This window comes from Mesorhizobium sp. B2-7-1 (assembly GCF_006440735.1).
GTDB lineage: Bacteria > Pseudomonadota > Alphaproteobacteria > Rhizobiales > Rhizobiaceae > Mesorhizobium.
On the sequence record NZ_VFUA01000012.1, the window covers coordinates 1 to 56,302 of the forward strand.

Here is a 56,302-nt window from a genome sequence, read left to right on the forward strand (position 1 = left end):
AATTCCGGACCGTAGCGGCGCCCAAAAGTCACGGCATGGATTCTAGAGTCTGCGCGCGTCGCTTCGCTCCTTGCTCCGCCCGTGGACGACGAAGGGACGGACGATTCGGCCAATTGTCAAAGTACCCACCAACCAACACCCTAGTGCACGGCCGCGTACATGATCTTCTCCTCCGTCGCCTCCGCCGGCGAGAACTCCTCGACGATGCGGCCCTGGCGGCAGACGAGAATCCTGTCGGACAGGTTCATGATTTCCGGCAGGTAGGACGAGATGACGACCACGGCGAGGCCCTCGTCGGCCAGCCGGTTGATGATCTGGTGGATTTCGGCGATAGCGCCAACATCGACGCCGCGCGTCGGCTCGTCGAAGATGACGATGCGCGGCTGCTGCACCAGCCCCTTGCCGATCACCACCTTCTGCTGGTTGCCGCCGGAGAGCTCGACCACGCGCGCGTTGTCGTTGATCGCCTTGATGTTCAGCGTCTTCGTCCATTCGGCCGAAAGCTGGCGCATCTCCTGCTGGTTGATCACCCAGGCCTTTTCCCGGCCCGCGGCGAGCAGTCCGCCGAACAGGTTCTCGGCGATGCCCATCGTCTCGAAGATGCCCTCGATCTTGCGGTCCTCGGTGACATAGACGATGCCGTCGGCCACCGCCTCGCTCGGCACCAGGTAACGCACCGGCTTGTCGTCCAATTCAATCGCGCCGCCGCGCAAGAAGTCGCGCTTGTAGATGCCTGAGACGATCTTGAAAGTTTCGGTGCGGCCCGACCCGATCAGGCCGAACACGCCGGTGATCTGGCCTTCGAAGATCGAGAAAGAATTGTTGCGCACGATGTTGCTCATCGAGATGTCCTGCACCGAGAGCACTTTCTTGCCGGCCTTGCGCAATTTCGTCTCGTCGCGCTGGCGATAGATCTGCCCTGACAGCGAGCGGCCGACCATGGCGGCGACGATCCTGTCGCGGTCGAAGGCCGATGTCTCGTCGGTGATCACCAGTTCGCCGTCGCGCAGGATGGTGATGCGGTCGGCGATCATCAGCGCCTCTTCCAACGCATGGCTGATGAAGACGATCGACACGCCGCGCCCCTTCAGCCGCCGGATCAGCGCGAAGAAATGGCGCTTCTCCTCCGGCGTCAGCGTCGCGGTCGGCTCGTCGAAGATGATGATCTCGGCGTTGTGGTGAACGGCGCGCGCTATCTCGACCATCTGCCGCTTGGCGGCGCCAAGCGTCGCCACCATCGCGTTCGGATCGACCGGAAAGTTCAGCGACTGCAGGAATTGCTGCGCTGAAATGTAGGTGCCGCGCAGCCGGTTGAGGAATTTCTCCGTGCCGAGATAAAGGTTCTGCGCCACCGTCATCGACGGCACCAGACTTGTTTCCTGGAACACCATGGCGATGCCGGCTTCAAGTGCTGCATGCGGCGAGGCATACGCCGTCTCGACACCCTTGTGGAACATCTTGCCCGAAGTGGCATCGACGACGCCGGCGATGATCTTGGTCAGCGTCGACTTGCCGGCTCCGTTCTCGCCGAGCAGCGCATGGATCTCGCCCTTCCTCAGGTCGAAGCTGACATTCTTCACCGCCGGCACGCCGCGATAGGTTTTCGTCACGTCTTCCAGGCGCACGATCGGTTCCATCAGAAACCTCCCGAAGCAAGGTCAAGTGCCAGCACGCAATCGCCGCCTTTCGAGGCGATGAACAGGCGGCCGTCCTGTTCCGCCACGCTGCAGATTCCGTGGCGCGTGCCGTTGGCGCGGCTGTGCAGGCTGAATTGCGGCTGCAGGGCCCGATCGAGCCTCACGACGAGCCCATAGGAACGGCTGGGCGACCACGGCTTATGGATGCCCATGGTGCGGATGCCGCCGCATTGCAGCGGCTCGAGGAAGCTGCGGTTGGAGGCCAGCGCCGGCGCAATCCAGTAGGCCGGCGGCACCTGGTCAATCATGTCCTGGCGATAATGCGTTTCCTGCAGCACGAATTCGATCAGCCGGTTGCGCGGCGCGAACAAGCCGAGCCACGCTCCGCCGTCGACGGCCGGCGACAGCCGCGAAGGATAGCCCGGCAGATGCGCCAGCACGGTCGAGCGGATTCCGTTCGAGCCGTCGAAGCGCACGAGCTGGTGGCGCCAGCTTTCGCTTACCAGCACGTCGCTGCCGATCGGGTGAAGCCCATAGGGAAAGGCGATGTCGCCGGCGATCTTCTGAAAACCGATGCCTCCTGGCCCGCACTGCCACAGCGAACCCGACGCCCCCTTCTTCATGAGGTCAGCCGCCCATTGCGACGGCGCATGTTCGGCGGAGCCGTTGGCCAGCCACAGCGTGCCGTCATCCGCATAGGCAAGTGCGGTGATGCACCGTACTTCGACCGGCAGCGAAACCTCTTTGCCGGCGATCAGCAGCCTGCCACTTTCCAGCCCGACCGTCAGTTCGCCCGATGGCGACAGGGCTAAAGCGGTGATGGGGGATTGAAAGCTCTCGATCACCGCAGCCTCGGAGCCAGCCGAGATCGCCAGGATGGCATTGCCGCTGGACGCAAGCAGCCGCCCGTCGGACACCAGTAGATTGTCTGGTTCGGCCAACTCGGCAAAAGCCGGCAAATCGTCGAGCCTGGTATTGGGACGGAAGGCGCCATCGAGCGGCGGTATGGTGACGGCCTTGCCGCGAAAGACATCCAGGATCGGATCGAGGATCATGGGTTGCCTCCCCAATAGGAAGCGGGGCTGGTCCAGTTCGGATCGGCGCCGCTGATCTTGTAGCGTCCGATGCGGTTGTTGAGGATGCCGCCGACGAACAGATAGCCCTTGTGCTCGCGCATCGAGGTCACCATCGGATGCGCGTTGCCGGAAAGATCGCCGAGCGTCTCGACGATGCCGCCCTTCTCGTTGAACTTCACCACGCCGCCGGTGTTGATGTTGGGGAACAGCCATTCGTCCTGCGGCAGGCGCCGCGTCATGCGCTTGCGCATGTCGGGATGGCGCAGCGACAGGTCGAAGCTCGGCGTGCGCATGCCGAGCCAGGCCATCCAGTAGTTGCCGTCGGAAGCCCGGTTGATGTTGTCGGGGTAGCCCGGCATGTCGCGGATGACGCACTCGGCCGTTCCCGCCTTCGGCCCTTCCAGCCAGTAGCGGTGCACGCGGCAGGCCCAGCTTTCGGCGAAAAACAGCGACTTGCCGTCATGCGCCATGCAAACGCCATTGGTGTAGCGGTAGCCGTCGAGCAGCGTCTTGGTCGACCCGTCCTTCGGATCGTAGACCAAAAGACGACCCGTGGCGCGGTTCTCGATCGAGTCCAGCGCCCAATCGTGGGCGTCATAGCGCTTGGTCGAGTCCGTGAAATAGATGCGGCCGTCGGGTGCGATATCGCAATCGTTCGGGTCGCGCAGCCGCGCATCGTCGACGATCGAGGTCCAGGAGCGCGCCGTCTCCGCCGACAGGCGCTTTACGTTGCGATCCGGCGAGACCGAATAAAGTCCCATGGCGCCGACGCAGCTGATCAGATTGCCTTGCCTGTCGAAGGCGAGCCCCAGCGGAAAGCCGCCAATATGGGCAAACACTTCCGACTTCACATAGTCCGGCGCGAAGAAGCGCACGATCTCGCCATGCCGCGTGCCGCAATAGAGATGGTCGTCGCGGTCGAGGATGACATCCTCTGGGCCTTCCAGCTCGCCGAGCCCAATATGGTCCGCGGCCGAGAGCCGGTTGTCGAGCTCGTAGGATGTGCCGGAGCCGGGCGCGGCCGACTGCGTCTCGCCCATCTTGAGGTAGACCGGCGCGACATAGACCTCGTTCAGCACCTTGTGGCGGTTTTTCAGCCAGCGGATGTCGACGGTGACGGCGACCGCCAGCATGATGCCCAGCACCATCTGGTTGGTGCCGGTGCCGTAGCCCAGCCGGATCAGGCCGTTGGTCATGGTGAGCACGATGATGGCGCCCATCAGGCCCTTGACCACCGAGCCGCGCCCGCCGCCCAGGCTCACGCCGCCGACCACCGCCGCCGTCAGCGCCATGATCTCGAGGTTGAGGCCGGTGCCTGGCCCCGCCCCGCTCAACCGGCAGGCGATCAGGAAGCCGCCGATCGAAGCGCAGAAACCGGAAAAGACATAGGTCATGAACACAGTGCGGCGCACGCGGATGCCGGCATTGTGCGCCGAGCGCCGGGAGCCGCCCACCGCCAGCACATGCCAGCCGGGACGCGATCGCGTCAGCGCGATATGCGTGACGATGGCAAGGATGATGGCCAGCCAGACCGAGACTGACAGGCCCCAGAAGGTGCCGTCGCCGATGAAGTCGAGCACGTCAGAGCTCGCCTGGGAAAGCTGCACGTCGGCGGCATAGGTGGTGACGAGGATGTCGAACAGCGCCCGCCCGAAGATGAAGGTGACCAGCGTTGTGAGGAAGGCGCGCAGCCTCAGATAGCCGACCAGGTAGCCATTGATGGCGCCGAAGATGAGCCCCGTGCAAAGTGCGGCGGCCAAGGCCAGCCAGATCGACTGTTCGAGGATGAAGAAGACGTAGACGGCGGAAAAACAGGACAGCGCGAAGATCGAGCCGACCGAAAGATCGATGCCGCCGCCCAGCATCACCACGGTCATGCCGATGACCACCAGCGAGAACTCGCCGAGCTGGCGCGTCGATTCCTGCAGCGAGGTGAGCTTGAAGAAACCCGGAATGATCGAGCCGAACACGCCGAGCGTCGCCACCAGCGCCAGGAAAGGTATGGCGTTGTCGGTCCAGCGTTTGGTCAGGATCTCGCCGACCAGATGATCGGGCACGAGATTGTAGCGCCAGGCTTGGAGGCGTTCACGAAAATTCATCGGCTGCTGCTGTCATGAAACGGGAAAAGAGGTGGCCGGAACGGTCCGGCCACCCCGTGGATGCCGTCTGGCTGCGCGGCTTATTTCGCCGCAGCTTCGGCTTGCAGCGCCTTCAGGTCCCAGCAGCTGTCGGGCTTGAGGTCGGCTTTCGTCGTCGCCTTCTCCAGCGTGTAGATATAGGTGTGCGAGGTGCCCGCCGGCTGCCCGCTCTGCAGCAGGAACTTGATGATGGCGTTCATGTCGCCCGACTGGCGGGCAAGATCGGTCATCACCACGGCGCCATAGGTGCCGTCCACGAGCTTGTCGCAATCGGCTGCCTTCTCGCCGCCGCCGGTGGTGACCAGGAACACCTTGCCGTCGAGCTTGGCGTCGCGGATCGCGGCCGAGGCGCCGGTGGCGTCGCCATCCCAGAAGTCGATGATCGAGCAGATGTCCGGGTGCTGCTGCAGCATCGTCGTCGTCACGTTGCGCGAGGTGGTCGCGTCCCAATTGGAGTCAGGCTTGGCGACGACCTGGAAGTCGGGGTGCTTCTCCAGCACCTTCATGATGCCGGCATACTGGTAGAGGCTCGACGAGTTCGCCTGGTCGCCCTGCACGAGGCCGATCTTCTTCGACGAATTCTCGCCGCAGCCCTTGATCGCCGCTTCGGCCTCGAGCTGGCCCAGCTTGTCCCAGTCGCTGCCGACGAAGGCATCCGCCGGGAAGTTCGCGGGATTGTCGACGAGCAGCACATAAGTGCCGGCGGCCTGCGCCTTCTTCATCAGCTTCGAATAGGAATTGAGGTCGGGCGCATGGATGATCAGCACGTCGGGCCTTGTGTCGGAAGCGATGGCGTCGGTGATCGCCTGCGCGCCGGCATCGACGACCCAGTTCGGATCGCGGGTCTCGAACGTGCCGCCCCAGGCCTCGACTTCCTTCTTCAGATAATGCGCCCAGCCCTGCGCCAGGTCGAAGCCCATCGCCAGCGGCACCAGCATGACGCGCTTGCCGTTGAGCGATTTGGCATAGGCGGCGGGACCCGGATCGTCGGCGGCGAAGCTCGGCGCCACGAAGGCGGTAACGGCGAGCGCCGTGGCGGCGGCCATCAATGTTCTGAGTAGTTTCATGTCATATCCCTCTGGTTCGGTTTTCATTGCCGGCCGATCGTCGCGATCGCTCCGGGTACCCCTGAGCAAGATGAGCTAGCCCATCTGCTCTAAATATCGCCCTGTTGCGCGGTCTGCTCGTCGCGCGGATTGATAATGCCGTCGACGATGATGGCCCCCAACAGGATCGCCGCCTTGATCAGGTTCTGGTAGAGCAGCGGAATGTCGATGATGGTCATGGCGTTGAGCAGGATGCCGATCAGCGCCGCCCCTACCAGCACGTTGCGCACCCCGCCCCTGCCGCCCGAAAGGCCGATGCCGCCGATCACCGCCACCAGCACGATGTCGTAAAGCAGCGTCGAGTTGACGATGCGGGTGTTGATCGAATGCAGGCTGGCCGCCGTCAGCAGGCCGGCGATCAGGGCCACAAAAGCCGACAGCACGTAACGCAGCACCAGCATGGGCCGCACCGGAACGCCGATGTTGCGGGCGGCGACCGGGTTGTCGCCGGCGAAATAGATGAACCGGCCCCATTTGGTGTAGCGCAGGAACAGGAAGACCAGGAAGGCCAGCCCGGCGAAGACGAACACCTCGATAGGAATATCGAGGAAGCGGATGCCGCCGAGCAGCTCGACCCAGTGTCCTCCGGGCACCGGCACGGCATCCTGCGTGATCAGCTGCGAGCGCACATAGCCGAACACGAAGGAGCCGGTGGCCAAAGTCACGAAGATCGCCGGCACGTCGGCATAGGCGACGAGAAAGCCGTTGAGCAGGCCGATGGCTAAAACGCCCGCCAATACATAGACAAAGGCGAGCCCGTCCGAGGTTCCGGTATTGAGCAGCTGCAGGTACCAGGCGACCGACATCGCCATGATCGCCACCGCCGACAGGTCGATGCCGCGGCCGATGATGACGACCGCCATGCCGAGCGCCAGAATGCCAAGCACCGAGACCGAGCGGACGATCGCCACCAGATTGTCGGCGGTCAGGAACCCGGGCAGGCCCAGCGCAGCGGCGGCGAACAGCAGGATGGCGATGGCAAAGACGATGCCTTCCTGATTAAGGCGCCTCCAGTTCGGCCAGCCGGTCGCATTCATCACTTATGTCTTTCGCCCCAACGGCAAAGCCCTGCCGGCCGCCATCCCGCACGAAAGCTAATCGGCTCAACAGCGGCTCGTCAAATGAATCCGCGTTCAAGACCCCGCCTCTCCGACTATTTTCCGGGTGGACGCATCGATTGCCGCAACTGGCGCAATAGGCGGAAACTCTTGGGCTTTTTGGCAATCCGTTGCACCGGTCGCGCGGCCGGCGGAAGAGCCCGTTCGAAGGCGACGGAACCGGCGCAATTTGAGTCCGCGAAACGTGCCCGGCGCGACCTCAATTGTTCGCCGAATGGCCTGAAACCTCGGCCCCGGCATTGGCCGGCAGCACCAGAAAGCGCATTGCCGCGGCGAGACCGACCAGACCGATCGCGACAAAGGTGATTTTGAAGTCGACGAGGTCGTGCACGGTTTCGCCCCTGACGATTTGCGACAGGTTGAGGATCGCCGCCGCGATTGCCACGCCGAACAGCATCGCTATCTGCTGCAGCATGCTGGAGAGCGTCGCGGCCGAGCTGCGCTGCGCCGCGCCGATATCGGCGAAGGCGAGCGTGTACAGCGCGGTGAATTGCATCGAGCGCGACAAGCCCGCGACCAGCATCAACGCGACGGTCAGCGCCAGTGGCGTCTGCGGCGAGATCGCGCCGCAGGCCATGATCGCCAGCGATGCGATCACCCCGTTCATCACCATCACGGTACGGAAGCCGAAGCGCCTCAGCGTCGGTGTGGTCACGGTCTTCATGCCGAGATTGCCAAGGAAATAGGCCAGCACCAACAGGCCGGCATCGACCGGACGCAGCCCGAAGCCGACTTGGAACAGCAGCGGCAACAGGAAGGGCGTGGCATTGATCGCGACACGGAAGACGGTGCCCGCGGCAAGCGTCGAACTCGCGAAGGTCAGTATCTTGAAGGCCGAAAGGTCGAGCAGCGGATGCCGGGCCTGCAACAGGTGGCGAACGGCGAACCAGCCGATCACGATGCCGATGCCGATGGAGCCAGCCGTCGGCAGCAAGCCGTCCTCCGGATGCGCCAGGCGCTCAAGCCCGTAAAGCATCACCGCAAGGCCGAGCGAGGTGAGGAAAAAGCCCGGCCAATCGAATGGCTTCGCTTCCGATTCACGATCGCCCGGCACGAACCGGGCGACCAGCGCAAGTCCGGCCAGCCCCAGCGGAGCGTTGATGAAGAAGTTCCAGTGCCAGGAGAGATAGGTGGTGATGAAGCCGCCGAGCACCGGCCCGACCACGGGCGCGAACAGCGCCGGCCAGGTAATCAGCGCCGTGGCGTTGAGCAGTTCCGACTTTTCGGCGTTGCGCAGCACCAGGATGCGGCCGACCGGCGTCATCAGCGCGCTGCCAAGGCCCTGCACGATGCGGGCGGCGACGAACTGCGTCAGGCCCTGCGAGAAGCCGCAGGCGATCGAGGCCAGCGTGAACAGCGCGATCGCGACGAGGAAGATGTTGCGAGCCCCGAACCGGTCGGCAAGCCAGGCAGACAGCGGCACGAACACCGCCATGGTCAGCATATAGGCCGTGATGCCGATGCTCATCGCCACCGCCGGCACACTGAAGGACTGCCCCATCTGCGGCAGCGAGGTCGAGATGATCGTCGAGTCCAGCAATTGCATGAAAAAGGCGACGGCAACGATCAATGCCACGCGTCGTGCTTGCCGTGCGGAACTTGCGGGCTGGGACACGGCTGCGTTGTCGGGGATGCTGGTCATGACGCGCTGGTTGAAAAGCATAAGCATGGCCCAGTCCAGAGCTTATCCAACAAACTTCCGTGTCACCGTTTCGCCTGTTATGGATGAGCCGGGGGGTGGCCGAGGAAAATGCATGAAGCCCATCTATATCGACTACCTCAATGCTCTCGACATCGAAGCCCTTGCCATGACCGACGCCGAGATCATCGGCGCCGTCGAAGCCGGGCTCGTCGCGCAAGGTAACGGCCGGACGGTGATCGAGCCGCGCGTCCATCTCGAGCCGGACCCGTCTTTCCACGGCCATTTCAACGTGCTGCGCGGCTATGTGGCGCCACTCGATGCCGCCGGCGTGAAGATCGTCGGCGACTATGTCGACAACTACAAGCACGGTCTACCGTCGGAATTCGGCATCCTCAACCTCTTCGATCCGCGCACTGGCACGCCGCGCGCCATCCTCGACGCAACCGTCATCACCGACATGCGCACCGGCGCCGTCACCGCCATCGGCGCCAAGCATCTGGCGAAGAAGTCGTCCAAGGTGCTCGGCCATATCGGCGCGCGCGGCACCGCCTATTGGAACGTGCGGCTGCTCGACCATCTCTTCGACTTCGACGAGATCCGCGTTCATTCGCGCAGGCCCGAAAGCCGCGATAGCTTTGCCGCGAAGCTCGCCGCAGACCTCGGCAAGCCGGTCATGGCCGTGGCCGACTGGAAAAGTTGCGTGGAAGGCGCCGACATCGTTGTCGAAGCCTCGCGGCTGCCGGAACCGCAGCCGCTGCTCAAGACCGAATGGATCAAACGGGGCGCGCTGGTCGTGCCATATGGCACGATGAGCGCCGTCGAGCTGTCGCTCACCGACATCATGCAGAAGATCGTCGTCGACGACTGGGGCCAGTGCAAGGGTGGCAAGTTCGGCTCGCTGCGCGCCCATGTCGAGACGGGACGGCTGAGCGAGGCGACGCTGCATGCCGAGCTCGGCCAGATCGCGGCCGGCCTCAAAGCCGGCCGGCAAAGCGATGGCGAGACGATCCTGTTCTGGCATCGCGGCCTCTCGCTCTCCGACATCGCGCTCGGCAAGGCGATGCTCGCCAAGGCCGGCGAAAGCGGCATCGGCCAGAGGCTGCGCTTCGCATGAGCCCGCTCGTTCTCACCGGCGCCGGTGTCAGCATCGAGGATATGGTTGCCGCCGCGCGCAACGCCTGCAAGGTCGAGGTCACGTCGGCCGTCCTCGAAAAGCTCAACAAGGCTCGCCAGGTCCTCGACGCCGCCGCGGCCGGCGGCCAGCAGATCTACGGGTTGAACAGAGGCCTCGGCGCCAATCTCGTCACGGCCGTCGAGGGCGACGCGAGCGCCTTCCAGCGCCAATTGATCGAGGGCCGCAGCGCCGCCGTCGGCGATGCCCTGCCCGTGCCGGCGGTGCGGGCGGCGATGTTCGCCCGCCTTGCAATGCTCGCGGCCGGCGGCTCAGGCCTGTCGCCGCGCGTGTTCACGGCGCTGGTCGAAGCGCTCAATGCCGGCGTGCATCCGGTGATGCCGTCGCTGGGTTCGATCGGCGCCGGCGACCTTCTGCTGATGACGGCGATCGCCCGCGTGCTGATCGGCGATGGCGAAGCCGAATATCAGGGCCGCCGCATGCCTGCGGCCAAGGCGCTTATGATGGCGCGGCTTGCGCCCGTCACTCTCTCGCCGAAGGACGGTCTCTCGCTGATCAACGCCTCGGCGGTTTCCACCGGCACCGGGGCGCTGGCGCTGACCGATGCGCTGTCCGCGCTCGACCAGCAGCAGCAGGCCGGCGCGCTGACGATGGAAGGCATCGGCGCCAACCGCACCATCCTCGATCCGCGCCAGCATCAGGCACGCCCGGGCGCCTGCCAGCAGCTTGCGGCGAAGGCGCTGCGCGACCTGCTGGCGCGCGATGAAGCGCCGGCGCCGACCACCATCCAGGACCCGCTGTCGATCCGCTGCATGCCCTCGATCCACGGCGCGCTGATCCAGGCGATCGACCATGCCAGGCTGGCGGTCGAGATCGAGCTCAACGCCGCCGCCGACAATCCGCTGGTGCTTGCCGAGGATGAGCTGGTCATGTCGACCGGCAACTTCCATACCGCGTCGCTGGCGCTCGCCTTCGAGACGCTTGGCCTGGCGATCACGCAATGCGCGGCGGCGTCAGCCGCGCGGTTCGTCCAGCTCACCGGCTCGACCCGCCACGGCCTGCCGAAATATTTGTCGCCGATCGGCGGCGCTTCTGCCGGCTTCGTCCCGCTGCAAAAGACGGTGACGGCGATCCTGGCCGCGATCCGTCACAAGGCCAATCCGGTGATGCTCGATTTCCTGCCCGTGTCCGAGGGCGTCGAGGACCACGCCACGCAGACGCCGCTCACCGTCGCCAAATGCGCCGAGATGATCGTGCTGTGGCGGCGGCTGATCGCCTTCGAGCTGATGGCGGCGGCGCAGGCCGTCGATTTGCGCGAGGGCATAGCGCTCGCGCCGGCCACGGGCGCCATCCACGCGGCCGTGCGCTCGCATGTGGCGACGCTCAAGGAAGACAGGCCGCTCGGCATTGATGCCGAAGCGCTCCATGCGGCGCTGGCCAGCGGAATCTGGCAAGGTCCGCCGGCTGCAGGCTGAAGCTAACGTTGGATCAGGCCTTTGAGTCGACCTTCTTCATGAAGAGGGTGAGCTCGTCCGGATCCATGTGCACGATATGCCTGTCTTCCGGATAGGCGCCGCTGTTGACGTCGGCGACATATTCGGAAAACGCCGCGATGCGCTCCTGTTGCAGCCGGTCATATTCGGCGGCGAAGTTGCGATAGACTTTCGAATGGCGCGGCATGTGACCGCGATTGGTGCCGAGAATATCCTCGGCGAACAGGTATTGGGCATCGCAGCCCGTTCCCGCGCCCATCGACAGCATGATCAGCGGCGTGCGCTCGGAGATCGCCTTCGCCACTTCCACCGGCACCACCTCGATCTCGGCGCCGATGGCGCCGACGGCTTCCAACTGCTTGACCGCCTCGAACACCTGCATGGCGGTGTCCGCGGTCTTGCCGACCGCCTTGAAACCGCCAGTCCAGGTCGCGCGAGAAGGAATGAGGCCTACGTGGCCGATGACGGGAATCGCATCGTCGGCCATGCGCTTGATCGTGGCGTAGCCAGCGCTGCAATAGACGGCGTCGGCGCCGGCCTTGTAGAGCCGGAACGACCAGCGCACGAAATCGTCGGTCGTGCCGATCTCGAAGAAATTGTCGCCCGGCATGGTGAAGAGGCTGGGCGCCGCGTCGCGATATTGCGGATTGAGCACCAGCTCCGGCGGCACCGAGACGATATCCACCCCTGCCCGCTCGGCGGCCTCGGCTTCCTCCAGCGTCAGCACGCGCAGCATAGTCAGCTGCCGCTTGCCCTTCATGGCACGCAGATCGGCGACGGTCGGTCTCTTTCGGCTCATTGATCTGTCCCTGTTAAATTTGCCCGCGGCCTTAGCCGATATCGATCATCACCTTACCGGCCTCGACCTTGACCGGATAGGTCTTGAGGTTGACGCAGACCGGCGCGCCCTTGGCCTCGCCGGTCTTGTAGTTGAAGCGGCCATTGTGCTTGGGGCATTCGATGATGTCGTCCATCACCAGCCCGTCGGCGAGATGGGCCTTCTCATGCGTGCAGAAGCCGTCGGTGGCGAAGAAGGCGTCCTCCGGCGAGCGGTAGATAGCGAAGGTGCGGCCGCCATGGTCGAAGCGGATCACATCCTCCTCGTCCACGTCATCGACCGCGCATGCTTCGACCCAATCCGCCATCGTCCTTCTCCAACCATCATCTTTCTCTGGCCATCATCTTTGCCTGGCCATCATCTTTCTCAGGGTCGCCGCGCGACGCCTATTCGGCGGCCGCGGCCGTTATGTCGAGATCATGGAATTCGCCGCGATAGGGCTTGGCCGTCGGCGGCAATTCGCGCTTGAGATAGAAGTCCTCGTATTTCAGCTGCCTGAGCAGCACCGGCCAGACCTCGCGATAGGCGTGCCACATCGACGGGTTCGGCACCGGCAGGTCGTGCTTGATCAGCTCATGCAGCTTCGGCAGCGCGTGATAGGGCACCATTGGGAACATGTGGTGCTCCACATGGTAGTTCATGTTCCAGTAGATGAACCGGCTGATCGGGTTCATGTAGACGGTGCGCGTGTTCAGCCGATGGTCGGTGACGTTGTCGGCGAGCCCGATATGCTGCAGCAGCCCGGTCGTCACCATGTGCCAGGTGCCGTAGAGGCGCGGCAGGCCGATCAGCACCAGCGGTATCCATGATCTAAGTGCGATCGCTATAGCGATCATCGCAACGTATACCACCATATGCCAGCGCGCCGCGGTCACTGCCTTGTGCTGCTCCATCTCCGGGATATAGCTCTTCTCGTCGTCCGACAATGTTCCGAAGGCCTGGCGCACCAGCGTCGGCAGCGAATAGCGGAAGTCGAGGATGCCGGTGAAGGCCAAGGCCGCCTTGATAAGGTCCGGCGGCCGCATCACCGCGATCTCGGCGTCGCGGCCGACGATGATGGTGTCGGTGTGATGGCGCGCATGGCTCCAGCGCCACTGGACCGGATTGCGCATCAGCATGAAGGAGGCGATGTGGTAGACGACGTCGTTCATCCAGCGCGTGCGGAAGGCGGTGCCATGGCCGCATTCGTGCCAGCGCGAGTCGCTCGACGAGCCGTAGAGCACGCCGTAGACGAACAGGAACGGCACGATCCACCAACTGCCCCAGAACCAGACGATGCCGGCGGCCGAACCCAGGATCGCGGCGATCCAGATGATGGTGTCGCGGATCGCCGGCCCGTCCGAGCGCTGCATCAATTCCTTCATGGTCTTGCGCGCCACGTCGGTGTGGTACCACTCCGCCGAGGCAAGCCCAGTCTCGATCGCCGTACGTGTGCTTTCGCCGACAAGGCTGTAGTCGCGCTTTTTCGCCATGGTCAAATCGGCCTCCAATCAAATCCGGTCCGCCGGCCGGAGGGTTTGCGGTGGTCGGTCGTCGCGCTCATGTCCTGCCCGCCAGTTTTGGGAACTTGCCGGAAGCCCGAGGATAATCTTGCTCGGGCTGGCGGGCGATGGCCTTGATCCTTCCTTCGGCGCCGGCGATCGCATCCTTACCGTCGAGGACGCGGAACACCGCGTCATAGGCACGGGTCTCGCCGTGCTCAAGCCAGATCATCTCGCCGCGCTCGCGCGCGGCAAGATTGCCGAGCACGTGGTGCGTCGAGGGCTCGATGCCAAGCGCATACTGCCCGGCCTGGAAATTCTGCCACTCGTAGCAACAAGGCAACTGGTCCTTGCGGGTGACGACCTCGAAGCCGAGGCCAAGGCGGTCGTTGACGATGGCCACCGGTACCTCGCCCTTGGGATCGGCGCCAAGCTCATGCTGCCAGACCTGCTCGCTGAAGCCGAGCTGTGGATCAGGCATGGTGCGGTAGCCGACCTTCTGCGCCTCGTAGCGCTCGCCTTCATGCGCGGCCCAGACCACGTCGCGGATCGGCGCCAGGTAGCGCGAGCCTTCGTCGAGCAGCGGATGCCCGACATTGACGTGGTAGAAATACATATGCGGCGTGCGGTGGAAACCGTGGTTGACGACGCGGTCCGATAGCCGGATCTCGCTGCCGCCGACATCGGCCTCGATGCGGCGGATGAGATGCAGGTCCTCGCCAAACACGCTTGCCTGCTGGACGATCCCCTCCGCCCACAAAACGCATCGGTCGCCGTCCCAGCTTTCGCCATAGCCGGTCAGCCGCGCGGGGATGGTGCCGATGCGCCCGTGCAGCGAATGCGTCACCGTCTTGCGTCCGGGATAATTGTAGTTTTCGGCCGGCACCTCGCTGCGGCCGAGAATGTGATCGAGACCGCAGGTGACCAGCAGGCCGGAGAAGGACCGGCCCCAGGCAAAGCCATCCTCGCCTTCATAGTCGTGCAGGCCGGGGTTGCGAAAACCGCTCGGCGAGTGCCAGCCGATCGCCTGGCCCTTGTACTCGCAATCGGCAATGTCGAGCGCCCGGTCGACCAGCGCGGTGAAGCGCAGGCCCGAGCCGGTGCGGAATTCGAGCATGCGGATGCCGCGCTCGACCCCGTCGCCAAGCGTCATCAGGCGCACCCCGGCAAATTGCGACAGCATGCCGGAGCGTTCGGCGACCTGCCGGCGCGAAAGCGTCTGTCCGTAGAGCTTCACCATGCCGTCACTGCGCCCTTTTCATCAGGGCCGACAGATCGGCGCCGGTTATCAGGCTCTCCACGGTCAGGAGGTCGGTGTCGGCGACCGTCTGCTCAGCGACGATCTCGCCGCGGCGCATGACGATGATACGGTCGGCGACCTCGAAGACATGGTGGATGTTGTGGGTGATCAAGAGCACCGAATGCCCGGCCTCGCGCATCTCCTTGACGAAGCGCAGCACGCCATGCGTTTCCTCGACTCCCAGATTGTTGGTCGGCTCGTCGAGGATGATCACCTTGGCGGCGAACTGCATGGCGCGCGAGATCGCGATCGACTGCCGCTCGCCGCCGGAAAGCGTCGAGACCAGCGCATCGGCGTCGAGCTTCTTCGAGATGCCGACGCGCTTCAACAGCGCCGAGGCCGCATCGCGCAATTTGGCGAGGTCGAGCGGCGCGAACACGCCGAGCCATTTGAGATTGACCGGCTCGCGGCCGAGGAACAGGTTGCGCGCGATGCTGAGGTCGGGCGCCAGCGATGTGTCCTGATGGATGGTCTCGATGCCGAGGTCCATGGCCTCGCGCGTCGAGCGGATCGAGACTTTCTCGCCGCGTACATAGATGTCGCCGCGATCGATCGGGAAGACGCCCGAGATCGCCTTGATCAACGTCGATTTGCCGGCGCCGTTGTCGCCGAGCAGCGCCACCACCTCGCCCTCCTTGAGCGTCAGCGAGGCGTTCTTCAGCGCGCGCACGTTGCCGAAGGATTTTTGCAGATTCTGCAGCCGGAGCACTTCCTGCATCATCGTCAGCTCCTTGCGGCGTTTTTCTGCAGCAAAGCGTGCAGGATGAGCATGGCGAGGATGATGACGCCGACGAAGATGTTGTAGGCGAGCCCGGGCACGCCGACGAGCACGATGCCGTTGCGGATCGCCCGCAGCATCAGCGCCCCGACGATGGTGCCGAGGATGGTGCCGCGCCCGCCGGTCAGTGCCGTGCCGCCGACCACCACCATGGCGATCACCTCGAGCTCATAGCCGGTGCCCGCCACAGGCGAGGCCGCCGAGATGCGGAAGGCACTGATCATGCCGGCGAGCCCGGCCAGCACCGAAGTCAGGATGAACAGCCAGATCTTGACCGCGTCGGCCGGCACGCCGCGCGCCACCGCCGCATTGCGGTTGGAGCCGATGGCGCTGATCCAGTTGCCGAGCTTGGCATAACGCAGGATGTAGACCGCAAGCAGCGACAGGCCGATGAACCACCAGAGCGAGGTGTAGAAGCGGAACGCGCCGATGTTGAAGCTGCCGGCAAGCAGCGTGACGAAGAAGCCGGGCTGGTCCCATGATTTCAGCGGAAAGCCCTGCGTGATGTAGAGCGCGGCACCGCGCACGATCAAAAGCATCGACAGCGTCACCAGGAAGGACGAGATGCCGATCTTGGTGACGATCACGCCGTTGATCGCGCCGATCGCGATGCAGAGCAAAAGCCCGGCAAGCAGCGCCACGCCGATATCGACCCCGGCATTCTGCACCAGCAGCATCACCACCACCGGCGCCAAACCGAACACCGCGCCAACGGAAAGATCGAATTCACCGGCGGTAAGCAAGAGCGTCATGCCGAGCGCGATGATGCCGAGCTCCGGCAGGAACGCCATCATGTTGGAGATGTTGAGCGGCGACAGGAAATTGCTGTCGGCGATACCGAACACCACCAGAAGCACGACGAGGATGACGAAGGAGGAGAATTGCGGCGAGCGCATCAGGCTCGACCTGCCTTTCGCGCGCCCCGCGCCATCTTCCGTTGTAACTGCCCCGACTTGCTGGACCATGACTTGCTGAACCATGCTTTCTGCGTGGCGCCCGCCGCTGGAACGGCGGGCGCCGATTCCCTTACTTCTTGTCGTAGAGCTTCAGGATCGGGTCGACGCTGGAGGCGTCGTAGAGGCCGAACGTGTGGATGTCGTAGCCGATCGGCTCGCCCGAAGCCGCCAGGCCAAGCAGCGCGACCGGCATGAAGCCCTGCGCCGAAGGATACTGCCAGGCGGCGGCGTTGACGAAGCCGTCCTTGACCGCTTGCGCCGTCTCCTTGGAATTGCCCCAGCCGACGACCGGGATCTTGCCGGCCGGAATGCCTGCGCCGTCGAACACCCGCTTGACGCTGGCCGCCACGGAATCGCCGAGCGCGATGATCGCCGGTGGATTGTTGGCGACCATATAGTCGGTCATCTTGGCGATGATGCCGGCCGGGTCGGTGCCGCAATCGACCACGTCATATTTGATGCCGAGCGGATCGAAGACGCTGGCGATGCCCTCGGTCTCGAGCTGCTGGTAGCTGGCGCCGGGAACCTCGACCGGCAGGAACACCTTGTCGCCCTGCTTCACCATCTTGTGGTCGACGAGATACTTCGCCCAGATGGCACCGGCTTCCTTGAGGTCGGCGCCGACATAGGCCTGGCGGCCGGTCGCCGGGTCGTCCGTGTTGAAGAACACGATCGGGATGCCGGCGGCCTTCGCCGCCTTCACTTCCTCGGTCCACAGCCCGGGCTGTGCCGAAGTGGTGGCGATGCCATCCGGCTTGGCGGCCAGCGCCGAGTTGAAGGCCTCTTTCTGCGCCGCCATGTCGCCGCCGCTGAAGGAGATCTTGCAGGTGACCTTGAGCTGTTCGCAGGCCTTGGTCGCGCCGGCGTTCCAGTCGATCCAGAACGCGTCCGACGGGCCGCCATGCGACAACAGGTAGAACGTCTTCTGGCCATCCGCGGCCTGCGCGGCCGAGCCGAAGGCGACGCCGGCGAATACGGCCGCCGCGGCCGCCAGTTTCAATCCGAATTTCAACATCTCGTTTCCTCCACGTTGCTTCGTCCAAGCCGCGGGCGCCGTCCGAAAGACGGCGCCCGCATGACCTTTAGAGACCGTTGGCGCGGAACTTCCCGTCGAGGAATTTCTTGGCGCGCGGCACGTCGTCTTCCGACAGATGCTCGATGATCATCGCGATGTTCGGATGCTTCTCGGCCAGACGCTGGAGGTAGAGATCGTAGTTCAGCGAGCCGAGGCCCGGCGCCGGCAGCTCGATCTCGCCGACACCGCGGAAGGTGTGGCTTTCCATCGCGTCGGCGTCGCCGATATCGGCATGCTTTTCCGACTTGTCGTCGCCAGAACGCTTGACGTCCTTGGCGTGGGCAATCCGGATCTTGTCGGTCAGCGTGTCGAAGACCTGGTTCAGGATCTGGTCCATCCGGTCGATATTGTGGGTCTCGAAATAGTTGGTCGGGTCCATCAGCAGGCCGAGGCCAGGATGGTCGACCTGCGCGAACATCTTCACCGTCTCCTCGACCGAGCCGACGACGTTGTTGACATAGGTCTCGAGCAGGAACACCGCGCCGTGGTCGTAAGCCGTCTGGGCGAGGTCGGCGATCACCTTGCGGCACTCCTCAAAACCTTCCTCGGTCTTGTTCTTGGGGTGATGCACCCAGTCGGACTCGGTGTTGTAGGTGCCGGTCTCCGAGATCACGTAAGGCGAGCCGAAATGGCGCGCGTTGCGGATGATCTCCTTGAGATAGCCGACGCGCTTCTCGCGCTCCGCCTTGTCGGGATGGATGATGTTCGTATAGCCCGACACGCAGCAGATCGGCAGGTTGTGCTCGCGGAAGGTGTCGCGCACCTTCTTTGCCTTGTCCTTGGTGATCTGGCCGGCCGAGAGGTCGATGTCCTTGAAGTGCAGGTCGAGCTGCACCGTGTTGAAACCGAGACCGCGGATCTTCGTCGCCGTCTCCTCGAGGCCGTACGGGAAGTAGCCCGTGAAAATGCCTGCCTGCATCATGATGTGAGTTCCTCCTTGTAAGCGATTCAGTTGATTCAGTTTGTCGGGATTTCGGAGAGCCTGACCGTTCGGCCGGCCGCCATCGAGCGGTAGCCTGCCTCGACCAGCGCCATGGTCTTGACGTTGTCGGCGACGGAGAGTGCCGGCGGCGTGCCGGTCTTCACCGCGTGCTGGAGCTGCTCCATGACGCCGATGAAGGCATGCGGGAACCACATCGTCTCCCAGCTCGGGCTCACCCATTCGCCGTTGGTCGTCTCGGCCGAAGCGTAGGTCAGCGTCGAGGCCGCGCCCGTCGGCCAGCCGATCGTGCCCTTGGCGACGCCCTTGGTGCCGTCGACGCGCCAGTTGATGTGCTGATCGTCGCGATAACCCTTCTGGCGCGGGCCGGACCAGACGTCTTCCAGCGAGACCGCAAGCACGCCCGACGGGAAACGCAGCGTCGAGACGGTGATACCATCGGAATGGTCGAACTGGGTGCGCGGGTCCTTGCGCGTCAGCGTGGTGATCTCGTCGGGATCGCCAAACAGGAAGCGCAGCACGTCGAGGTGGTGCACGCTCATATTGGCGAGCGTCAGCCGGTCGTAGCCCTGAAGGAAGGTCTGCCAGTGCGGGATGGCGTGCATGTCGATCTGCGCGAAGACGATGTCGCCGAGCGCGCCGCTGTCCATGATCTGCTTCAAGACGCGCATCGACTGGTCGTAGCGCATGTTCTGGTTGACCGAGAGGATCTTGCCGGACTTAGCCGCCTCGTCGCGCAGCTTGACGGCTTCCTCGACCGACAGCGCCAGCGGCTTTTGCGCCAGGATCGCCTTGATGTGCTTCTGCTTCAACGCGTGCCTGATCAGCGCCGGCTGCTGGTCCGGCGGAAAGGCGAGGTCGATGATGTCGACTTTCTGATCCTCGATCAGTTGTTCCGGCGTGTCGTGAACGGTCGGAATGCCCCAGCGGGTGGCGACCTTCTGAGCATTCGCCTTGGTACGCGAGGCGATCGCCACCACCGGAAAGCCTGCTTCCTTGTAGGCCGCCAGATGGCACTCGGCCATGATCATGCCGGCGCCGACGCAACCGATCCTGTAGTCCCTGGTGCGAACCTTGACGTCCGGCTCGAAGCCTTTTTCTGCCATCTCTTCCTCCCGAAATTCAATGCTTACGACCGCCGTCAAAGCGCGCCCCCGTCCTGGCCGAAATAGTGCACTTTGGCCGGCTCGCAGGATATCGCCACCATAGCATCCGGCCTGATATCAGGCTGACCGCGCAGCAGCGCCCTGAGTCGCGCCTGCCCGGCGGCTAAAGTCACCACGGTGTAGCCGCCGAGCGGCTCGACCTCGAACACCCGCGCCGGGCGGCCTTCCGCCGTCCCGTTGTCTGTCCAGGGCCGGACCTTGATGTCCTCCGGCCTGAGCCCGATCTCGATCGCCTCGGCCGGCGCCTCGGCATCGGCAATGCGGATTACGCCTTCCGCCGCTTCGATCCCGCTCGCGCCACGAACCGACGGCAGGATGTTCATCATCGGCGAGCCCAGCATGCGCGCCACATAGGCGCTTGCCGGCCGGTCGTAGATTTCCGCCGGCGCGCCGATCTGCCTGATGCGGCCGTTCTCGAGGATGGCCATACGGTCGGCGACCGACATCGCCTCCTCCTGGTCATGCGTGACATAGATCAGCGTCTTGCCGAGCTCGCGCTGGATGCGTTTCAGCTCGACGCGCGTCTCCTCGCGCAGCCGCGCGTCGAGCGCCGAGATCGGATCGTCCATGAGATAGGCTACCGGGTCGCGCACCAAGGCGCGCGCGATCGCCACGCGCTGCCGCTCCCCGCCGGAGAGCTGCGCCGGCGGCTTGTGCAGGATATGGCCGATATGCAGCTTGGCGGCGACGTCGGCCAGCCGCTTTTCGATCTCGGCTTCCGCGACCTTCCGCTCGACCAGCGGGAAGCGCACATTGTCGCGCGCGCTCATATGCGGAAACAGCGCCAGGTTCTGGAACACCATGGCTACGTTGCGCTCCGCCGGCGAGACGCTGTTGACCGGCTTGCCGCCGATCAGGATCTCGCCCTGATCCGGCGCTTCCAGGCCGAGCACCAGGCGCAGGATCGTCGACTTGCCCGACAGCGGCGGCCCGAAGAAGCAGAAGAACTCGTTGTCGTTGACGGTGAAGGAAGCATCGTCCACAGCAAGCGTGCTGCCGTAGCGTTTGGTGACATTACGGAAAACGATATCGGCCATGGCTCAGCCCGCCTTCACTGCAAGACCGGTGGCGGCGTCGAAGACGCGCACCGACGAGGCTGGCGGCGCGACGACCGCTATCTGCCCGACCGATGATCCGACATCGTTCTCGAACACCGCCTTCACCGCGCCCTCGCCTTCGCCGAGATGGACGATGGTGCGCGCGCCAATCCGCTCGACGAAGCTTACCGGCATCGAGAGCCCGCGTTCGGCAAGCGTCACCTGCTCCGGCCGGAAACCGTAGAGGACGTCGCCGCGCGCAGCTCTCACGGCCGGAGCGAGCTCATCCGGCAAGGGCGGTGTGACGCCGAGCGGTCCCAGATCCACGACCAGCCCGCGATCGCTTTCGGCGGGCATGCCCTTGAGCAGGTTCATGCCTGGAGCGCCGATGAAGCGGGCGACGAAGACATTGGCCGGGTTGTTGTAGACCTCGAGCGGCGTGCCGACTTGCTGCAGCACGCCATGATCCATTACCGCGATGCGATCGGCCATGGTCATCGCTTCGAGCTGGTCGTGTGTGACATAGACCATCGTCTGCCTGAACTGGCGCTGCAGTTGCTTCAGCTCCGTGCGCATCACCGCGCGGAAGGCCGCGTCGACATTGGAGAGCGGCTCGTCGAGCAGGAAGATCGCTGGCTCCATGATCGCCGAGCGGCCGATCGCCACGCGCTGCAGGATGTTGACCGAAAGCCGGTCAGCCTTGCGGTCGAGCAGCGGCGAGAGCTGCAGCATCTCGGCGATGGCGCCGACGCGGCGGTCGATCTCGGCCTTGGCGGCGCCGCGCATCTTCGGTCCGTAGGCGAGGTTCTGGCGCACCGTCATATGGGTGAAGATGGCGTAGTTCTGGAACACGAAGCCGACGCCGCGCCGTCCCATCGGCACGCCGGCCATGTCGCGCTCGCCGAACAGGATCCTGCCACTGGTCGGCTCTTCCATGCCGGCGATCATGTTCATCGTCGTCGACTTGCCGCAGCCCGAGGGTCCGAGCAGCGCCATGAACTCGCCATCGGCGATTTCGAGGTCCATCGTCTTCAGCGCGGCGAAGTCGCCGAAGCTCTTGGTGAGGTTCTTGAGGTGGATCGCGCTCATACCGGCACCTCTCGGCCCTTGGCCATGCGCTTCATGGCGTAGACCGCGACGATCGAAAGCACGATCAGGATGGCGAGAGCGATCGCCGCCACATAGCCCCAGATCAGGTCCTGAGTGGTGACCTTGTAGATGTAGACGGAGATCGTCTCGGTGGCGACGCCGGGACCGCCGCCGGTCATGATGTAGAGCGTGTCGAAGATCTTGAAGTTCTCGATCACCCTTATCGCCAGGGCGATGATGATGATCGTCTTCATCTTCGGCAGCACGATGGTGGTGAAGCGCTGCCACGCATTGGCACCGAGCAGCGTCGCCGCCTTCATCTGGTCTTCCGGCACGCCGACCAGGCCAGCAAGCAGGATGAGGAACATCAGCGGCGTCCATTGCCAGATGTCGGCGACCATCACCGCGATCAGCGCCAGGGTCGGATCGGAAAGCCAGGCGATCGTCACGGGGCCGCCGACGATCCTCGACAGGATATCGTTCACCGGTCCGCCTGACTGGAACAGCATGAAGAACATGTAGCCGGCGACCGCTGGCACGACCATCATCGGCATCAAGAGGATCGAGTAGAAGATGCGCTTGCCGGGAAAGTCGTCGGCGAACAGCGTCGCCAGCGCCAGGCCGAGCAGGAACTCCGCCGGCACGCAGACCAGCATGACGATCGCCGTGCGCTGCAGCGCGCTCCAGAAGCGCGTGTCTGCGGCAAGGTCTGTATAGTTGGCGAAACTATTCCACATCTCCCAGGCGTTCCACCAGCCGATGCCCGACAGCGGCGACCAGTCGGTGACGCTGATGTAGAGCTGCATCAAGAGCGGAAAGGCCGAGATGAACAGCACCAGGATCTGCGCCGGCAGGGTCAGGCGGAAGCCCAGCCGCGCGCCTTCATTAGGCGTGGCGGGCTTTGTCCGCGCCTCCATCTTGTCCTCCGCAATCGTCGCCGTCACCGCGCTCATTGCTTGAGCGCTCCGAAGGTCAACCCGCGCACCAGGTGGCGCTGGATGGCGATGCCCATGATGACCGGCGGCACCGCCGCGATCAGGCCGAGCGCCGCCTTGGCGCCATAGAGCTGCCCGGTCATCGAGGACGACAGCGACGCCATGTAGACGGGGATCGTCACCCATTCGCGCGTGGTGAGCAGCAGCGCGATGAGATAGTCCGACCAGTTGAGGATGAACACGAAGAGCGCGGCGCTCGCCAGCGGCGCGCGCATCATCGGCAGCGTGATGCGGGTGAAGACGCGCAGCCGCGAGCAGCCCTCGACGAGCGCCGCCTCCTCGATCTCGCGCGGCAAGTCGTCGAAGAAGGTCTTCATCAGCCAGAAGGCGAAGGGCAGCGTGACGATGCCGTAGATCAGCGCCAGCCCCCACCATGTGTCGTTGAGGTTGAGGAACGCCCACATGATCATCACCGGGATCATCACGGCCATCGGCGGAAACAGCCGGAGCTGGATCAGCGCCAGCGGCAGATTCTGGCCGGAGCCGAAGCGCGACAGGCCATAGGCCGCGGCGGTGCCCGCCGACATGGCGATCACGGTCCCGAACACCGCCGACAGCAGCGACGACAGGATCGGCTTCACCGCCGTGTGGTCGAGCGCGACGATCAGGTCGTTGGTCGAGTGGCCGAACACGAACTGGAAATTGGCAAGCGTCGGCTGCCTCGGCCACCATGTCAGGTCGGCGCCCGTCGCCGACCATTCGCCGATCGGCTTGAAGGCCATCGACACCATCCACAGGATCGGCACCAGCGTCACCGCCATCGCCGCGAGGATCGCGGCGTAGCGGAATATCTCGAAGGGAACGGAACGCTTCATCTGGCTGCTTTGCTGGTGACGTTAGGAAGGAGGGGAAGAGCTGACGCCCCTCCCCTCCGCTTCTGATCCAGGGAGACGGATCAGCTGATCGGGTCGAGAACGGTCGGCCAGGCCTCCTTGTTGGTCTTGATGGCTTCGTTGAGCTTGTCTTCGCCGATGCGGCGCGCGATCCTCTTCCACTCGCGCTCGGTGTCGGCCATCGCCTGCTCCGGCGTCTTGGCCTTGGTCAGCGAGGCCATGAGGTTCTCGTCGAGCGCGTTGTGGAAGGCCGTGGCGCCGGGATAGTTGATGGTCGGCACCGTGCGCGCCACGGTCTCGCGCACCACGTCCATGTGGTAGGCGTGATAGGTCTGGCGTACGAGCGGATCGGCGAAGTCCGACAGCCGGAACGGATCGAGATAGCCGCCGGGATTGGCGCTCATCCAGGCATAGATGCGGGCCGAGCCGAGCCACTGCAGCAAGAGATAGGCGGCCTCCGGATTCTTCGACTGCGACGAGACCATGCCGGTCAGCGAGAACCAGAGCACCGAGCGGCTGATCAGCTTGCCGTCGATCTCGCGTCCCGGCGGCAGCATCGAGCCGATCTTGCCGGTGACGGCGGAATCCTTGTTGCCGGCATTGTCGAGAAATTTCGGCAGGTTGGAGAAGGCGCAGGTCATCGCCGCACCGCCCTTGGCGAAGTTGCCATACTGCTCCGGCCAGCCCCACGAGATGGCGTCCGGCGAATGATGCGCCAGCGACTCCACATATTCCTTGGTGGCGGCGACGCCTTGCTCGGAATTGATCAGCGGCTTGCCGTCGTCGCCGAACAGGAACTGGTTAGGCGATGCCATCGAGACATAGCGCTGGTACCAGTTGGTGTAGCCCCAACCCTGGTTGCGCAGGTCGGTCGAGCCGAACAGGCCCTTGTCTGGCCGCTGGAAGAAGGCAGCGACATCGCTGTGCTGCTTCCAGGTCTTCGGCGGGGCAAGGTCGTAGCCGTACTTGTCCTTGAAGGCCTTCTGCTCGGCGGCATCGCTGAACAGGTCGGTGCGGTAGACCCAGGTCTGGAAGTCGCCGTCGAGCGACACGCCATAGGTCGAGCCGCGATACTGGTTGAGCAGCGAAACGCCCTTGGCGCCGTTGACGTAGCCCTGCTTCGGGTCGTCCCATTCCGGCTTGTGCTTGGCAACGAAGTCGTCGAGCTTGGCGATGCCGCCGGTTTCGGCGAGATCGCCAAGGCGGTTCCATTCGGTCGAGTAGATGTCATAGGCCCCACCCTTGGTGGAAATGTCCTGCATCGTCTTGGTGAATTCCTGGCCGTTGGGGAGGCCGACGATCTCGATCTGGATGCCAGTTTCCTTCTCCCAGAGATCCTTGATCGACGGCGCACCGGCCGGGAACGGCTTGGTCAGTTGGCCGATCGAGCCGTCGGACAGGCCAAGCACGATCTTCGCCGGCGCCTTGCCGGCCGCTTTCAGGGCCTTGGCCGCCTCGACCGCGCGCCCTTCCGGCGTGTCGGGGCCGTACTGATAGCGCTCCGCACCGTCGAAGCCGGTCGGCCCGCCGATCATGCCGGGCGCCAGCGCATCCGCCGCGAAGGCGCGGCCGGGACGAATGAACTGCGGTGCAATACCAGTCGCGGCGACGAACACCGCGGCCTTTCCTCCGGACGCCAAAAGGCGGCGCCGCGACATGCGGATCAAATGAGACATCAAATTCCTCCCTCGGGGCCTGTTCCTCCATGGCCCGCGTGAGGGATATTGACGACAGCGCGTGAAGCCTGTCAACATCATAAATACTCAAAACACGTCATAAGATCGCAAATGAGGGAGATAATGCAGTCCACCATACCCGTCACCTCGCGCCTATTGCTTGGATTTGAGGGATTCTCGCCTCGATCCGACCGGCTTGGCCCGACCTTCGCCGCCTTATCTACCGCGCCGGCTTGCGCGCAAGCCAAGGGCGGTTACATCATTTCACATCAGAATCGCGGTCGCTGCTGAGGCGTTTTCCGGAACTGAGTGGAAGCTGCGTGATTTTGATGCTTGCGATGAGGTGCTCGACGTGCGGTCAACCCTGACAGACATAGCCCGCGAAGCCGGCGTTTCGCCGGCCACGGTCGACCGCGTGCTCAACAACCGGCCGGGCGTCCGTGCTCGCACGCGCGAAATCGTCATCGAGATGGCGCAGCGCCTGGGCTACATCGCCGAAACGCCGAACGGCGCCCCGCAGCGAGCCGTGCCGGGACAGACGATAAGGCTCGACTTCGCGCTGCCGGCCGGCACAAACTCCTTCATCAAGCTGCTGCATCGGCACATCGAGGCGCAGGCGCTGACGCGGCCCGACCTCGACGTCCGCGTGACCACCATCGAAGGCTTCAACCCCGATCGGCTCGCCCGCCTGCTGCAGGACCTGCATGGCCAGACGCAAGGCGTCGGCGTCATCGCGCTCGACCATCCGACGGTACGCGAGGCGATCCGCTCGCTCTCGGCCAGCGACGTCAAGGTCGTCACCATTGCCTCCGACATCCTGCATGTGCCGAGGGTCGCTTATATCGGCATCGACAACCGCGCCGCCGGGCGGCTGGCCGGCTATCTTCTCAACCGCTTCATGGGCACCGGACGTCCGGGCAAGGTCGCGCTGTTCGCCGGCTCGCTCGCCTATCGCGGCCATGAGGAACGCGAGATGGGCTTCCGCCATATCGTCGCCGAAGAATCTCCCAACCTCGAGATCGTCGAGATGCGCGAAATGCTCGATGACCGCGAAAAGGCCTATTCGGAGGCCTACGCCTTGCTCGAGCGCCACCCCGACCTTGCCGCGATCTACAATGTCGGCGCCGGCAACACCGGCATCGCCCGCGCGCTGAAGGAGCGCGGACGGGCGAAGGAGATCATCTTCCTCGGCCATGAGGTGACCGACGGCACCAAGGAGCTTCTCCTCGACGGTACGCTCGATGCGGTGATCGACCAGAACCCGCGGGTCGAGGCCAGGGAGGCGCTCAACATCCTGTCGCACTCGGTCAGAGGGTTGCCCTACGAGCTCCACCAGCCGCGGCTGCAGGTTATCTTCCGCGAGAGCATCCCGGAAATATGAGCCGTCTCGGCCTGGCTTCGAGGATTGACAGTCTCAGGCCGCGATCAGCACCGTGCTGTCCGGCGACCAGCTGAGCACGACGGGCTGACCTTCTGCCAAACGCTCCGCGCCGGTGTTCTGGACGATCACCTTCAGCGTCTGGCCGTCACGGTCGACGAAATAGGTGCTGTTGTTGCCGGCGAAGATGCGTCTGGAGACCTGCCCCTTGAGCGTATTCGCATTGCCCGCATCAGGCTTTGCCGCGCCGGTCGAGATCCGGATGCGCTCCGGCCGCACCGCGCAACTCGCCTTGGCGCCCGCCGGCACCGATGCGCCTGTCGAGGCTGCGATCGTCGTGCCGTCCGGCAGCCTGATCCCGGAGCCGGTCGCATCGCCGCGAAAGATGTTGGCGTCGCCGAGGAAGGTCGCGGCGAACTCGCTTTGCGGCCGGTCATAGATCTCCTCCGGTGGCCCCTCCTGCACCAGCCTGCCGTCGCGCAATATGCCGATGCGGTCGCTCATCGTCAGCGCCTCTTCCTGATCATGCGTGACGAAGATGGTGGTGATGCCGATCTCGCGCTGGATGCGTTTCAGCTCGATCTGCATGTCGACGCGCAACGCCTTGTCGAGCGCGCCGAGCGGCTCGTCGAGCAAAAGCACGCGCGGCTTGGTGACGATGGCCCTGGCGAGCGCGACACGCTGGCGCTGGCCGCCCGAGAGCTGGTGCGGCTTGCGTCCGCCAAGCTTGCCGAGCTGCACGAGGTCGAGCGCGCGTTGCACTTCCGTCGCGATCGTCGCCTTGGGCTCACCGCGCACCGACAAGCCAAAGGCGACATTGTCGGCGACGCTCATATTGGGAAACAGCGCATAGTTCTGGAACACCATGCCGATGCGCCGCTTCTCGACCGGCACGCGCTCGACGCTTTCGCCGCCGATGGCGATACGGCCGGCGTCGGGAAAATCAAAGCCGGCGATCTGCCTGAGCAGCGTGGTCTTGCCGCTGCCCGAGGGCCCGAGCAGCGCATAGAAGCCGCCATCGGCAAAATCGATCGACACATCGTCCAACGCCTTGTGCGCGCCAAAACTGCGGGAGACGTTCGCGACCTGGACGCCAGCCATTATTTCTCTCCGCCGAATTTGAAGAAGCGCGCCGTGAGCAGCATCAGCGCCATCGACACCGCGATGATGATCGTCGAGACCGCGTTGATCTCGGGCGTGAAGCCCTTGCGGATCGCGGCGTAGATTTCGACCGGCAGCGTCGTCTGGCCGGGCGTCGACAGGAAATACGAAACCACGAACTGGTCGAACGACACGGCAAACGCGAACAGCCCGCCGGCGATCACGCCGGGCATGATCCAGGGCAAGGTCACACGCATGGTCACCTGCCATTGGTTGGCGCCCAGCGAGCGCGCCGCCTCCTCCAACTCCGGTGCGAAGGTCTGCAGCCGGGCGGAGACGACGACGATGACATAAGGCAGCGCCAGCGCGACATGGCCGAGCAGGATGGCGACAAGCCCGCGTCCGATGCCGACGCCGAAGAAGAAGATCAGCATCGCCGTGCCGGTGATCAGCCACGGAATGGCGATCGGCGGGAAGAGCAGCGCCTGCAGCACTTTCTTGCCGCGGAACTCGTGGCGGTAGAACGCGAGCGAAGCCATCGAGCCCAGCACGGTCGAGATCAAAGTGGTGATGACCGCGATCTCGATGCTGTTCCAGGTCGCCGCGATCAGCTGCTCGTTCTGCCAGAGCGAGGCGTACCAGTCCGTCGTCCACTCGAACGGCAATTGGTAGAAGGGCGAAGCGTTGAAGGACATCGCCGCCATGATGATGATCGGCAGGTAGAGGAAGCCGAGCAGAAGCACGACGTAGAAGCGCCCGAGCCATTCGAGGATACGCGTCGTTGCCATCACGCAGCCCTCCGCAGGACAGGCGCGGCCAGCGCCAGGATGATCAGCACGACGGCGAGCAGGATGAAGGAGAGCGCGGCGCCCAGCGGCCAGTTGAACACGGCGACGAACTGGTCCTCGATGACGGTACCGTAAAAAGTGCCGGTGCGGCCGCCGAGGATGCGCGGCTCCATGAACGAGCCGACCACCGGCACGAAGATGAGCGCTGAGCCCGCGATCAGGCCCGGCATCGACAGCGGGATGATCACCCGCCACAGCACCTGCCGCCGCGACGCGCCGAGCGAACGGCCGGCCTCGATCAGCGAGTCGTCGATGGCCTGCAGCGTGAGATAGCAAGTCAGCACCATGTAGGGCACATAGGAATGCACCAGGCCGATGATGACGGCCGGATAGGAATACATGAGATCGATGTTGATCTTGAACGGCAGCACCGCGTTGAGCGCCGTGTCGAGGATGCCGCCTTCGCGCAGCACCATCGCCCAGGAGAAGATGCGCACCAGCCCGTTCGACCAGAACGGCAGGATGACGAGCAGGAAGATCGCCTCGCGACTGCGCCCTTTGAGCACCTTGGCCAGCACATAGGCCGCAGGATAGCCGATGACGATGCACCACAGCGTCACTTCGAGGCCAAGCCGCAGCGAGGCGAACAGAAGTGTCGAATAAAGGCTTTGCGAAAAGAAGGCCGCGTAGTTGCCGAGTGTGAACGACCACTCTTTGCCTGCCAGCGGCAGGTCGGTCATGAAGGAGAAGAACACCATGGCCGACAGCGGCAGGAAGATCGCCACCGTCAGCCACAGATAGGCGGGAAGGAGGAGCGGCAGGGCAGGCCTCAGTCCGCGGCGTGAACCGATCGCAAGCAGGTCAGCCATTTGCCTCTCTCCGCCCCGAAGCAGCCTGATTACTTCACGTTGACCTTCAGCTCCTGCCACAGCGCCAGGTATTTTTCGCGCTGCTCATCGGTGATCGGCGCCTGGAACTGGATGCGCTTGGCGACATCGGGGCTGCCCATGACCTTGCGGTTGAAGGCATCCTCCGGCAGCGCGTCGACCGCCTTGGTGTTGGCCGAGACCGGCGCGCCGACCTTGGTGACCCATTCGACGTAGAATTTCGGGTCGATCATGTAGTTGATGAAGGCCTCGGCGCCGGCGACGTTCTTGGAGCCGACGGGAATAGAGAAGGCGTCGAGCCAAGCGACCGAGCCTTCCTGCGGGATGACCAGCGAGACCGGCAGCTTGAAATGCGTCTTGGCGCGGTCGGCCGAGCCGCTCCAATAGGTGCCGATGTCGATCTGGTTGGAGGCGACCATCTGGTTCCAGTCGTTTTCCGAGCTCCAGAAGGTCTTGATCTGCGGCATCAGCGAGGTGAGCTTTGCCTTGACAGCATCCATATCCTTGATGTCGTTGATGTTCTGCCCCGACGCCAGCGCGCCGAACTGCACCGCCTCGACGGCGTCGTCGCGGATGATGACGCGGCCCTTATGCGCCGGATCCCACATCTCGGCGATGCTCGTCGGCGGCTTGTCGAAGGATTTGTCGTTGATGGCCAGAGCCGTCAGACCCCACACCCACGGCACGCCATAGACCTTGCCGTCATGGTTCAGCATCGGCGAGCTGGCCTTATCCTTGGCGATGTCGGCATAGTTGGAGAGCTTGGACGTATCGATCGGCTGGATCAGCTTGCCGGCCATCGCCTGGTCGTTGAAGGCGGCATTGATCATGACGACGTCGTAGAGGCCGGGATTGGTGCGGATCTTGGTCAGCATCTCCTGTTCGGAGTTGAAGAAGTCGTTGACCACCTTGAAGCCGGTCGCCTTCTCGAAATTGGCGACCGCCCACGGCTCGTCGGCGCCATAGCCCTTCCAGTTGAGCACATGCACTTCCTCGGCGGCCTGGGCGGCGAGCGTGAATGCTGAAACGAAGACGGCGGTCGCCGCCAGAAAAGCGGTCAGTCTGGGCATGCGCATGTTTTCTTTCCTCTCATTGTTCGCCCGGTTGATGGGCTTGTTAAGTTGCAGTCGCTTCCTCCCAGTCATGCGCGATCGCTGCTTGATCGCGATGGCTCAGGAATTCCTGGATCTCTGTGTCCGTCGGTGCCGAAGACCCGCCATGGCGGGTGACGGAAAGGGCCGCTGCCGCATTGGCGTAGCGGGCCGCTTCGCAAGGCGACAGGCCACGCGACAGCGCACTCACGAAAGCGCCGATATGCGTGTCGCCGGCGCCATTGGTATCGACCGCCTCCACCTTGAAACCGGGCACCGCGCGGGTGCCGCCGTCGGCCATGCGCACCAGGCAGCCATGCGCGCCGGCGCGAATGACGACACCCGCCGCCTTCAGGCAGTGCTGTTCAAGCAATCGAACGGCGACGGTCTGGGCATCGCCGGCGCCGGCAATCTCGGCGGCCTCATTGGTGTTGCAGCTCAGCCAGGTCGTACGCGCCAGCACCCTGTCCAGGATCGGCCGTGGAATATCGGCGATCACCGGAGTCGGATCGAAAACGAAAGCAATGCCGGCCGGCAGCGCCTCGATCCAGTCGGTGAGCACGTCGCGGCTGCCGGGATAGCTCAGCGTATAGCCCGAGGTGAAAACCCAATCGCCCGCAACGGCTTGGACGGGCGCCATCATGTCCGGCGTGAGCCGGCTCTCGGCGCCCGGCCACGAGACGAAGGTGCGTTCGGCGTCGCCGCTGATCATGGCGACACAATTGCCGCTGTCCATCGAGGGCGACGGTGGCGTCAGCGTTTCGATACCTTCGGCGGCGAAGGCTGCGCGCAGGAAGTCTCCGTCCGGTCCGGTGCCAAGCTGGCCGCCGAACACCACTTTCATGCCGGTGCGGCTTGCCGCGACCATCATGTTGAAGCCGCCGCCGGCGACCCGGGCGTAAGCTGACGCGGTCTTTTCCGTGCCGGCCGCCGGCAAGGCATCGATGCGGTAGACATAGTCGACCACCGCGCTGCCGACATGGACGAGCCGCCCGCTCACGCCGCGTCCTCCTTGCCTGGGCCGGTCTTGGAGCCGCGTGCCGCGACCAGATCCCCGGCCAGCGAGCGGACATCCGCTATGTCGATGCCATGCAGTTGGGCGATGCGATCCTGCGGCAGCTTCGACAGCCCGGCGCATGCGCCCGCCATGCCGGCGGCGATCGCCCCGATCGTATCCGTGTCGCCACCGAGATTGGCCGCGATGACGGCCGCCCGCCATGCGTCGCCTTGCGCGACCTCCAGCACCGCGAAGGCCGCCGGCACCGATTCCTGGCTGGCGACGCCGGTGCCGATCAGGTCGACGACCAGCTTGATTGCCTCCTTCTCCGCCTTGCCGCGAACAAGCGCCTGCGCCCAGACAATGCGCGCGGCGATGTCGCCGCCGGTGACCCAATGGCCGAGCGCGGCACCTAGCCGTGCCGCTGCGACCGCATGGCCGGCAGCGGCGCGCCAGTCGCCGCCCGAGACGCCGAGACTGACGGCAGCTGCGACGGCGGATGCGGATGCGATGGCGATCGAGGTGTTGTGCGTGGCCCGGCAGGTCTGCGCCACCTTGGCGACCAGCGCGTCGAGCGGCTCCGGCGGCATCATGATGCCGACGGGCGCAATCCGCATTGCCGCGCCATTGGTGTCGCCGCTGCGCCCCGCCTCCTCCGCCGGCACGCCGCTGTTGATGGCGTCGATGGCGCGCTTGGTCGATGGTCCAAGCAGGTCGTAGCTGCCGCGCGCCTTGACGTCCCGCTCCCAGTCGAGCAGCGCGTTGACCCAGCGCGCATGGTCGAAACGCTCGCCGGACTCGACGAGGATGCGGCCAAGCAGCAGCGCCTGCTCGGTGTCGTCGGTGATCGCGCCGGCCGGCAGCCCTTTCGACACCGGGTGATCGGCGGCAGGCGCAACGAAATCCTCGACATGGCCGTAGAGCTCGGCGATGCGGGCCGGCGACAGAAGCTGCGTCGGCATGCCGAGCGCATCGCCAAGCGCCCCGCCAATCAGCGCGCCCATTGCCCGATCCATCGAGGCAGCGTCCGCCATGCTCAGAACTCCAGGTGAAGCGCGAAATGCGCGGGGTTGAGCAGGCTGGTGACGAATTCGATGGCGCGCCCGTCGGCGGCGCGCGTCAGGCGGCGTGTGCGCAGGAACGGCGTGCCCGGCGCGCAGGCGAGGATCGCGGCGTCGGCCGCGCTCAGCATCTCGATGTCGACCCATTCCTCGCCGTGATCGGGTACGAGTCCTGCCCCGCGCAGCGTCTGGTGCAGCGTGCCTTCGCGCAGGCCGCGCAGGGGTATGTCTTCCAATTCGGGCGACAGCGGCAGGCGGCTACGTTCGATCGAGATGGCGTGGCCGTCGTCGGCATTGGTACGGGCACGGTCGACGGCGATGAAGGACGAACTCTCGACCCCGAGCCTCGCCGCCAGTTCCGCGTCCTCGATGATCTCGAGCCGCAAGGTGCGGGTCTCGGCATTGGCACCCGCATTGGCAAGCGCGCGTGACCAGCCGATCGCGTCATCGACCGGCATGCCGTCGAAAGTGACGAAGGAGCCGATGCCGACCTTGGTGGTGATCAGCCCCCGGCTCGACAGTTCCTCGAGCCCCTTGCGGACCGTGTTGCGGCTGACGGAGAAGCGCTGGACGAGCTCGTTCTCGCTCTGCAGGCGGTCGCCGAAGCCAAGCAGGCCGGAGCGTATCTCATGCTCCAGAACCGTCGCTATCTGCTCGGGCTTGCCCGTGCCGGGTGAGAGCTGCATCGTGCGACGGGCCATATCGATACCTGTTCAATGAACCTGTATAATCCTGTTCATTAACGTATCTGAAATGAAGCGTCAACGGGCTTCGGCCCGCCAATCGGCGGGCCGTCAAACGAAGAAGAACTCCTCGACGCGCTGCTTGGCCTGTCGCAGCACCGGCAGGATGTCGCGCTCCATCGCCTCGACCGAGAAACGCGCCGACTGGGTCGAGACGTTGATGGCCGCGACGGTGCGGCCGGCGCGATCGACGATCGGCACCGCGATCGAGCGTAGGCCGAGCTCCAGCTCCTCGTCGACGATGGCAAAGCCCTCCGCTCTTGCCTTGTCGACGGCCTTGCCGAGCGCGGCGCGGCCGGTGATCGTCTTCGGCGTTCGCCACTCGATCGCAACTTCGGCAAGGAAGGTCTTCAAGTCATCCGCCGACAGGCCGGAAAGCAGCGCCCGCCCCATCGACGTGCAATAGGCCGGCAGCCGCGTGCCGACATCGAGCGCGACGCTTAAGATTCGCCGTCCGGGGATGCGCGCGACATAGACGACATCCTCGCCGGACAGCACCGCAGCATTGCAGGCCTCGTCGAATTTGCCGGCCACCTCGCGCATGATCGGTGCCGCGAAGGTCCAGAGCGACGCGCCGCCGAGCCAAGTCCTTGCGACGGTCAAAAGGCGCGGCGACAGCGAAAACAGCCGGCCGGACTGCGACGCGTAGCCCGTGGCGACCAATGTCAGCAGAAAACGTCGGGCCCCCGCGCGGGTGAGATCCGCCTCCTCGGCCATCTCGGTCAGCGTCATGCCGGCGGGGTGACGCGCGAGGATCTCCATCACCGCCAGGCCGCGTTCCAGCGAACCGACATGGTCGCGTGAAATGGATTCCTCTTCCACGGACATCTCCGGGCTGGCGTTGACTCCACGCAACGATTGGAGCTAAAAGTATCTCATATAAAACATATGTTCGCAATACGAACTTCTCGCAATCGACGGAGCCTTGAGATGGTCAAGTTCCTGCCGCTGAAAGAGGCGGTCGCGGAAAATCTGCATGACGGCGACACGGTCGCTTTCGAGGGCTTCACGCATCTGATCCCGACCGCCGCCGCGCATGAGGCGATCCGCCAGGGCTTTCGCGACCTGACGCTGGTCCGCATGACGCCCGACCTGATCTACGACCAGATGATCGGCATGGGCATGGCGAAGAAGGTCGTCTTCTCCTATGTCGGCAATCCGGGCGTCGGCCTGCTCAGGCGCGCCCGCGACGCGATCGAGAACGGCTTTCCGCAAGCCATCGAAGTCGAAGAGCACAGCCATGCCGGCATGGCCAACGCCTATGAGGCGGGCGCCGCCGGCCTGCCTTGCGCGGTGTTTCGCGGCTATCGAGGCGCAGGTCTTGCCGCGGTCAATCCCAACATCAGATCCGTCACCTGCCCCTTTACCGGCGAGGCGCTGGCCGCTGTTCCCTCGATCCGGCCGGACGTCACCTTCATCCACGCGCAAAAGGCCGACCGGAAAGGCAATGTGCTGGTCGAGGGCATCATCGGCATCCAGAAGGAGGCCGTTCTTGCCGCAAAGCGCGCCGTGGTGACGGTCGAGGAAGTGGTCGACAATTTCGACGACCTCCATCCCAACCTCACCGTGCTGCCGAACTGGACGATCGCGACGATTTCGGTCGTGCCGGGCGGCTCGCACCCCTCCTACACGCATGGCTACTACGAACGCGACAACGCCGCTTATCTCGAATGGGACGAGATCGCCGCCGACCGCGAGCGCTTCCAGGCATGGATCCGGAAGAACGTCATCGAAAGCAGCGCGGACGACTTTGCCGGCCGCGTCGAGCATCTGAGGAAAGCCGCATGAGCGACAAGACCGATCTGGGCTTCACACCCAACGAGATGATGACGATCGCCGCCAGCCGCGCGCTGAAGAGCGACGATGTCTGCTTCGTCGGCATCGGCGCGCCGTCGGCCGCCTGCAACGTCGCGCGGCTGACGCATGCGCCGGATATCACCTTGATCTATGAGAGCGGCACCATCGGCACCGCGCCGGACGTGCTGCCGCTGTCGATCGGCGACGGCGAATTGTGCGAGACGGCGGTCACCACCGTCGCGGTGCCGGAGATGTTCCGCTACTGGCTGCAAGGCGGCCGCATCTCGATCGGCTTCCTGGGCGCCGCCCAGCTCGACAAGTTCGGCAACATCAACACCACCGTCATCGGCGACTATGCGCATCCCAAGACCCGCCTGCCCGGCGGCGGCGGCGCGCCGGAGATCGCCACCTCGTCGAGACAGGTCTACATCACCATGGCGCAGTCGAAGCGCGGCATGGTCGAGAAGATCGACTTCTTCACCTCCTTCGGCCATGGCGACGGCGGCGATCACCGCCAGCGCCTCGGCATCGACACCGCCGGCCCGACGCTTTTGATCACCGACCTCGCCATCTGGAAGCCCGACCCGGCGACTAAGGAATTCACCGTCGTTTCGCTGCATCCGGGCGTCAGCCGCGAGCAGGTGCAGGACACCTGTGGCTGGACGGTCAAGTTCGCGCAGGCCCTTGACGAGACGCCGGCGCCGACGGAACTCGAGCTGAAGACATTGCGCGACCTGCAGGCCCGCACCAAGGCAGCGCATCAAGGGACCGCCAAAGGGAAAGCTGCCTAGATGACTGAAGCCTTCATCTGCGACTACATCCGCACGCCGATCGGCCGCTTCGGCGGTGCGCTGTCCTCCGTCCGCGCCGACGATCTGGGCGCCATCCCGTTGCGGGCGCTCGTGGAGCGCAACAAGAGCGTCGATTGGGCCGCGATAGACGACGTCGTCTATGGCTGCGCCAATCAAGCGGGCGAGGACAACCGCAACGTGGCGCGCATGGCGCTGCTGCTGGCCGGCCTGCCGCAGGATACCCCCGGCTCGACTGTCAATCGCCTCTGCGGCTCGGGCATGGACGCCGCCACCATCGCCGCGCGCGCCATCAAGGCCGGCGAGGCCGAGCTGATGATTGCCGGCGGCGTCGAATCGATGAGCCGCGCTCCCTTCGTCATGCCGAAGGCCGACGCCGCCTTCTCGCGCAACGCCGAAATCTACGACACCACCATTGGCTGGCGTTTCGTCAACCCGCTGATGAAGAAACAATATGGCGTCGATTCCATGCCGGAGACCGGCGAGAACGTCGCCGAGGATTTTTCCGTCTCCCGAGCCGACCAGGACGCCTTCGCGGTACGCAGCCAGGACAAGGCGGTGGCCGCGCAAGAGAGTGGCCGGCTGGCGAAGGAGATCACGCCGGTGACCATCCCGCAGAGGAAGGGTGACGTGATCGTCGTCGCGAAGGACGAACACCCCCGCGCCGGCACCACTACAGAGGCTCTGGCCAAACTGCCGACGCCGTTCCGCCAGGGTGGTACGGTGACCGCCGGCAACGCTTCCGGCGTCAATGACGGCGCTGCCGCCCTCATCATCGCCTCCGAAGCAGCGGCGAGGAAGCATGGGCTGACGCCGATCGCCCGCATCCTCGGCGGTGCCGTCGCCGGTGTGGCGCCGCGTATCATGGGCATCGGCCCGGCGCCGGCCACGAAGAAGCTTTGCGCCCGCCTCGGCCTGACGCCGGGACAGTTCGATGTCATCGAATTGAACGAAGCCTTCGCCTCCCAGGGCATTGCCGTGCTCCGCCAACTCGGAATTTCCGAGAAAGCGGAGCATGTAAACCCCAATGGCGGCGCCATCGCGCTCGGTCATCCGCTCGGCATGTCGGGCGCGCGCATCACCGGCACGGCGGCGCTCGAGTTGCGCGAGCGCGGCGGCAAGCTGGCTTTGGCCACCATGTGCATCGGCGTCGGCCAGGGCATCGCCATCGCGCTTGAGCGGGTCTGACAGCCCAGGCAGATCAGTAGGGCAAGCCGACGTAGTTTTCCGCGAGAGCGGTCGATGCGGCCTTGGAATGGACGAGATAGTCGAGCTCGGCTTCCTGGATGCGTTGGCCGAACTCGCCTGTCTCCGGAAAACGGTGCAGCATCGTCGTCATCCACCAGGAAAAGCGCACCGCTTTCCACACACGCGCCAGCGCCTTGGACGAATAGGCGTCGAGCCCTGCTTCTGATTTCCCGTCATAGAATTCGCGAAGCCCGGCAAAGAGATAGCGCACGTCGCTAGCGGCGAGGTTGAGGCCCTTGGCGCCTGTCGGCGGCACGATATGGGCGGCGTCGCCGACCAGGAACAGCCGGTCAAAGCGCATCGGTTCGGCGACGAAGGAACGCAGCGGGGCGATCGACTTCTCGAAGGACGGCCCGGTGGTGACGGCGGCCGCTATCTGCGGCGGCAAACGACGGCGCAACTCGTCCCAGAAGCGCTCGTCGGACCAGGCCTCGACGCGTTCGTCGGCGGGAACCTGCACATAGTAGCGGCTGCGCTGCGGCGAGCGCATCGAGCAAAGCGCGAAGCCGCGCTCGTGATTGGCGTAGACCAGCTCGTGGTCGGCCGGCGGCACCTCGGCCAGCACGCCCAGCCAGCCGAACGGATACTGCCGCTCGAACGTCTTCAGCGCGTCCTCCGGCGCCGAGCGGCGGCTGACGCCGTGGTAGCCGTCGCAGCCGGCGATGAAGTCGCAGTCGATACGATGCGTGAGCCCGTCCTTGTCGTAGGTGACGAAAGGCGACGCGCCGCCGAAATCATGCAGCGCGACATTCGACGTTTCGAAGAAAGTCACCAAGCCCGCCGCTTCGCGCTTCTGCATCAGATCCAGCGTCACTTCGGTCTGGCCATAGACGGTGACATGCTTGCCGCCGGTAAGCGCCGTCATGTCGATGCGATGCGCGCGGCCGTCGAAGGCGAGCGAGATGCCTTCATGCGGCAGGCCCTGGGCACGCAGCCTGTCCGCCGCGCCCGCTTCGCCGAGAAGATCGACCGTGCCCTGTTCGAGCACGCCGGCGCGCACGCGTCCAAGCACATGCTCGCGGCTGGATCGCTCGAGGATGGTCGTCTCGACGCCGATCGTGGCAAGCAATTGGCCAAGCAGCAGTCCGGATGGTCCGGACCCAATGATGACGACCTGCGTGCGCATCATCAATGACCGAGGCTCTCGATCTGCGCGGTCAACTCGGCAGCAAGCCGCAGCGCGGCCGCCGTCGCCACGACCATCTGCGGCAGGATGAGCCATTCCAGCGTCCAGGCCGCGCCCGAACGTTCCTGCTCATGCACCAGCGCCTGGTGCATGCCGGAGAGTTGGACGGCATTGAAGCGCGCCAGCGCCACCAGCGCTTCCGCCTTCACGGGATTCTGCTTATGCGGCATCGCCGACGAGCCGCCACCGCCGGACAGTTTGATGTCGGCGCCGACCAGCGCCATCAGCGCAACGTCCTGCCCGAACTTGCCGAGGCTGCCGGTCACCAGCGACAGCCAGCCGGCGAATTCGGCAAGCCCGTCGCGCTGGCTGTGCCATTGCGGCGCGTCGCCAAGACCGAGCTTCGCGGCAAGCGCTGCGCGCACGGTGGCAGCCTTGTCGCCGAGCTTTTCCAGTGTGCCGGCGGCACCGCCGAACTGCACCACCAGCAGCCGTCCGGAAAGCTCCTTCAAGCGTTCCTGGTGACGTTCGAGCGGCGCTCGCCACGCGGCGATCCGATCCCGCGCGGTTACTGGAATTGCCGGCTGCATGCGCGTCATCGCCATGAGCTCGCGGTTGCCGAACTCCAGCTCGAGGCCGGTGAGGCGAACGACGTTCTCGCCAAGCAGCAGCCCGATATGGTCGACGACCTGCCGCAGACGCAGCACCAGCGAGGTGTCGATGACGTCCTGGCTCGTAGCGCCGAAATGCACATATGCGTCGTGCGGCGCGCCGACGGCAGCTTTGACCTGCCGAACCAGCTCCGGCACCACGACACCGTCCGTGGCGACGCCAGCGCGCAGCTTCGCAGTGTCCGGCCGGAACGTCGCCAGCGCTTTGACGATCGCCGCCTCCGCCTCATGACGGATGACGCCGCATTCGGCTTGCGCCTCGGCCAGTGCCTGCTCGAAATCGAGCAGCGCGGCAATGTCGGCTTCGACGGAAAAATGCCTGGCCGCCTCCTCGTCGCCGAGCAGGCCGGCAAGCAGTGGATGATCGAAGGGCGAAACGGTCATAGCGGCCACGGTCAGCTGTCGAAGAAGACCGTCTCCTTTTCGCCCTGCAAATGGACGTCGAAGACGTAAGTATCGCCCTGGCGCTCCGCGATCAGCGTCGGCACGCGCAGGCGATGTTCGATGCGGCCGAGGATCGGATCCTCGGCATTGGCCTTTTCCTCGTCCGAAAGATAGAGCCGCGTGTGGAGGCCGACATTGATGCCGCGCGCTACGATCCACAGTGTGAAGTGTGGCGCCATCAGCCGGCCGTCGCGGAACGGCACGCGGCCAGGCTTGATCGTCCGGAACAGGCAGACGCCCGTTTCCATGTCGGTCGGCTGCCGGCCCCAACCCTGGAAGTTGGGATCGGCCGCGCCGCGCATTTCAGCCGGCGAATTGTAGAGCCCGTTGGCGTCCGCCTGCCAGATCTCGATCAGCGCATCCTTGAGCGGCGTGCCGGTGCCGTCGAGCACGCGGATGCGGAGATCGATGCGATCCCCCTTGGTCTCACCGTTGAGCATCGCCGAGCCAAGGTCGCTCGCATAGACGCCGCCGATGCCGCAGAAATTGGGCGTCAGCCCGATATGCACATAGGGGCCGGCGGTCTGCGAAGGCCTTTCCTTCAGCCGGTCGAGCGACTGCGCCATCAATTGCCCTCCGGCCTGTTCTCGAACAGCGTCGAGCGCCGCCCGCGCAGCACGATGTCGAACTTGTAGGCAAGCGCGTCCATCGGGATCGTCGAGTGCATGTCGAGCGCCGCGATCAGCGCCTCGACCGCCGCCTTGCTCGAAATGCCGCCGACGATCGGGCAGCGCCAGATCAGCGGATCGCCTTCGAAATACATCTGCGTGATCAGCCGCTGCGCGAAGCCGTGGCCGAACACGGAAAAATGGATATGCGCCGGGCGCCAATCGTTCGGGCCGTTCGGCCACGGATACGGCCCGGGCCTGACGGTGCGAAAGGCGTAGCTCCCATCCTCGCCGGTGATGGTGCGGCCGCAGCCACCGAAATTCGGATCGAGCGGGGCGAGATAACCGTCTTTCTTGTGGCGGTAGCGTCCGCCGGCATTGGCCTGCCAGAATTCGAGCAGCACGCCCGGTACGCCACTGCCGCGCTCGTCGAGCACGCGTCCATGCACGATAATGCGCTCGCCGATGGCGCTCTCGCCGGCTTTGGCGAAATTGTGGATCAGGTCGTTGTCGAGCTCGCCGAGCATCGCGTGTCCGAACACCGGGCCGGTCAGTTCCGACAACGTGTTGTCGAACGACAAAAGCGCTTTCTGCGGCGAGCGCAGCACCGAGCTCTTGTAGTTCGGCGTGAAGGCCGGCGGATGCCACTGGCGGTCGCGCTGGAAGAAGGCGCCGGTCTCCGGCGAGCGGTTGGAGCCTCGCTCAGCCATGGGCCGTCTTTGCTCCGTCCATCTGCGCGAACACTTCCTTGGCGATCTTGAAGGCGCGGTTGGCGGCCGGCACGCCGGCATAGATCGCCACATGCAGGAACGCTTCACAAATGTCGTCACGCGAGGCGCCCGTATTGGCGGTGGCGCGCACATGCATGGCCACTTCCTCGTCATGGCCAAGTGCTGCAAGCAGCGCCAGCGTCACGATCGAGCGCTCGCGCTTCGACCAGCCAGGCCGCGCCCAGACCGTTCCCCAGGCGGCTTCGGTGATCAGCTGCTGGAACGGCCGGTCGAAATCGGTCGCGGCGTCTTCGGCACGGTCGACATGCGGGCTGCCGAGCACGGAACGGCGGACCTCGAGACCGGTCCGGTAGCGGTTCTTCGTGACATCATCCATGAGCAGGCTTTCCCTCAGGCAACGAGGCGACGAAATCGCGGATCAAAGTGACGAGCGCTTCGGGCTGCTCGACGCACGGGATATGCGCGCAATTGCGGATCACTTCGAAACGTGCGCCGGGAATCAGTCCGGCCAGCGAGCGGACGAGATCCGGCGGCGTCGAACCGTCCTGGTCGCCGACGACGCAAAGCGTCGGCACCGCGATACGCCGCGCGCTGTCGGTGAAATCGGCATCGCGCAGCGCCATGCAGGTACCGATGTAGCCAGGCAGTGCCTGCCTGGTGAGCATGTTGCGGCAGCCGGCCAGATCCGGCGCGCGCTTGGCATAGAACTCGGGCGTAAACCACACTTTCATGATGCCGTCGGCGATCACCTCGATGCCGTGGCGCTCGACGGCCGCGATGCGCGTGTTCCAGCTCTCGGCGGTGCCGATCTTATGCGCCGTGTCGCTCAGGATCAGCGCCTCCACGCATCTGGGGTGGCGGGTATAGAGCCGCTGCGCAATCATGCCGCCGACGGACAGCCCGAAGAGCACGACCTTGTCGAAGCCGAGATGATCGATGAGGGCGACCAGATCGTCGACATGGTCGTCGATGGAGCGCACGCCGCTGCCGATATCTGACAGCCCATGGCCGCGCTTGTCATAGACGAGCATCGGCATTTCACCGGTAAGCCGCGCGACGACGTCGTCCCAGATCCGGAAATCGGTGCCCAGCGAATTGATGAAGATGATCGGGCGCGACGTGCCGGGCGCTTGTATGTAGCGGTGGTGCAGCGTGACGCCGCCGATGCTGACGAATGGCACGATTTCGATCCTCCAAAGCCACATTGCACGAGCCGTTTGGTTCGGTAAAATGATATTTTGCGGCGTTTCATTAACTCTGAGGTTATCGAACCATGGCCGAAAGCCGGATTCGCTTCCGCCACCTGCAGGCCTTTCTCGAAGTCGCCCGGCAAGGCAGCGTCGCGCGCGCGGCCGACTTCCTGCATGTCAGCGCGCCGGCTGTGACCAAGACCTTGCGTGAGTTGGAAGAAGCACTCGGCGTCGCGGTGGTCGAGCGCGACGGGCGCGGCATCCGTGTCACGCGCCTCGGCGAAATCTTTCTTGGGCATGCCGGCTCGGCGATCTCCGCATTGAAGCGCGGCGTCGATTCCGTACGCCAGGACGGCGCCCTCAATCGCGACCCGATCCGCATCGGCGCGCTGCCGACCGTATCGGCGCGGGTGATGCCGCTCGCCATGAACCTGTTCCTCGAGGAGAACACCGGCGCCGCGCTCAAGATCGTGACTGGCGAGAACGCGGTGCTGCTCGAGCAACTGCGGGTCGGCGCGCTAGACCTCGTCGTCGGTCGCCTCGCGGCGCCGGAGCACATGACCGGCTTTTTCTTCGAGCACCTCTATTCTGAACAGGTGCTGTTCGTCGTGCGGGCCGGGCATCCCTTAGCGGAGCCCGGGGCAGACATTTTCACGCGGCTCGACGAGTTCCCCGTCCTGATGCCGACGCGGGAATCCGTCATCCGTCCTTTCGTCGACCGGCTCTTCATCACCAACGGCATGACCGCGCCGGCGACGGAAATCGAAACCGTTTCCGATTCCTTCGGCCGCTCCTTCATGCGCCAGAGCAATGCGGTATGGATCATCTCGGCCGGCGTCGTCGCCAACGAGATCGCCAGCGGTGCCTTCGTCGCCCTGCCCGTGGACACTGAAGAGACCAAAGGGCCGGTGGGCTTGACCATGCGCACCGACACCGCGCCCTCGCCCGCCTTCACCATCCTCCTGCAGACGATCCGCGAAGCGGCGCGGCATCACGCCTGACGATCGGCCTATCGGTTCGGTATCCACTAACTCAGGGGTTAATGAAACACCGTAAAATATCATTTTACCGAACCAAACCGCTAGTGCAATGTGGCTGCGGAGGATCAAAAGCCGGGCCGTCCGGCTGCAAACGGAAGACCCGTTTGCAGCCGTATCGAACGGCTACAGAGGGAGGAGCAGATGTCTCGCATTATCGGCAGCAAGCCCGGCATTTCGGGCATTTCACGGCGCCAGTTCATTGCCACTTCGGTGGCCGGCGGCGCGGCGCTGGCATTCGGCCGCGGCAAGGCCTTCGCGCAAGCCGCCGACACGCTCAAGGTCGGCTTCGTCAGCCCGCGTACCGGCCCGCTCGCCGGCTTCGGCGAGACCGACGGCTACGTGCTCGACCTCGCCCGTAAGGCTCTGGCCAACGGCATCGAGCTCGGCGGCAAGAAATACAGCGTCGAGATTGTCGACCAGGACACCCAGTCGGATCCGTCCCGCGCCGGCCAGCTTGCCAAGGACCTGATCAACAATCAGTCCATCGACCTGATGCTCGCGGTGTCCACGCCGGAGGTCATCAATCCGGTGGCCGACGCCTGCGAGGCGGCCGGCGTGCCTTGCCTCTCCACCGTAATGCCCTGGGAGGCCTGGTATTTCGGCCGAGGCGCCAAGCCGGGCCAGCCCTCGCCATTCAAATGGACCTATCATTTCGGCTTCGGCGTCGAGGAATTCTTCAAGGCCTATATCTCGCAGTGGAACCTGATCGAGACCAACAAGAAGGTCGGCGTCATGTATCCCAACGACGCCGACGGCAACGCCATCCGCGCCCATCTGGCGCCGCTTCTGGCCAAGCAGGGTTTCACCATCGTCGATCCCGGCGCCTACGAGACTGGCACCACCGACTATTCCTCGCAGATCGCGCTGTTCAAGCAGGAGGGCGTCGAGATCTTCAACTCCTTCCCGATCCCGCCCGACTTCGCCGCCTTCTGGCGCCAGGCCGCGCAGCAAGGCATGACCCGACAGATCAAGATCGCCCAGGTCGCCAAGACCGGCCTGTTCCCGTCCGACATCGAGGCGCTCGGCGATCTCGGCATGAAGATTTCGAGCGCCGCCTATTGGCACAAGGCCTTCCCCTACAAGTCGTCGCTGACCGGCGTCTCGGGCACAGAGCTTGCCGATGGCTATGAGGCAGCGAGCGGCAAGCAGTGGACGCAGCAGCTCGGCGCCTCGATGTCGTTGCTCGATGCCGGCTTCGCGGCCCTTAAGACAAGCGCCAACGCCAAGGACAAAGCGGCGGTCGCCAAGGCGCTGAGCACGCTCAAGACCGAGACCATGGGCGGCAAGGTCGACTTCACCAGCGGCCCCGTCCCCAATGTCTCGCCCGGTCCGATCATCGGCACGCAATGGGTCGCCGCCAAGGAAGGCTCGAAATTCCCGCTCGACTATGTCGTGACCGAGAACGCCACCGACCCGAACGTGCCGGTCGAGGCCAAGCTGCAGCCTTACAACGGCTGATCCATCGGGGACCGCATCGTGAACGCCATGCCCAACGGTGCGATCCTCAGCGCCGCCGGCATCCACAAGCGCTTCGGCGCGCTTGTGGTGCTCGACGACATCGACTTCGCCATGGGCGCCGACGAGGCGGTCGGCATCGTCGGCCCGAACGGCGCCGGCAAGACCACGCTGCTCAGCGTGCTCTCCGGCGCCTATCCGCCGAGCGCCGGAACGATCGCCTTCAAGGGTGGCGACGTGACGGCGCTGCCGGCCACGCAACGCTGCCGGCTGGGGCTGGTCCGCACCCATCAGGTGCCGAAACCCTTTGGCGGCATGACCGCTTTCGAGAATGTCTTCGTCGCCGCCTCGCATGGCGCCGGGCTCAGCCGCGACGAGGCCTATGAGGAAGCGCTTGGATCGCTGAAGCTGTGCGGCATGCTTGGCGTCGCCAACCGGCGCGCCGAAACGCTCGGCCTGCTCGATCGCAAGCGGCTGGAGCTGGCGCGCGCGCTCGCCGCAAAACCGACGCTGCTTCTGCTCGACGAGATCGGCGGCGGCCTGACCGATGGCGAGGCCGGCGAGCTCGTCGAGACCATCCGCGAATTGCGCCGCCGCAAGATCGGCATCGTCTGGATCGAGCACATCGTCCATGTCCTGCTGCAGGTGGCCGAGCGCCTGATCTGCATGGATGCCGGCAAGATCATCGCCGACGGCGAGCCGCAGGCGGTGATGGCCGACCCGCAGGTGATCAGCGCCTATCTCGGTGGAGGCCCGAAATGAGCCTGCTGTCGGTCGAGGACCTCGTCGTCCGCCATGGCCTGCTGCAGGCCGTGCGCGGCATCAGCTTCGACGTCGCGCGCGGCGAGACGCTGGCGCTGATCGGTGCCAACGGCGCCGGCAAGACGACCTTGCTGCGCGCAATCGCCGGCGCGCATCAGGCAGCCTCGGGCCGCGTGGTCTTCGACGGCGCCGACCTTTCCGGCGTGCCTTCGCATGAACGCGTCCGCAAGGGCGTCGCCCTGGTGCCCGAGGGCCGGCGGCTCTTCGTGCAGATGACGGTCGAGGAGAACCTCCTGCTCGGCCGCAGCGCCGGCCGCCTCGGCGACTGGAGTGTGGAGAAGGTGCTCGAAACCTTCCCCAACCTCAAGCCGCGCCGCCATGCCAAGGCCGGACATCTTTCGGGCGGCGAGCAGCAGGCGACGGCAATCGGCCGCGCGCTGATGAGCAACCCGGACCTCCTCCTGCTCGACGAAGTCTCGCTCGGCCTGTCGCCGCTGATCGTCGATCGCGTCTATGCCTCGCTGCAGGGGCTGATCGGCTCCGGCACGACGATCATCCTGGTCGAACAGGATCTCAACCGCGCGCTCTCCGTGTCCAACAAGGTCATCTGCATGCTGGAGGGCCGGATTGCGCTCGCCGGCGACAGCAAGACCGTCTCTCGCGACGAGGTGACAAAAGCCTATTTCGGCCTGCACCGGAAGGCCGCGGGAGGTGTGCCGGCATGATGAACCAGATCGTCCAGGGCATCCTGCTCGGCGGCTATTACGCGCTGATTGCCTGCGGCCTCTCCTTCATGTTCTCGGTGATGCGCATCATCAATCTGGCGCATGGCAGCCTCGCCGTGCTGTCGGCCTTCGCGCTGTGGCTGCTCGCCTCGCGCTTCCACATCCCGCCCTTTTACGGCCTCGCAATCGTGCTGCCGCTGATGGCGGTGATCGGCTGGGCCTTGCAGCGCTTCCTGCTCGAGCGCAGCGCGCGCGGCGGCGCGCTGCTGCCGATCCTCACCACGTTCGGCCTTGCGATCGTCATCGACAATATGCTGTTCGAACAGTTCGGCGCCGACACGCGCTCGCTGGCGCCTTTCATCGGCAGCCTGTCCTACGATTCCTGGGAATGGCCGGGCAGCATCTATGTCGGCAAGCTCGCCGTGATCATCTTCGTCGCCGCCGTCGTCCTGCTCGGCGGGCTGCAGCTGTTCCTCACCCGCACCGGCCTCGGCCGCTCGATCCGCGCCACGTCGGAAGACCCTGATACAGCGGGGCTGGTCGGCGTTGATGCGCGCCGCGCCAACGCTATCGCCGCGGCGATCGCCATGGTCACGGTCGGTCTCGCCGGCGCCTTCCTCGGCATGCGCGCCACCTTCGATCCCTATGCCGGCGCGACACAACTTCTGTTCGCCTTCGAGGCGGCCGTCATCGGCGGCGCCGGCTCGCTCTGGGGCACACTGATCGGCGGCATCGTCCTGGCGCTCGCCCAGACGCTCGGCGCCAAGATACACCCGCAAGGTTTCCTCATCGGCGGCCATGTCGCTTTCCTGGTCGTTTTGTTCATCCGGCTCTACACCTCCGGCCTCGGCCTGCGCGGCCTGCTGCGTCTCTCCACGGGGAAGGCGTCATGAGCGCCGCCTCCCCCACTATCGAGCGCGGCACCGCCGCCTCGCGCATCGCCGGTGTTGGCGTTTTGGCCATCATCCTGCTGCTCGCCGTCTCGCCGCAATTCCTCTCGGCCGGCGCCGTCGACCGCATGACGACGCTGTTCATCTATGTGATCCTCGCCGCGATGTGGAACGCGCTTGCCGGCTTCGGCGGGCTGGTGTCGGTCGGTCAGCAGGTGTTCTTCGGCCTCGGCGCCTATTTCGCCATCCGGCTCGCCAATGCCGGGCTCAATCCATTCGTCTCGCTGTTCGTCTCGGCGGTGATCGTCGGCGCGGTCTCCTGGCCGATCTCGCTGTTCATGCTTCGCCTGAAGAATGGCGAGTTCGCCATCGGCATGTGGGTGATTGCCGCGCTTACGCACCTTCTCGTCAATCTCGACCGGCTGATCCAGGGTGAGACAGGCACGTCGCTGATCTCGCTCAACGTCTACGACGCGTCGACACGCAGGCTGACGATCTACTGGTTGGCGCTGGCCTCGATGACGGCGCTGCTCGCCATCCTGTTCGGCCTGCTGCGCGGCAGCACGGGCGCCGCGATCCGCGCCATCCGCGACAATGAGGACGCCGCGGCCTCCGTCGGCGTGCGCGTCACCGGCACCAAACGGCTGCTCTTCGTGCTCGCCGCCTTCGGCATCGGCGTCGCCGGCGCGCTGTGGCTGGCAACCTCCATCACCTTCCAGCCGAAGACTTATTTCAACGTGCAGTGGACCGCCTACATGATCTTCATGGTGCTGGTCGGCGGCATCGGCACTTTCGAGGGCGCCATCCTTGGTGCGCTGCTCTTCTTCCTCATCGAGACCTGGTTCGGCGGCACCGGCGTCTGGTACCTGATCGGGCTTGGCGCCACGGCGCTCGTCTTCTCGTTGCTCCTGCCACGCGGCCTGTGGGGCACGTTGGAAGAGCGCTTCGGCTGGCGGCTGCTGTCGGTCGGCTACCGCGTCAAGCTTCCCCCCGGCCCGTCAAATCCGACTGGCGAGATTGCCTCGCCGCTGCAGACCACCAATTCTCGGGAGAAGGCATGAGCATCCTGTTCGGCAAGACGATCCTCATCACCGGCGTCGCCTCGGGCATCGGCGCGCGCACCGCGGAACTGGCGGGCCAGCTCGGCGCCGACGTCATCGGCGTCGACCTGCGCGAGCCTGTCGGGCATCAAGGCGTCTTCGTCCAGGCCGACATCTCGTCCAAAGCCGGCGTCGACGACCTCGTCGCGCGGCTGCCGCAGCGTATGGACGCGCTCTGCAACGTCGCCGGCCTCTCCGGCAATACGGGCGCCGCGCCGACGCTCGCCGTCAATTTCTACGGCCTGCGCGCGCTCTCGGAAGCGCTGGCGCCAAAACTTCGCGAAGGCGGCGCCATCGTCAACGTCGCCTCGATCGCCGGCTTCGGCTGGCGCGCCAATCTCAACCGCGCCGCCTCAATGGTCAGCGTCGAGGGCTTTCCCGATATCGCCAGGGTGATTGCCGACCATGCGGTGAAGAACGAGGAAGGCTATCCGGTCTCGAAGGAGCTTTTGCTTCTGTGGACATTTCGCGCCGCGCATCAGGAACTGTTCAAGAGCCGCGGCATCCGCGTCAACGCGGTCAGCCCCGGCCCGGTGGAAACGCCGATCCTGAGGCAGTTCCGCGCGGTCCTCGGCGACGCCAAGGTCGACAGCGATATTGCCCGCGTCGGCCGCGCCGGGACGTCGGGCGACATCGCGCCGGTCGTGCTGTTCCTGTGCTCGGATGGCGCGCGCTGGATCAACGGCGCCAACGTGCCGGTCGACGGCGGCCTGGAAGCATCTATAAACGCCGACGTGCTCGGCTTCTGAGACAATCTGCGACGCTCGATCGGGCGCAAAGGAGAGACCAATGGACATCGGACTTCTGATCGATGGCGACGAGCGGGCAGCGACCGGCAAGGCCTCCTACGAACGCCTGGACCCGTTCACCGGCAAGCTCGCGACGCGCGCCGCCGCCGCAAGCATCGCCGACGCCAACGCGGCCGCCGACGCGGCAGCCGCTGCTTTCGACGCCTGGTCGAAGACCGGACCCGGCGAGCGCCGTACCCTGCTTTCCAAGGCAGCCGACCTGATGGCCTCCAAGGTCGGCGAGTTCACCAAGCTGATGATGGAAGAGACCGGCGCCACAGGCCCCTGGGCCGGCTTCAACGTCATGCTCGCCTCCAACATGCTGCGCGAGGCGGCTGCGATGACCACGCAGATTTCCGGCGAGGTCATTCCGTCCGACAAGCCCGGCACGCTCGCCATGGCGATCCGCCAGCCGGCTGGTGTGTGCCTCGGCATCGCGCCGTGGAACGCGCCGGTCATCCTCGGTACCCGCGCGCTGGCGATGCCGCTCGCCTGCGGCAACACGGTGGTGTTGAAGGCCTCCGAAATGTGCCCCGGCACGCATCGCCTGATCGGCCAGGTGCTGGTCGAGGCCGGCCTGCCCAAGGGTGTCGTGAATGTCGTCACCAATGACCCGAAGGACGCGGCGGCAATCGTCGAGGCGCTGATCGCGCATCCGGCGGTGAAGCGCATCAACTTCACCGGATCGACCAAGGTCGGCCGCATCATCGCCGAGCTCTCCGGCCGCCACCTCAAGCCCGCCTTGCTCGAGCTCGGCGGCAAGGCGCCACTGGTGGTGCTGGACGACGCCGACATCGACGCCGCGGTCAATGCCGCTGTTTTCGGCGCCTTCATGCATCAGGGCCAGATCTGCATGTCGACCGAACGCCTGATCGTTGACGAGAAGATCGCCGACGAGTTCGTGGCCAAGCTCGCGGCGCGTGCCTCAAAACTTCCGGCCGGCGATCCGCGCGGCCATGTCGTGCTCGGCTCTCTGATCAGCAGCCAGGCCGCCGACAAGATGGAGGAGCTGATCGCCGACGCGACCGCGAAAGGTGCAAAGCTTGTGGCTGGCGGCAAGCGCAGCGGCACGGTCGTTGAAGCCACGCTCCTCGATCACGTGACGCCGGCGATGCGCGTCTACGCGGAAGAATCCTTCGGCCCGGTGAAGCCGGTCATTCGCGTGAAAGGCGAGGACGAAGCGGTGCGCGTTGCCAATGACACCGAATACGGCCTGTCCTCCTCTGTCTTCAGCCGTGACATCCGCCGCGCCATGGCTGTCGCCGCGCGCATCCAGGCCGGCATCTGCCATATCAACGGGCCAACGGTCGGCGATGAGGCGCAAATGCCGTTCGGAGGCGTCAAGGGCTCGGGCTATGGCCGCTTCGGCGGCAAGGCCTCGATTGCCGAATTCACCGACCTGCGCTGGGTGACGATCGAGGATCCCGATCAGCACTACCCGTTTTGACGGAGCTCCCTGGTTTCAGGCAGTCGTCAGCACCCGGAACAGCTTGTCGAGCAGCGTCACCAACTGCTGCTGCTCGTCTCGCGTCAGGTCGACGAACATTTCCTTGTTGAGGGTCCAGGCGAACTCCATGATTTCGGCGTAGAGCCTGTCGCCCTCCGGCGTCAGCGCGAGATCATTGACGCGGCGGTCCTCGCTGCTCACCGACTTCTCCAGCAGCCCGCGCTCGATCAGCCCGCTGACATAGCGGCTGAGTTGCCCCTCGTCCTGTTGCGTGGCCCGCGCCACGGCGCGCACCGAGGGCCGGCCGAGATATTTCACCACGGCCAGCGTGCGCCACTCGCCAAGCGTGATGCCATAGGTGCTGACGAGCACGTTCTGCGCCTGCCGGTCATTGACCCGCGTCAGCAGGGCCAGGCGGTAGGAGAACATGTCGCGGATATCGTTCGGCCTCTCCCAGGGGGGCGGCGTCGGATTGAGGGCATCGTCGTAAGGCGTCGGTTTATTGATTGACATTGTCAGGCAATTCCTTGATAGTGTCAGACAATTGGGTGCCACGAAACGAGCACCGCGGCAAGCGACAGGTTGGAGGAGAAGAAAATGTCGAAAGCCTTGAGACGCCGGCTCGGGCGCGGCCTCGCCGCGGCCCTGGTCACAGGACTGGCCGCCTTTGCCTGCGCCACCGGCGCAATGGCGGAAAACACCAAGCTGCGCTTTGCCTATCTGCTTGCCGATTCCGACCTGCCGATCTTCGTCGCCCAGAAGAAGGGCGCCTTCCAGGCCGCGGGCCTCGATGTCGAGCTCACCGAAGTGCAGGGCGGGCCGGCGGTCGTCGCCGCGATCGCTTCGGGCTCGGCGGACGTCGGCTATGCCGCGCCGGTGCCGCCGATCAACGCACGCCTCAACGGCGTGATGGTCAAGATGGTCATGGCGCTCGGCCATGAGGTCGATCCCGACAAGAAATTCCTGTGGCTGGTCGCCTCGAAGGCATCCGGCGCCAGGGACCTGGGCGGCCTCAAGGGCAAGAAGATCGCGTTCAACGCCAATGGGTCGCTGTGTGAATTGGCCTGGCGCGATCATCTCGCCCAGGCCGGCATGAGCATGGACGACGTCCAGGTCGTCATCCTTCCCTTCCCGCAGCAGGAAGCCGCCCTCGAGCAGGGCGCCATCGACGCCACCTGCACCGTCAATCCCTTCTTCGCCTCGATGTCGAGGAATGCCGAGGTCGGCGCCCAGGTCGTGGCGTCGGGCGTGCTTGCCGACGAGAGCAAGCCGATCCTCAACGACGTGATCTTTGCCGGCGACGACTACATCGCCGCCAATGCACAAAGCCTGAGGACTTTCGGCAAGGTGATCTTCGACGCCCGCAAGGAGCTGCTCGCCAACCGTGCCGAACTCGAGGCGGCCGCCGTCGAGTTTCTCGGGCTGACGCCCGAGGCCGCCAAGGATTTCAACCTGCCGATCGTACGACCCGAGGTGAGCATCGGCGAGGCCGACGTGCAGCCGCTGCTCGACGCCATGAAGCGCGCCGGCATGTTGACGCAGGACATTGCCGCCGGCGACATGGTCGCCAACATGGCGCCGTGACATCATCATCGGCAGGGCTGCCCAGGCCTGCCGGGAGGAAGCGATGGACATCGTGTTGAAAGTCGATGGGCTCACCAAGTCCTATGGCCGCGGCGCCGACGCCGTCCGGGTCCTCGGCGGCATCTCGTTCGAGGTCGAGCAAGGCGAGTTCGTCTCGGTGGTCGGCCCATCCGGCTGCGGCAAGACCACGCTTCTCTTCGCCATCGCCGGCCTGCATTCGCTGACCTCCGGATCGGTGCGCCTGAAAGGCCAACCGGTGACCGCGCCGCCCAAGGGCGTGGCGGTCGTCTTCCAGGATTATTCGCGCTCGCTGTTTCCCTGGAAGAACAGCCGCGACAACGTCGCCTTCGGCATGGCCCGCATCGGCGGCCGATCGGCGGCCGACAAACGCGCCAAGGCCGAGGCGATGCTGGAGGCCGTCGGCCTTGGCGGCTTCGGCGACAAATATCCCTGGCAGCTTTCCGGCGGCATGCAGCAGCGCGTCGCCATCGCGCGCGCCCTTGCTTCCGAAAGCGAACTGCTTTTGCTCGACGAACCGCTGGCCGCCGTCGACGCGCAGACGCGATCCGACATGCAGGACCTCCTGCTCGACATCGCCATCCGCTTCCGCCAGACCTGCCTGCTCGTCACCCACGATGTCGACGAGGCCGTCTATATGGCTGACCGCGTCGTGGTGCTGACCAGGCGGCCGACCACGGTCGATCACGAGATCAGGATCGGCCTCGGCAAGAAGCGCGACCAGATCGCGACCCGCGAGAACCCGGTCTTCCTCAAGGCCCGCCATGACGTGATGACCTCGATCCGCAATTTTCGCGCCGGCGCGCCGGCGAACGCCCTGGCATGAGCGCAGCGTCCCTGACGTCCTTCGGGGCCTTGCACCGGCTGAACGCGATCGTTTCCTTTCTCCTCATCGCGGCCGCCTGGCAGCTGGTTGCGGTGTCGGGCGCCGTTCCCGCCAAATACTTTCCCGACATTCCAGCGATCGCTTCCGCCTTCTGGTCCATGCTGACGTCGGGCGAATTGCCCGGCGCGGAGTTGAGGACGCTGACACGTGCCCTGACGGGGCTGGCGGGAGCATCGATCCTCGGTGTCGGACTGGCGGTGTTGAGCGATCTCTCACCGGTCTTCCGCCGCGGCTTTGCCCCGGTCGCCGCGCTGATCCAGCCGATCCCGCCGGCCGCCCTGGTGCCGATGGCGGTCTTCATGCTTGGCCTCGGCCCGAGCCTCTACGCCTTCATCATCATTCTGGTCACGGTCTGGCCGCCCTATTTCAACGGCGTCGCGGCACTTGCCGGCGTCCTCGGCGAGCAGATCCGCAGCGGCCAGATGATGGCGCTGGGACGATGGCAAATGCTGTGGCAGATCAAGCTGCCGGCAGCCCTGCCGGAGATCTTCGCCGGCATCCGCTACGCCTCGACGATCAGCCTCATCGCCGTGGTCGTCGCCGAAATGCTCGCCGGCCATGACGGGCTCGGCTTTCTCCTGATCCGCAAGGCCTTTGCCATCCGCATTCCGGAAGTCTACGCACTGATGTTCGTCTGCGCGCTGAACGGCATCCTGATGACCGCGTTGATCGGCCTTCTGCGCTGGCAGCTCACCGGCTGGCACATGCGCATGACGGAGCAGCCGGCATGAAGGCCGGACTCGGCAAAGGCGCCGCGTCGGGGCTGATCGTGCCTGTGGCGATCCTGCTCGCCTGGCAGGCGCTCGCCTGGCGCGCCGGCACGCCGCTCTTTCCCGGCCCGTGGCAGGTGGCGCTTTCCATCTGGAAGCTCTGGCCGGTGATCGTCGGCCAGATCGGCTACACACTGATGCGGGCATTCGCAGGCTTCGTGGTGGCAGCGGTCCTGATGATCCCGCTCGGTATCCTGCTCGGACGCTTGAAGACGGTCGGCCGGCTGGTCGAGCCGATGATGGATATGCTCGCCACCTTGCCGCCGCCTGCCGTGGTGCCGATCGTCATGCTGTTCGCCGGCACCGGCGACATCGCCAAGATCGTCATCATCGCCTATGCGGCGGCCGTGCCGTTGATCATGAACACTTATGAGGCATCGAAGGGCCTGCATGTGATGGCGAACCAGGTGGCGCGGTCGCTGCGGCTGACGCGCCTCGAGACCATGCTGCACATCGACCTGCCGGCCTCGCTGCCGATGATCGCCACGGGCCTGAGGCTGGCAATCGCCTCGGCGCTGCTGGTCAGCGTCACCTCCGAAATGCTCCTGGCCACCAACGGCATCGGCGTCTTCATCCAGCGCCAGCAGGAAAACTTCCAGATCGCCGGCGGCCTCGCCGCCATCGCCTTCATCTCGGTCATCGGGCTGATCATCAACAACCTCGTCTTCCAGTTGGAAAAGCGCTGGTTGTTCTGGCATTACCGCTCGTCCGAGAGCCATTCAGACGGATAGCAATGACTTCAAAGCGCAACGTCCTTTTCATCATGTGCGACCAGCTGCGGTTCGACTATCTCAGCTGCGCGGGGCACAAGACCCTGAAGACGCCGAACATCGACCGGCTCGCCAGCCGCGGCGTGCGCTTCACCAACGCCTATGTGCAGTCGACGGTATGCGGCCCCTCGCGCATGAGCGCCTATACCGGCCGTTATGTCCGCTCGCACGGCTCGACGCATAATGGCGTGCCGCTCAGGGTCGGCGAGCCGACGCTGGGCGATCATCTGCGCGAGGTCGGCGTGCGCGCCGCGCTAATCGGCAAGACGCATATGACCGCGGACGAGGAAGGCATGGAGCGCCTTGGCATCGCCAAAGACTCCGTCATCGGCGTGCGCGTCGCCGAATGCGGCTTCGAGCCGTTCGAGCGTGACGACGGCCTGCACCCCTCGACCAGCTACGACCCCGATCCGGCCTACGATACCTATCTGCGCGAGCACGGCTTCGACGCCGAAAATCCCTGGGAGCATTGGGCGAATTCCGGCGAGGGCGAGAACGGCGAGAATCTCAACGGCTGGCTGCTCGTCCACGCCGACAAGGCGGCGCGCATCCCGGAGGAGCATTCAGAGACGCCCTACATGACGCGACGCGCCATGCGCTTCATCGAGGAGGCTGAGGCCAAGGGTGAAGCCTGGTGCGCGCATCTTTCCTACATCAAGCCGCACTGGCCCTATATCGTGCCGGCGCCCTATCACGACATGTATGGCAGCGCCGACATCCAGCCTCCGATCCGCAGCGAAGCGGAGCGCATCTCGCCAAACCCGATCTTCGAGGCCTTCCAGCAGGAGCGCTACTCGAGGAATTTCTCGCGCGACGAAGTCCGCGAGACGGTCATCCCCTGCTACATGGGTCTCATCAAGCAGATCGACGACCAGCTCGGCCATCTGTTCGACTTCATGGAGAAGCGCGGCCTGTTCGAGAACACGCTGGTCGTGTTCACCTCGGACCATGGCGACTATCTCGGCGACCATTGGCTTGGCGAGAAATACCTCTTCCACGACGTGGCAGTGAAGGTGCCGATGATCGTCTACGATCCGCGCCCCGAAGCCGACGCCACGCGCGGAACGGCTTCCGCTGCGCTGGTCGAGATGATCGATCTCGCGCCAACCTTCCTCGACTATTTCGGCGGCAAGGCCAAGCCGCATATCCTCGAGGGCCGCTCGCTGCTGCCGCTTACATCCGGCGAACGCAAAAACCTGCGCAACCATGCCGTCAGCGAGTACGACTACAGCGGCGATGCCGCGCGGCTGAAACTCGCCATGCCGGTCTCGGACTGCAAGCTCTACATGATCACCGACGGCCGCTTCAAACTCGTCCATGGCGAAGGCGTGGAGCCGATGTTCTTCGACCTCGAAAACGATCCGGGCGAGTTGCGCGACCTCGGCCGCGAGCCGTCGGCGGCCGCCGGCATCGAAAGGCTGCGCAAAGCGCTGATGCGCTGGCTGGCGCTGCCCAACAACCGCATCACCGTTCCCGACGAATGGCTGACCGAGATCGACGACAAGATCGGGCACTTCGATCCGATCGTCGGCTCGGGCGTGCTCATCGGCTATTGGGACGAGGCCGAGCTTGCCGAACAGCAGGAGGCGCGCCGCCAATGGCTGGCGCGCCGGGTCAGCAAGTAGCTTCTTAACCGAGCGTCAGCCCGGCCTTCCTCGCCTCCTCGCGCAGGAACGGCAGGCCGACCTCGATCACATCGCGCGGGTCCTCGGCCACGGGGCGCCACACTGCCAGCCCGCCGGCAATGTCGACATCGACATGGTTCATGCTTTCCAGCGTGATCGCGCCCTGATAGCCGATGTCGGCGATCGCCTTCATGCAGGCGGCCCAGTTCAGCATGCCGCGCCCCGGCACGCCGCGATTGGCTTCAGACACATGCACATAGCCGAGA

The 56,302-nt window shown here is 65.0% G+C and carries 55 protein-coding genes (1 of these 55 cut by a window edge); 19 read left to right on the forward strand and 36 right to left on the reverse strand.

Annotation, left to right across the window (positions count from 1 at the left end):
- Nucleotides 1-140: 140 nt before the first annotated feature.
- The 6 genes from FJ471_RS07225 to FJ471_RS07250 form a co-directional block, all read right to left on the reverse strand.
- Nucleotides 141-1,637, reverse strand: coding sequence for a sugar ABC transporter ATP-binding protein (locus FJ471_RS07225; RefSeq protein WP_140802485.1), 1,497 nt, complete (start codon nt 1,635-1,637; stop codon nt 141-143).
- Nucleotides 1,637-2,692, reverse strand: coding sequence for a hypothetical protein (locus FJ471_RS07230; protein ID WP_140802486.1), 1,056 nt, complete (start codon nt 2,690-2,692; stop codon nt 1,637-1,639). Before FJ471_RS07230 ends, FJ471_RS07225 begins: the two co-directional genes overlap by 1 nt.
- Nucleotides 2,689-4,812, reverse strand: coding sequence for an SMP-30/gluconolactonase/LRE family protein (locus tag FJ471_RS07235; protein ID WP_140802487.1), 2,124 nt, complete (start codon nt 4,810-4,812; stop codon nt 2,689-2,691). The genes FJ471_RS07230 and FJ471_RS07235 overlap by 4 nt, the downstream gene beginning before the upstream one ends.
- Nucleotides 4,813-4,892: 80 nt before the next feature.
- Nucleotides 4,893-5,918, reverse strand: a complete 1,026-nt coding sequence (locus FJ471_RS07240; protein WP_140656843.1) for a sugar ABC transporter substrate-binding protein — start codon at nt 5,916-5,918, stop codon at nt 4,893-4,895.
- Nucleotides 5,919-6,007: 89 nt separating this feature from the next.
- Nucleotides 6,008-6,994 (reverse strand): ABC transporter permease, encoded by a 987-nt coding sequence (locus FJ471_RS07245; RefSeq protein WP_140802488.1) that lies wholly within the window; start codon nt 6,992-6,994, stop codon nt 6,008-6,010.
- A 280-nt stretch (nt 6,995-7,274) separates the two neighbouring features.
- The gene (locus FJ471_RS07250) at nt 7,275-8,717 is read right to left on the reverse strand and encodes an MFS transporter (RefSeq protein ID WP_140802570.1); all 1,443 of its coding nucleotides are present in this window, start codon (nt 8,715-8,717) and stop codon (nt 7,275-7,277) included.
- A gap of 112 nt (nt 8,718-8,829) precedes the next feature.
- Here FJ471_RS07250 and FJ471_RS07255 point away from each other — a divergent pair, with 112 nt between their 5' ends.
- Both FJ471_RS07255 and hutH read left to right on the forward strand, forming a co-directional pair.
- Nucleotides 8,830-9,831 carry an ornithine cyclodeaminase family protein gene (locus FJ471_RS07255; RefSeq protein WP_140802489.1) on the forward strand — a complete coding sequence of 334 codons (1,002 nt, stop codon included), beginning with the start codon at nt 8,830-8,832 and terminating at the stop codon, nt 9,829-9,831.
- Nucleotides 9,828-11,324, forward strand: coding sequence for a histidine ammonia-lyase (hutH, locus tag FJ471_RS07260; protein WP_140802490.1), 1,497 nt, complete (start codon nt 9,828-9,830; stop codon nt 11,322-11,324). Before FJ471_RS07255 ends, hutH begins: the two co-directional genes overlap by 4 nt.
- A 13-nt stretch (nt 11,325-11,337) precedes the next feature.
- Here hutH and FJ471_RS07265 read toward each other — a convergent pair whose 3' ends face one another.
- The 14 genes from FJ471_RS07265 to FJ471_RS07330 form a co-directional block, all read right to left on the reverse strand.
- Entirely contained in the window at nt 11,338-12,141 is an 804-nt protein-coding gene (locus tag FJ471_RS07265) for a 3-methyl-2-oxobutanoate hydroxymethyltransferase (protein ID WP_140802491.1), read from the reverse strand.
- A gap of 31 nt (nt 12,142-12,172) precedes the next feature.
- Nucleotides 12,173-12,487: a MocE family 2Fe-2S type ferredoxin gene (locus FJ471_RS07270; protein ID WP_140802492.1), complete on the reverse strand. Its 315-nt coding sequence runs from the start codon at nt 12,485-12,487 to the stop codon at nt 12,173-12,175.
- A gap of 79 nt (nt 12,488-12,566) precedes the next feature.
- A complete protein-coding gene (locus tag FJ471_RS07275; RefSeq protein ID WP_140802571.1) occupies nt 12,567-13,652 on the reverse strand; it encodes a fatty acid desaturase family protein in 1,086 nt (361 codons plus the stop codon).
- Nucleotides 13,653-13,719: 67 nt separating this feature from the next.
- Nucleotides 13,720-14,901, reverse strand: coding sequence for an aldose 1-epimerase family protein (locus FJ471_RS07280; RefSeq protein ID WP_140802493.1), 1,182 nt, complete (start codon nt 14,899-14,901; stop codon nt 13,720-13,722).
- Nucleotides 14,902-14,905: 4 nt separating this feature from the next.
- Complete coding sequence (locus FJ471_RS07285) at nt 14,906-15,682, reverse strand: ATP-binding cassette domain-containing protein (protein WP_140802494.1); 777 nt, start codon at nt 15,680-15,682, stop codon at nt 14,906-14,908.
- A 2-nt stretch (nt 15,683-15,684) separates the two neighbouring features.
- Nucleotides 15,685-16,635: an ABC transporter permease gene (locus FJ471_RS07290; protein WP_140802495.1), complete on the reverse strand. Its 951-nt coding sequence runs from the start codon at nt 16,633-16,635 to the stop codon at nt 15,685-15,687.
- A gap of 130 nt (nt 16,636-16,765) precedes the next feature.
- Nucleotides 16,766-17,710 (reverse strand): substrate-binding domain-containing protein, encoded by a 945-nt coding sequence (locus FJ471_RS07295; RefSeq protein ID WP_140802496.1) that lies wholly within the window; start codon nt 17,708-17,710, stop codon nt 16,766-16,768.
- Between the two features lie 67 nt (nt 17,711-17,777).
- Entirely contained in the window at nt 17,778-18,692 is a 915-nt protein-coding gene (locus FJ471_RS07300; RefSeq protein WP_140802497.1) for a sugar phosphate isomerase/epimerase, read from the reverse strand.
- 35 nt (nt 18,693-18,727) lie between these two features.
- The gene (locus FJ471_RS07305) at nt 18,728-19,816 is read right to left on the reverse strand and encodes a Gfo/Idh/MocA family oxidoreductase (RefSeq protein WP_140802498.1); all 1,089 of its coding nucleotides are present in this window, start codon (nt 19,814-19,816) and stop codon (nt 18,728-18,730) included.
- A 35-nt stretch (nt 19,817-19,851) separates the two neighbouring features.
- Entirely contained in the window at nt 19,852-20,913 is a 1,062-nt protein-coding gene (locus tag FJ471_RS07310) for an ABC transporter ATP-binding protein (protein ID WP_140802499.1), read from the reverse strand.
- 3 nt (nt 20,914-20,916) lie between these two features.
- Nucleotides 20,917-22,002, reverse strand: a complete 1,086-nt coding sequence (locus tag FJ471_RS07315; RefSeq protein ID WP_140802500.1) for an ABC transporter ATP-binding protein — start codon at nt 22,000-22,002, stop codon at nt 20,917-20,919.
- Nucleotides 21,999-22,955, reverse strand: coding sequence for a sugar ABC transporter permease (locus FJ471_RS07320; RefSeq protein ID WP_140802501.1), 957 nt, complete (start codon nt 22,953-22,955; stop codon nt 21,999-22,001). Before FJ471_RS07320 ends, FJ471_RS07315 begins: the two co-directional genes overlap by 4 nt.
- A complete protein-coding gene (locus FJ471_RS07325) occupies nt 22,952-23,812 on the reverse strand; it encodes a carbohydrate ABC transporter permease (protein WP_140802502.1) in 861 nt (286 codons plus the stop codon). Before FJ471_RS07325 ends, FJ471_RS07320 begins: the two co-directional genes overlap by 4 nt.
- Nucleotides 23,813-23,892: 80 nt before the next feature.
- Nucleotides 23,893-25,506, reverse strand: a complete 1,614-nt coding sequence (locus FJ471_RS07330) for an extracellular solute-binding protein (protein ID WP_140802503.1) — start codon at nt 25,504-25,506, stop codon at nt 23,893-23,895.
- A gap of 352 nt (nt 25,507-25,858) precedes the next feature.
- On the opposite strand from FJ471_RS07330, the gene FJ471_RS07335 reads away from it, so the two are divergent.
- Complete coding sequence (locus FJ471_RS07335) at nt 25,859-26,887, forward strand: LacI family DNA-binding transcriptional regulator (protein WP_140802504.1); 1,029 nt, start codon at nt 25,859-25,861, stop codon at nt 26,885-26,887.
- Nucleotides 26,888-26,920: 33 nt separating this feature from the next.
- On the opposite strand, the gene FJ471_RS07340 is transcribed toward FJ471_RS07335, so the two are convergent.
- From FJ471_RS07340 to FJ471_RS07375, 8 genes are all read right to left on the reverse strand, one after another.
- Entirely contained in the window at nt 26,921-27,985 is a 1,065-nt protein-coding gene (locus FJ471_RS07340) for an ABC transporter ATP-binding protein (RefSeq protein ID WP_140802505.1), read from the reverse strand.
- The gene (locus FJ471_RS07345) at nt 27,985-28,773 is read right to left on the reverse strand and encodes an ABC transporter permease (RefSeq protein WP_140802506.1); all 789 of its coding nucleotides are present in this window, start codon (nt 28,771-28,773) and stop codon (nt 27,985-27,987) included. The genes FJ471_RS07340 and FJ471_RS07345 overlap by 1 nt, the downstream gene beginning before the upstream one ends.
- Nucleotides 28,773-29,642: an ABC transporter permease gene (locus tag FJ471_RS07350; protein ID WP_140802507.1), complete on the reverse strand. Its 870-nt coding sequence runs from the start codon at nt 29,640-29,642 to the stop codon at nt 28,773-28,775. The genes FJ471_RS07345 and FJ471_RS07350 overlap by 1 nt, the downstream gene beginning before the upstream one ends.
- 29 nt (nt 29,643-29,671) lie before the next feature.
- Nucleotides 29,672-30,736, reverse strand: coding sequence for an ABC transporter substrate-binding protein (locus FJ471_RS07355; RefSeq protein ID WP_140802508.1), 1,065 nt, complete (start codon nt 30,734-30,736; stop codon nt 29,672-29,674).
- Between the two features lie 40 nt (nt 30,737-30,776).
- Nucleotides 30,777-31,751 carry a PfkB family carbohydrate kinase gene (locus FJ471_RS07360; protein ID WP_140802509.1) on the reverse strand — a complete coding sequence of 325 codons (975 nt, stop codon included), beginning with the start codon at nt 31,749-31,751 and terminating at the stop codon, nt 30,777-30,779.
- Nucleotides 31,748-32,782 carry an ADP-ribosylglycohydrolase family protein gene (locus tag FJ471_RS07365; RefSeq protein ID WP_140802510.1) on the reverse strand — a complete coding sequence of 345 codons (1,035 nt, stop codon included), beginning with the start codon at nt 32,780-32,782 and terminating at the stop codon, nt 31,748-31,750. The genes FJ471_RS07360 and FJ471_RS07365 overlap by 4 nt, the downstream gene beginning before the upstream one ends.
- A gap of 2 nt (nt 32,783-32,784) precedes the next feature.
- Nucleotides 32,785-33,510, reverse strand: coding sequence for a GntR family transcriptional regulator (locus FJ471_RS07370; protein ID WP_140802511.1), 726 nt, complete (start codon nt 33,508-33,510; stop codon nt 32,785-32,787).
- A gap of 93 nt (nt 33,511-33,603) precedes the next feature.
- The gene (locus FJ471_RS07375; RefSeq protein WP_140802512.1) at nt 33,604-34,374 is read right to left on the reverse strand and encodes an IclR family transcriptional regulator C-terminal domain-containing protein; all 771 of its coding nucleotides are present in this window, start codon (nt 34,372-34,374) and stop codon (nt 33,604-33,606) included.
- 108 nt (nt 34,375-34,482) lie between these two features.
- On the opposite strand from FJ471_RS07375, the gene FJ471_RS07380 reads away from it, so the two are divergent.
- From FJ471_RS07380 to pcaF, 3 genes are read left to right on the forward strand one after another with little or no spacing between them, the layout of a single operon-like run.
- Complete coding sequence (locus tag FJ471_RS07380; RefSeq protein ID WP_140802513.1) at nt 34,483-35,340, forward strand: CoA transferase subunit A; 858 nt, start codon at nt 34,483-34,485, stop codon at nt 35,338-35,340.
- Complete coding sequence (locus FJ471_RS07385) at nt 35,337-36,140, forward strand: CoA-transferase subunit beta (protein ID WP_140802514.1); 804 nt, start codon at nt 35,337-35,339, stop codon at nt 36,138-36,140. Before FJ471_RS07380 ends, FJ471_RS07385 begins: the two co-directional genes overlap by 4 nt.
- Nucleotides 36,141-37,346 carry a 3-oxoadipyl-CoA thiolase gene (gene pcaF, locus FJ471_RS07390; RefSeq protein ID WP_140802515.1) on the forward strand — a complete coding sequence of 402 codons (1,206 nt, stop codon included), beginning with the start codon at nt 36,141-36,143 and terminating at the stop codon, nt 37,344-37,346. It begins immediately after the preceding gene.
- A 13-nt stretch (nt 37,347-37,359) separates the two neighbouring features.
- Here pcaF and pobA read toward each other — a convergent pair whose 3' ends face one another.
- From pobA to pcaD, 6 genes are read right to left on the reverse strand one after another with little or no spacing between them, the layout of a single operon-like run.
- Entirely contained in the window at nt 37,360-38,532 is a 1,173-nt protein-coding gene (gene pobA / locus FJ471_RS07395) for a 4-hydroxybenzoate 3-monooxygenase (RefSeq protein ID WP_140802572.1), read from the reverse strand.
- Between the two features lie 2 nt (nt 38,533-38,534).
- Complete coding sequence (locus FJ471_RS07400) at nt 38,535-39,587, reverse strand: 3-carboxy-cis,cis-muconate cycloisomerase (RefSeq protein WP_140802573.1); 1,053 nt, start codon at nt 39,585-39,587, stop codon at nt 38,535-38,537.
- Between the two features lie 11 nt (nt 39,588-39,598).
- Nucleotides 39,599-40,213: a protocatechuate 3,4-dioxygenase subunit alpha gene (gene pcaG / locus FJ471_RS07405; RefSeq protein WP_140802516.1), complete on the reverse strand. Its 615-nt coding sequence runs from the start codon at nt 40,211-40,213 to the stop codon at nt 39,599-39,601.
- Nucleotides 40,213-40,965: a protocatechuate 3,4-dioxygenase subunit beta gene (gene pcaH, locus FJ471_RS07410; protein WP_140802517.1), complete on the reverse strand. Its 753-nt coding sequence runs from the start codon at nt 40,963-40,965 to the stop codon at nt 40,213-40,215. The genes pcaG and pcaH overlap by 1 nt, the downstream gene beginning before the upstream one ends.
- The gene (gene pcaC / locus FJ471_RS07415; protein WP_140802518.1) at nt 40,958-41,362 is read right to left on the reverse strand and encodes a 4-carboxymuconolactone decarboxylase; all 405 of its coding nucleotides are present in this window, start codon (nt 41,360-41,362) and stop codon (nt 40,958-40,960) included. Before pcaC ends, pcaH begins: the two co-directional genes overlap by 8 nt.
- A complete protein-coding gene (gene pcaD / locus FJ471_RS07420) occupies nt 41,355-42,167 on the reverse strand; it encodes a 3-oxoadipate enol-lactonase (RefSeq protein WP_140802519.1) in 813 nt (270 codons plus the stop codon). The genes pcaC and pcaD overlap by 8 nt, the downstream gene beginning before the upstream one ends.
- 92 nt (nt 42,168-42,259) lie before the next feature.
- On the opposite strand from pcaD, the gene pcaQ reads away from it, so the two are divergent.
- The 8 genes from pcaQ to FJ471_RS07460 all read left to right on the forward strand — a co-directional run bounded on the left by pcaQ (nt 42,260) and on the right by FJ471_RS07460 (nt 50,383).
- Entirely contained in the window at nt 42,260-43,177 is a 918-nt protein-coding gene (pcaQ, locus tag FJ471_RS07425) for a pca operon transcription factor PcaQ (RefSeq protein WP_140802520.1), read from the forward strand.
- Between the two features lie 180 nt (nt 43,178-43,357).
- Nucleotides 43,358-44,674 carry an ABC transporter substrate-binding protein gene (locus FJ471_RS07430; RefSeq protein ID WP_140802521.1) on the forward strand — a complete coding sequence of 439 codons (1,317 nt, stop codon included), beginning with the start codon at nt 43,358-43,360 and terminating at the stop codon, nt 44,672-44,674.
- Between the two features lie 27 nt (nt 44,675-44,701).
- Nucleotides 44,702-45,433: an ABC transporter ATP-binding protein gene (locus tag FJ471_RS07435; RefSeq protein ID WP_140802574.1), complete on the forward strand. Its 732-nt coding sequence runs from the start codon at nt 44,702-44,704 to the stop codon at nt 45,431-45,433.
- Nucleotides 45,430-46,158, forward strand: coding sequence for an ABC transporter ATP-binding protein (locus FJ471_RS07440; RefSeq protein WP_140802522.1), 729 nt, complete (start codon nt 45,430-45,432; stop codon nt 46,156-46,158). The genes FJ471_RS07435 and FJ471_RS07440 overlap by 4 nt, the downstream gene beginning before the upstream one ends.
- On the forward strand, nt 46,155-47,051 hold the full coding sequence (locus FJ471_RS07445) for a branched-chain amino acid ABC transporter permease (RefSeq protein WP_140802523.1): 897 nt from the start codon (nt 46,155-46,157) through the stop codon (nt 47,049-47,051). Before FJ471_RS07440 ends, FJ471_RS07445 begins: the two co-directional genes overlap by 4 nt.
- On the forward strand, nt 47,048-48,109 hold the full coding sequence (locus tag FJ471_RS07450; RefSeq protein WP_140802524.1) for a branched-chain amino acid ABC transporter permease: 1,062 nt from the start codon (nt 47,048-47,050) through the stop codon (nt 48,107-48,109). Before FJ471_RS07445 ends, FJ471_RS07450 begins: the two co-directional genes overlap by 4 nt.
- 2 nt (nt 48,110-48,111) lie before the next feature.
- Complete coding sequence (locus tag FJ471_RS07455; protein WP_140802575.1) at nt 48,112-48,897, forward strand: coniferyl-alcohol dehydrogenase; 786 nt, start codon at nt 48,112-48,114, stop codon at nt 48,895-48,897.
- Between the two features lie 40 nt (nt 48,898-48,937).
- Nucleotides 48,938-50,383 (forward strand): aldehyde dehydrogenase, encoded by a 1,446-nt coding sequence (locus FJ471_RS07460; protein ID WP_140802525.1) that lies wholly within the window; start codon nt 48,938-48,940, stop codon nt 50,381-50,383.
- A gap of 15 nt (nt 50,384-50,398) precedes the next feature.
- Here FJ471_RS07460 and FJ471_RS07465 read toward each other — a convergent pair whose 3' ends face one another.
- Nucleotides 50,399-50,896: a MarR family winged helix-turn-helix transcriptional regulator gene (locus tag FJ471_RS07465; protein WP_140802526.1), complete on the reverse strand. Its 498-nt coding sequence runs from the start codon at nt 50,894-50,896 to the stop codon at nt 50,399-50,401.
- Nucleotides 50,897-50,980: 84 nt separating this feature from the next.
- On the opposite strand from FJ471_RS07465, the gene FJ471_RS07470 reads away from it, so the two are divergent.
- Genes FJ471_RS07470 through FJ471_RS07490 form a run of 5 tightly spaced genes read left to right on the forward strand, consistent with a single transcriptional unit; the run spans nt 50,981 to nt 56,036 of the window.
- Nucleotides 50,981-51,967: an ABC transporter substrate-binding protein gene (locus FJ471_RS07470; RefSeq protein ID WP_140802527.1), complete on the forward strand. Its 987-nt coding sequence runs from the start codon at nt 50,981-50,983 to the stop codon at nt 51,965-51,967.
- A 43-nt stretch (nt 51,968-52,010) separates the two neighbouring features.
- Nucleotides 52,011-52,811, forward strand: coding sequence for an ABC transporter ATP-binding protein (locus FJ471_RS07475; protein WP_140802528.1), 801 nt, complete (start codon nt 52,011-52,013; stop codon nt 52,809-52,811).
- On the forward strand, nt 52,808-53,602 hold the full coding sequence (locus tag FJ471_RS07480) for an ABC transporter permease (RefSeq protein WP_140802529.1): 795 nt from the start codon (nt 52,808-52,810) through the stop codon (nt 53,600-53,602). The genes FJ471_RS07475 and FJ471_RS07480 overlap by 4 nt, the downstream gene beginning before the upstream one ends.
- Nucleotides 53,599-54,372, forward strand: a complete 774-nt coding sequence (locus FJ471_RS07485; protein ID WP_140802530.1) for an ABC transporter permease — start codon at nt 53,599-53,601, stop codon at nt 54,370-54,372. The genes FJ471_RS07480 and FJ471_RS07485 overlap by 4 nt, the downstream gene beginning before the upstream one ends.
- 2 nt (nt 54,373-54,374) lie before the next feature.
- Nucleotides 54,375-56,036, forward strand: a complete 1,662-nt coding sequence (locus tag FJ471_RS07490) for an alkaline phosphatase family protein (RefSeq protein WP_140802531.1) — start codon at nt 54,375-54,377, stop codon at nt 56,034-56,036.
- A 4-nt stretch (nt 56,037-56,040) separates the two neighbouring features.
- Here the strand turns inward: FJ471_RS07490 and FJ471_RS07495 are convergent, their stop codons facing one another.
- A protein-coding gene (locus tag FJ471_RS07495; protein WP_140802532.1) for a sugar phosphate isomerase/epimerase family protein crosses the window boundary here: on the reverse strand, nt 56,041-56,302 show its final stretch. Its footprint extends 593 nt past the window's final position; the window shows 262 of its 855 coding nt (coding positions 594-855); the start codon falls outside the window, past its right edge; its stop codon occupies nt 56,041-56,043.

Coding starts and splice junctions, on each gene's coding strand:
- FJ471_RS07310 (WP_140802499.1), bottom strand. CDS start 20,913: ATGGCCGATATCGTTTTCCGTAATGTCACCAAACGCTACGGCAGCACG.
- FJ471_RS07450 (WP_140802524.1), top strand. CDS start 47,048: ATGAGCGCCGCCTCCCCCACTATCGAGCGCGGCACCGCCGCCTCGCGC.
- FJ471_RS07225 (WP_140802485.1), bottom strand. CDS start 1,637: ATGGAACCGATCGTGCGCCTGGAAGACGTGACGAAAACCTATCGCGGC.
- FJ471_RS07325 (WP_140802502.1), bottom strand. CDS start 23,812: ATGAAGCGTTCCGTTCCCTTCGAGATATTCCGCTACGCCGCGATCCTC.
- FJ471_RS07470 (WP_140802527.1), top strand. CDS start 50,981: ATGTCGAAAGCCTTGAGACGCCGGCTCGGGCGCGGCCTCGCCGCGGCC.
- FJ471_RS07265 (WP_140802491.1), bottom strand. CDS start 12,141: ATGAGCCGAAAGAGACCGACCGTCGCCGATCTGCGTGCCATGAAGGGC.
- FJ471_RS07385 (WP_140802514.1), top strand. CDS start 35,337: ATGAGCGACAAGACCGATCTGGGCTTCACACCCAACGAGATGATGACG.
- FJ471_RS07240 (WP_140656843.1), bottom strand. CDS start 5,918: ATGAAACTACTCAGAACATTGATGGCCGCCGCCACGGCGCTCGCCGTT.
- FJ471_RS07435 (WP_140802574.1), top strand. CDS start 44,702: ATGCCCAACGGTGCGATCCTCAGCGCCGCCGGCATCCACAAGCGCTTC.
- FJ471_RS07490 (WP_140802531.1), top strand. CDS start 54,375: ATGACTTCAAAGCGCAACGTCCTTTTCATCATGTGCGACCAGCTGCGG.
- pobA (WP_140802572.1), bottom strand. CDS start 38,532: ATGCGCACGCAGGTCGTCATCATTGGGTCCGGACCATCCGGACTGCTG.
- FJ471_RS07245 (WP_140802488.1), bottom strand. CDS start 6,994: ATGAATGCGACCGGCTGGCCGAACTGGAGGCGCCTTAATCAGGAAGGC.
- FJ471_RS07255 (WP_140802489.1), top strand. CDS start 8,830: ATGAAGCCCATCTATATCGACTACCTCAATGCTCTCGACATCGAAGCC.
- FJ471_RS07380 (WP_140802513.1), top strand. CDS start 34,483: ATGGTCAAGTTCCTGCCGCTGAAAGAGGCGGTCGCGGAAAATCTGCAT.
- pcaH (WP_140802517.1), bottom strand. CDS start 40,965: ATGGCTGAGCGAGGCTCCAACCGCTCGCCGGAGACCGGCGCCTTCTTC.
- FJ471_RS07340 (WP_140802505.1), bottom strand. CDS start 27,985: ATGGCTGGCGTCCAGGTCGCGAACGTCTCCCGCAGTTTTGGCGCGCAC.
- pcaQ (WP_140802520.1), top strand. CDS start 42,260: ATGGCCGAAAGCCGGATTCGCTTCCGCCACCTGCAGGCCTTTCTCGAA.
- FJ471_RS07445 (WP_140802523.1), top strand. CDS start 46,155: ATGATGAACCAGATCGTCCAGGGCATCCTGCTCGGCGGCTATTACGCG.
- FJ471_RS07370 (WP_140802511.1), bottom strand. CDS start 33,510: ATGGCCCGTCGCACGATGCAGCTCTCACCCGGCACGGGCAAGCCCGAG.
- FJ471_RS07330 (WP_140802503.1), bottom strand. CDS start 25,506: ATGTCTCATTTGATCCGCATGTCGCGGCGCCGCCTTTTGGCGTCCGGA.
- FJ471_RS07355 (WP_140802508.1), bottom strand. CDS start 30,736: ATGCGCATGCCCAGACTGACCGCTTTTCTGGCGGCGACCGCCGTCTTC.
- hutH (WP_140802490.1), top strand. CDS start 9,828: ATGAGCCCGCTCGTTCTCACCGGCGCCGGTGTCAGCATCGAGGATATG.
- FJ471_RS07305 (WP_140802498.1), bottom strand. CDS start 19,816: ATGGCAGAAAAAGGCTTCGAGCCGGACGTCAAGGTTCGCACCAGGGAC.
- pcaG (WP_140802516.1), bottom strand. CDS start 40,213: ATGGCGCAGTCGCTCGACCGGCTGAAGGAAAGGCCTTCGCAGACCGCC.
- FJ471_RS07430 (WP_140802521.1), top strand. CDS start 43,358: ATGTCTCGCATTATCGGCAGCAAGCCCGGCATTTCGGGCATTTCACGG.
- pcaF (WP_140802515.1), top strand. CDS start 36,141: ATGACTGAAGCCTTCATCTGCGACTACATCCGCACGCCGATCGGCCGC.
- FJ471_RS07290 (WP_140802495.1), bottom strand. CDS start 16,635: ATGCGCTCGCCGCAATTCTCCTCCTTCGTCATCCTCGTCGTGCTTCTG.
- FJ471_RS07480 (WP_140802529.1), top strand. CDS start 52,808: ATGAGCGCAGCGTCCCTGACGTCCTTCGGGGCCTTGCACCGGCTGAAC.
- FJ471_RS07270 (WP_140802492.1), bottom strand. CDS start 12,487: ATGGCGGATTGGGTCGAAGCATGCGCGGTCGATGACGTGGACGAGGAG.
- FJ471_RS07275 (WP_140802571.1), bottom strand. CDS start 13,652: ATGGCGAAAAAGCGCGACTACAGCCTTGTCGGCGAAAGCACACGTACG.
- FJ471_RS07345 (WP_140802506.1), bottom strand. CDS start 28,773: ATGGCAACGACGCGTATCCTCGAATGGCTCGGGCGCTTCTACGTCGTG.
- FJ471_RS07350 (WP_140802507.1), bottom strand. CDS start 29,642: ATGGCTGACCTGCTTGCGATCGGTTCACGCCGCGGACTGAGGCCTGCC.
- FJ471_RS07465 (WP_140802526.1), bottom strand. CDS start 50,896: ATGTCAATCAATAAACCGACGCCTTACGACGATGCCCTCAATCCGACG.
- FJ471_RS07280 (WP_140802493.1), bottom strand. CDS start 14,901: ATGGTGAAGCTCTACGGACAGACGCTTTCGCGCCGGCAGGTCGCCGAA.
- FJ471_RS07460 (WP_140802525.1), top strand. CDS start 48,938: ATGGACATCGGACTTCTGATCGATGGCGACGAGCGGGCAGCGACCGGC.
- FJ471_RS07475 (WP_140802528.1), top strand. CDS start 52,011: ATGGACATCGTGTTGAAAGTCGATGGGCTCACCAAGTCCTATGGCCGC.
- FJ471_RS07235 (WP_140802487.1), bottom strand. CDS start 4,812: ATGAATTTTCGTGAACGCCTCCAAGCCTGGCGCTACAATCTCGTGCCC.
- pcaC (WP_140802518.1), bottom strand. CDS start 41,362: ATGGATGATGTCACGAAGAACCGCTACCGGACCGGTCTCGAGGTCCGC.
- FJ471_RS07285 (WP_140802494.1), bottom strand. CDS start 15,682: ATGATGCAGGAAGTGCTCCGGCTGCAGAATCTGCAAAAATCCTTCGGC.
- FJ471_RS07365 (WP_140802510.1), bottom strand. CDS start 32,782: ATGGCGGACGCTGCCTCGATGGATCGGGCAATGGGCGCGCTGATTGGC.
- FJ471_RS07440 (WP_140802522.1), top strand. CDS start 45,430: ATGAGCCTGCTGTCGGTCGAGGACCTCGTCGTCCGCCATGGCCTGCTG.
- FJ471_RS07300 (WP_140802497.1), bottom strand. CDS start 18,692: ATGATGCAGGCAGGCATTTTCACGGGCTACTTCCCGTACGGCCTCGAG.
- FJ471_RS07315 (WP_140802500.1), bottom strand. CDS start 22,002: ATGAGCGCGATCCACCTCAAGAACCTCACCAAGAGCTTCGGCGACTTC.
- FJ471_RS07295 (WP_140802496.1), bottom strand. CDS start 17,710: ATGTTGAAATTCGGATTGAAACTGGCGGCCGCGGCGGCCGTATTCGCC.
- FJ471_RS07230 (WP_140802486.1), bottom strand. CDS start 2,692: ATGATCCTCGATCCGATCCTGGATGTCTTTCGCGGCAAGGCCGTCACC.
- FJ471_RS07485 (WP_140802530.1), top strand. CDS start 53,599: ATGAAGGCCGGACTCGGCAAAGGCGCCGCGTCGGGGCTGATCGTGCCT.
- FJ471_RS07250 (WP_140802570.1), bottom strand. CDS start 8,717: ATGACCAGCATCCCCGACAACGCAGCCGTGTCCCAGCCCGCAAGTTCC.
- FJ471_RS07400 (WP_140802573.1), bottom strand. CDS start 39,587: ATGACCGTTTCGCCCTTCGATCATCCACTGCTTGCCGGCCTGCTCGGC.
- FJ471_RS07320 (WP_140802501.1), bottom strand. CDS start 22,955: ATGAGCGCGGTGACGGCGACGATTGCGGAGGACAAGATGGAGGCGCGG.